Here is a 55,350-nt window from a genome sequence, read left to right on the forward strand (position 1 = left end):
CGTCTGACATATCAAGCGTACCCGTTTCAACCGTGACGGTGATGTCTTCGCCCTTCGGCGTAATCGCAGCTAACTTGCCCACTGCTTCTACTATTCCTGTAAACATACTATTTCTTATCTAATTTCATTACGTTTTATGGTGGCGGTGATGCGAATGTCTACCCCAACCATACGAACGTCTGTAATGTTTAAATCTATGACGTCAGCCATAGCGCTTAACCCTAAAGCACCGATAAGCCCCCGACCATCGCTGCCCATGAGTTTTGGCGCAAGGTAAACAATGAGCTCATCTACAAGATTAGCCTTTATCATCGCACTCGCTAGCGTAGCTCCAGCTTCAACCCATAAGTGATTGATGTGGTGCTCATCCGAGATACGTTTTAATGTCGTTGATAAGTCAATTTGGTCAGCGCTGTCCAATAGAGGGATACAGTCTCCATCAGAGCGAACAATAACTCGTTCTCCATCGGTATGGAACAGCTTGAGCGCATCAGTTAAATGGTTCTGACGGTCTAAGATTACACGTACTGGTTGACGAAGCTCTTCTTGTAAATACTGCGCTTGAACACTATTAGGTAAGTCATCCCAGCGCACATTGAGTGATGCATTATCATCAATCACCGTTTTGCTAGTAGAAAGAATGCCACCACTTATCGCTCGATAACGCTGCACATCTTGGCGGGCCGCTGGGGAGGTGATCCATTGGCTCTGACCATTATTGAGTGCGCTTTGCCCATCCAAACTGGCCGCCATTTTTAATTGAACAAACGGCATGCCTGTACGCATGTACGTTATAAAACCAGGGTTAAGGGCAAGGGCATCTTGCTCTAACAAGCCGATTTGAACTTCAATTCCGGCATCACGTAACATCTGGATGCCGCGACCTGCAACTTTCGGGTTTGGGTCTACCATGGCGCAAACCACACGTGCCACTTTCGCTTTAATCAGCCCTTCGGCACATGGCGGTGTACGGCCGTAATGAGAGCAAGGTTCTAGCGTCACATAAGCGGTTGCACCAACTGCTTTTTCACCCGCCATGCGCATCGCGTGCACTTCGGCATGCGGCTCACCAGCACGATGGTGATAGCCTTCACCGACAATTTCTTCATCACGAACGATGACACACCCTACATTTGGATTAGGGGCGGTGGTATAAATGCCACGTTTCGCTAACTTAATAGCTCGTGACATCATGGCGAAATCTAAATCAGAAAACGCGCTTTCAGGAGTGTGTTGAGTCATGAGCTACTCAGTCTTCTAGGCGGGCAATCTCTTCGCCAAACTCGCGAATATCTTCAAAGCTGCGGTAAACGGAAGCGAAACGAATGTAAGCCACCTTATCGAGCTCTTTGAGCTGGTCCATGACTAAATTACCAATCATTTCACTCGGAACCTCTCGCTCACCCGTCGCACGCAGTTGTGATTTGATCATACTGATCGCTAACTCTATAGAATCGGCACTCACTGGGCGTTTCTCTAAAGCGCGTTGAATACCGCCAACCATTTTATCTTCATCAAATGGTTCACGGTTGCCATTCGATTTGATCACTTTAGGCATCACTAACTCTGCGCTTTCAAACGTAGTGAAACGCTCGCTACACGCCAAGCACTGACGGCGACGTCGAACTTGATGGCCATCAGCCACTAAGCGGGAATCAATAACTTTGGTATCGTTCTCGGAACAAAAAGGACAATGCATATCACCTCCATATCTATACCAAAATAACCTCATGAGCAATCACGGATAACCACGCGTTCATGGTTATACGGACTCTATTAAAGCTATTTGGGTATAACGCTTTCAAACCGAAATAAAAGCTCATGTAGTGTAGCGGAATTGGTATGTTAGACAAAACAAAAAGGGGCGCAAAGGCCCCTTTTTCACTCAAGATCTCGTCGAATGTGTTAACTGCGTGCTAAGTAGTTCGCTTTACCAACCCACTTGTAGCTAGTTAGCTCTTCTAAGCCCATCGGACCGCGTGCATGTAGCTTTTGCGTAGATACTGCGACTTCTGCGCCAAGGCCAAATTGCGCACCGTCTGTAAAGCGCGTTGAAGCATTCACATAAACCGCCGCCGAACCGACAGAATTGATGAACAGTTCTGAGTTTTCCAAACTATTGGTCATGATCGCATCTGAGTGGCTCGCGTTATGGACACGCATATGAACAATGGCATCTTTCACATCAGACACAACTTTTACACCAAGAGTGTAGCTCAACCATTCCGTATCAAAGTCACCTTCAACAGCATCGCGAATTTGTGTTGCTTGAGGCATCAGTGCTTTTGCCTTAGGCTCTGTCACGAAGGTCACTTTATCGTTCATGCGCTCTACGATCATTGGTAGGAATTGCGCTGCAATTTTTTCATGCACGAGCAGCGTATCTAATGAGTTACACGCAGATGGACGTTGAACTTTAGAGTTCTCAACCACATTCAGGGATTTCTCTAGATCAGCGGATTCGTCGACAAAGATATGGCTGATACCAAAGCCACCAATAATCACCGGAATCGTGCTGTTTTCTTTACACATTTTGTGTAGGCCAGCACCACCGCGTGGAATGATCATGTCGACGTAATCGTCCAACTTAAGCAATTGAGAAACAAGCTCACGATCTGGTTTTTCAATGTACTGCACAGAAGCGGCTGGAAGGTTCGCCTTTGCGAGCGCAGACTGAATAACCTTCACTAATTCCATATTCGAGAAAAAGGTCTCTTTGCCACCACGTAAAATGCTTGCGTTGCCGGTTTTCAAGCACAACGCTGCGATATCAATGGTTACGTTTGGACGCGCTTCATAAATTACGCCCACGACACCAAGCGGCACGCGACGACGAGACAGTGACATCCCATTTTCCAGTACCTTACTGTCTATTTCGCTGCCTACAGGATCGTTCAAGCTAATGACGTTGCGAACATCATTCGCAATTGCAGTCAATCGTTCTTCATTAAGCAAAAGGCGATCGAGCAGCGCATCGGTTAAACCCGCTTCACGGCCAAGTTCGATGTCTTTAGCGTTTGCCGCCAAAATAGCAGCAGAGTTTGCTTCTAGCTCATCAGCAATGATGGCTAATGCTTGGTTTTTTTGCGCAGTTGACGCTGTCGCTAATTCGAAAGCTGCATCTTTAGCAGCTTTACCCATATTCGTTAAATCCACTTTGCTTCCCTCTAATTCTATTCCTGAATGACGACCAAATCATCGCGGTGAATCACCTCAGAGCCATAATCATGACCCAAAATAGAGATGATATCTTTACTGTGCTTACCCGTAATTTTAGTTAGGTCATCACTTGAGTAGGCGCTGATGCCACGAGCCACCAACTTACCGTGAGCGTTTGTTACACGCGCCACTTCGCCTCGTGCGAAGTCACCACTAACTTTGATGACCCCTTTAGCAAGTAGGCTACTGCCCTTGCCGACCACAGCATTGACTGCACCATCATCAATAATGATGTCGCCCGATGCCGCAGGTCCCGCTAGAATCCAGCGTTTACGGTTCTCTAAGGCTTCAGCGCAAGGTAGGAAGCGCGTGCCCTGAGGTTCAGCACTTAAAGAGTCAAAGATAACATTCGGCGCACTACCAGCAGCAATAATAACCTCTATACCTGCGCGGCGAGCGATGTCTGCGGCTTGCAGCTTCGTTGCCATACCACCAGTACCCAATGTTGTACCGCTTCCACCTGCGATTTTACGCAGCGTATCGTCGATGGTTTTTACTTCCTTGATAAGCTCTGCGTTCGGATCTCTACGAGGGTCAGCAGTAAACAGACCTTTTTGGTCCGTTAAAAGCAAGAGCTTATCTGCACCACATAAAATGCCTACCAAAGCGGAAAGGTTGTCGTTATCGCCAACTTTAATCTCGCTAGTCGCAACGGCATCATTTTCGTTTACGATAGGAACAATATCGTTCGCAACGAGCGCATTAATAGTGTCACGCGCGTTAAGGAATCGCTCACGATCTTCTAAATCGGCACGGGTTAGTAGCATTTGGCCGATCTTGATACCATAAATACCAAACAAAGACTCCCATGTTTGAATCAAGCGACTCTGCCCCACCGCGGCAAGTAACTGCTTACTCGCCATCTCGTTGGGCAATGCGGGGTAACCAAGATGCTCACGGCCTGCTGCAATCGCACCAGACGAAACCATTACGATTGAATGGCCTTGTTTTTTAAGCTCAGCACACTGGCGTGCTAACTCAACCATGTGTGCACGGTCGAGTGCCAGAGTGCCGCCTGTCAGCACACTTGTACCCAGTTTCACAACGACAGTTTGTGGTTGTGAAACAACTGCATTTTGTTGATTCGTTGTCATGATGTCTTCTGAAGTGAAAAACAAATAAAGAGAGGATGTTTTAACAATCAAATAGGGAATTAACAAGAGAAAAGGTGCGTTTTCGCACCTTTTTGTTTGGTATTAAATGAAAACAACCAAATTAAGCGAAATCGAAAGACTCCGTGTGATATTCGACTTCTAATTTGAAGTGTTCTTCTAAAGTATCAACCAGCTTTTGATGGAATGTGCTCTGCGTGAGATACACTTCCTCTACCACTTTTTTGGGAAGGGCTTCAGATACCCATTGCCCTTCTTTGTTGTACTTGCCAATATGATATTTAGCAGTAAAGCCTCCCTCGATGGATTCCAAATCCATCCACCAGCCCCAAAATTCACGCTTCTCAGGCGATTTTTTGTCGTCTACACATACAGATAAACAATCAAAATAATAGCGCCCTTCTTGCGATTGTGGTTCGCGCAGGTAAGGCCCTATCGCCTTCAACTTTGACATCAAGCGAAAGTGAGTCGGGCCCTGAGTCGTCTCTGACATATGAATCTCCGTTTTCATAGTTAAAAGTAAACACCCAAGAATGATTATTATTTTTAATTATCATGAGCTTATTTTTTGCTCAGATATATCACTCTTAACTAATTTAGGAGAATTGTCACCCTAATAATTCATCTTCTAGCCACTTTATGGCTAAATCGAGGGATTGCTCATATCCTTTTGTAATTGTTTTGGAACTGATTTTTTTTGCTCTACCATACTGGCTAAATAGAGCAACAAGTTGATTATCACTGTGTGGCGACACTGGATCGCCTTCAAGACTCAAAGCCAAAATAGGCACTTTGGTTTTTCGACTGCTCAGGAAGCCCTGAACCTTCAATGACCACGCCATCATCTGACCAGCCATGCTATTAATATCAACCGCATTTTTCCCCAAACGGGAAGCCAAAAGATCTAAATACATCTTCGGCATTTTTTGTAACTTCTGAGGGGAAGTAAAAATATCATGTACGGGTGCGCCTAGAGCGACACAAGCTTTGATCTTTTCCTGCTCGACAAAAGAGAGTCTGATCATGGCATTACCACCAAAACGAAACCCAACTAACCCCACTTTGTGATGATCAACCCAAGGTAGCGAGTAAAGCTCATTCAATACCGCTTGATGTAGGCAACTTGAATTCTCGGTCAAGGGCCAATGAGAGCTATGCCCTACTGAAGGCATGTCTACGGTTAACATCGCAATATCTCGCGGTGCAAGACGATTACGGAACAAACGCCACATGTCGGTTTGTAGAGTATCCAAACCAGCGCTCACCATGACCACAGGCAACTGTTTATCCGTTCTTGGTAAATGGAGGTTCGCGATGATTTTGCGATTTTGGTAAGGCACTTCAATTTGCTTGATGGTGTACTTAGTTTTTTCTGCGCCGTCAGAATACGCTTTGTTTGCCAGTACTTGAGCCTGCGATGCCAAATTGTCATTTTTTAAATGTGGGTAGCCTGCAATACTAAAACACAAAGAAGCAGTGAAGAGTTCATCCGCTGCCTCTTCTCCTTGCATTTCATTTGCTCGCTTCTGATGATCCATACCAAGCTTGATCCACTCAAATGTCCAGTTACCACTGTGATAACCCATTACAGTGTCTAACCAATCATCATTGGTTCGCGAGTGAGAAGATGAAGCAATTTTAGACAGTACGCCTTCCATTTCGATCGGAGACAATCCTTGCCAAGCCCATTGCAAGCGACGCAAATGACGATACCAAGCACGATCACCTTGCGCTTCTCGTTCATCAAGTATTTTTTTACTGGTCGGCATGTACTGGGTAAGCGCGGAGGTTTCTTTTGCTTGCTTATGTTTCACGAACAAAGTTTCGGAAAGATTTTTACTGACGTCTTCAGACATAGGAAGAACCCTAGGCTATTAGCATGATTTAATATCATAATAAAAAAAATGCCCCTATAAAGGGGCATTTCTCAATATTCTTTAACCGCGCTTATTTTTGCTTGCGGTTTACTGGCTCAGCATACTGGATTGACATATCCCAAGGCTGCTCGATCCAAGTGTCTTGAGCAATATCTACAACGTAATCATCCAGCAGCTCTTTGCCTGATGGTTTCGCACACACAGCGATCATTTTCGCTTTTGGATACATCTCACGTAGTTTGCGCGCTGTATCACCACTGTCTACTAGGTCTTCAACGATTAGGTAACCTTCGCCATCACCTTCAGGTGCTTTTAGTACCGTCATGTCGCGCTGATGATCATGGTCGTAGCTTGAAATACAGATTGTATCAACGTAACGAATACCCAGTTCACGAGCCAAAATAGCGCCAGGAACCAAACCGCCGCGGCTTACCGCCCAAATTCCTTTCCATTGCTCAGCTGGCATTTGTTTTTCAGCCAGTTCACGGCAGTAAGTCTGCATTGCATCCCAAGTGATAATGAATTTTTTACTCATTGTAATAACCTAATAATTTGAAAATATGCATCCTCAAAATCTAGCGAAGTCACTCAAAAGCGGAATGCTCACTAACTTCTCCAAAATGTTTGGAGACGAGGATTTCAAGCTGCGCAAACGATTATTCTACCGAAACACACCGCTAATACCAACGGTGATATCAAAATTCTCTGCCTATTCCGCAGAAAAACCGTCTTCTGTGAACAACGTAAAAAAGAAAAAGCCAGCGTGAATAAATCCACACTGGCTTTTTGCTCGAGAAATTAACCGACGAGGTATTTAACGATGAAGATGGCTGACATCACCCATACACTCATCGACACTTCACGGCCCTTACCGCTGAATAACTTGATCGCCGCGTATGCGATAAAGCCTAACGTGATACCTTCTGCAATCGAGAATGTTAGCGGCATAACTAAACAAGTCACAACAACTGGGGACGCTTCAGTTAGGTCACGCCAATCAATGCTTACTAGCCCAGACAGCATCAAGATCGCCACATAGAATAGCGCACCTGACGTTGCATAAGCAGGGATCATACCCGCAAGTGGTGAGAACAATAGAGCAAGTAGGAAGAGTACACCAACAACCACGGCTGTTAGACCAGTACGCCCACCCGCAGCCACACCAGAAACGCTTTCAATATAAGATGTCGTGTTAGAGGTACCAAGTAATGCACCTACTGACGTTGCTGTTGAGTCAGCAAGTAACGCTTTGTTTAAACGAGGGATGTTGCCATTCTCATCAGTTAGACCTGCTTTTTGAGAAACGCCAACGAGCGTACCTGCGGTGTCAAATAAATCGACAAATAGGAAAGCAAATACGACGGAAATCATGCCTACTTCAAACAAACCAGAGAAATCCAGTTGCATGAAAGTTGGCGCAATGCTTGGTGGCGTTGACATAATACCGCCCCACTGCACATCACCAAATAGAAGACCAAGCGCTGTAACGCCAAGAATGGCGATCATCACCGCACCTTTCACACCACGGTGAACCAATGCAATCGTAAGAAAGAAGCCAATCGCGGCCAATACAGATGGCAATGATGTGATCTCTCCCATAGAAACTAATGTCGCTGGGTTATCAACGACGATACCTGCATTTTTTAATGCGATAAACGCTAAGAAAAGACCAATACCAGCTGAAATACCTGTTCGTAGAGAATGCGGGATCGAGTTAATAATCCACTCACGGATCTTAAATACGCTTAAAAGAATGAACAGAAGGCCAGAAACAAATACAGCCGCCAACGCAACTTGCCACGTATAACCCATTCCTAATACAACAGAGTAAGTAAAAAATGCGTTCAGGCCCATTCCTGGTGCCTGTGCGATTGGGTAATTGGCAACAAATCCCATGATAAAACAGCCGATTGCGGCAGCAAGACAAGTTGCGACAAAAATGGCGCCACGGTCCATACCGGTATCCGACAGGATCGCTGGGTTTACAAAAATAATGTAAGCCATAGTTAGGAAGGTCGTAACACCTGCAATGATCTCAGTGCGCACATTTGTGCCATTTTCACTGAGTTTAAAAAGCCTCTCGAGCATGATCGAATCCTGTAAAGGTAAAAAGTAAACGGTTGCGTAATCGATTGGCGGGAATTATAAAGTTATCAAATAGCAAATTCTAGATAGAATCTTCACTCTAATGCGTTTTTTTTCTTTGGATATGAAACACATTCTCTAACCCATCAAAGCAAGTAAAGAAATATATTCTTATAAAACAATAGGTAACCCAGATAACACAGTTCTCTAAAAGAGAATAAAAACTGAGCAATGTACTAAACTTTCAGATGAAAAAGGCCCATTTTAAACATGGTATCTAACAGATTTGATGGAAAAGTCGATAAAACCGAAGAATGGGGAATAGAAGAAGGCTTTGATGGCAATAAGTGAGTCAGGAAGAGAAAATAGAGATAAAAAAACGCCACCCAATTTGGGTGGCGGTGAATCATGTCAGCACTATCACTGAAAAAAAATTCCAATTTATAGGGGTGAACAAACTGTTCGAGTCACATGCGTTGACTTCACTTAGTAGCCAAAGCTTGTTGGGTATACAAAGTTACCGGTGTAAACAGACTTGCTATTCCAGAACATTGTACTTGGTAAACCTTTCATAACTATCACCTTTTAAATCAATTAAACATTCGTTGATTTCTCGGTTCCTTGGAGGCGATAAAACGGACTCATCCTTTGAGCATTTCATTCTTCTCTCAGAAGCTGGTTACAAATATACCACCAAGAAATTTAATTACAAGCATTTTAGTGATTGGAATCACAAAAAATACACAAATTGACCTTTATCAAAGTTTATATGTAATTAAATTACAATTTTATGAATTAAAAAATAAAGCCACTTTCAGAATGTATGATAGAGAACACATAGTGCTTGTTATTGTATTCACAAACTGTGACAGTTCTGAGAGAAATCCTTGTGATCGCGACTACTCGTACTCCTTATCTGGTGGTATGCTAACGGCAATTTGAAGGCCAAATCGTCTAGCATTTAATGCTACCTTGACAACATTTTTACGGTATATATTTGGCAAAGCACATCAAAAGGAGTCCTCCGTGTCTGAGTTCCATTCTGAGATCAGTACCTTATCACCTGCTCCACTTTGGCAGTTTTTCGATAAGATTTGTTCTATCCCTCATCCATCGAAACATGAAGAAGCATTAGCACAGTACATTATCAACTGGGCAACAGAGCAAGGCTTTGACGTTCGCCGTGATCCAACCGGTAACGTGTTCATCAAAAAGCCCGCGACACCAGGAATGGAGAATAAGAAGGCTGTTGTACTTCAAGCACACATCGACATGGTGCCGCAGAAAAACGAAGACACTGAACACGACTTCACCAAAGATCCAATCCAACCTTACATCGATGGCGAATGGGTAACTGCGAAAGGCACGACGCTTGGTGCAGATAACGGTATTGGTATGGCTTCTTGCCTTGCTGTATTGGTATCTAAAGATATTAAGCACGGTCCACTCGAAGTTCTGCTGACGATTGATGAAGAAGCAGGCATGACTGGCGCATTTGGCCTTGAAGCTGGTTGGTTAGAGGGTGAGATTCTTCTAAATACAGACTCTGAGCAAGAAGGCGAAGTCTACATGGGTTGTGCAGGTGGCGTTGATGGCACCATGACTTTCGATATTTCTCGAGAATCAACGCCTGCAGGTTTTGTAACACGCCAACTGACGCTGAAAGGCCTAAAAGGTGGTCACTCAGGTTGTGACATTCACACAGGTCGCGGTAATGCCAACAAATTACTTGGTCGTTTCCTTGCCGGTCATGCTCAAGAGCTTGATTTACGTTTAGTCGAATTCCGTGGTGGTAGCTTACGTAATGCAATCCCTCGCGAAGCGTTTGTTACTGTCGCGCTTCCTGTCGAAAACCAAGACAAACTTGCTGAGCTGTTCAACCACTACACTGAGCTGCTTAAAACTGAATTGGGTAAAATCGAAACAGGTATCGTAACCTTTAATGAAGCGATCACGACTGACGCGCAAGTATTTTCAATCGCCGATCAGCAACGATTCATTGCGGCACTTAACGCTTGTCCAAACGGCGTAATCCGTATGAGTGATGAGGTGGAAGGCGTTGTTGAAACTTCTCTAAACGTTGGTGTGATCAGCACAGAAGAAAATAAAGTCACCGTGCTTTGCTTGATTCGTTCTCTCATTGACTCTGGCCGTAGCCAAGTGGAAAGCATGCTGCGCTCGATTACTGAGCTAGCAGGCGCACAAATTCAGTTCTCAGGCGCTTACCCTGGCTGGAAGCCAGATGCAGATTCCGAGATCATGGCAATTTTCCGTGATATGTATGAAGGCATTTACGGTCATAAGCCGAACATCATGGTCATCCATGCTGGTCTTGAGTGTGGCCTATTTAAAGAACCATACCCACACATGGATATGGTTTCTTTCGGTCCAACAATAAAATTCCCTCACTCTCCAGATGAGAAAGTGAAGATTGATACTGTTCAGTTGTACTGGGATCAGATGGTCGCGCTTTTAGAAGCGATTCCAGAGAAAGCATAATTCAATCACGAAAAATGACAAAGGGTGCCATACGGCACCCTTTTTTTGGTTTAGTTGAACCCAACTACACACGGTTTTGCGCGTAAGCGGCTAATTCATCCATTGAGGTTTGTGCAGCAACTTCACCATCAATGTAGTAAGTAACAAACTCACCATCGCGTACACCCATGAGTGTCGCCTTTTCACCGTTACTGTAAGTAATATCCATTTGAACAGTGTTCTCATCGATTTGCTGCATTCGCCCCTGCTCAATGACACGGTTATCCGCTAATGGTGCGATTGGTGCCGTCGTTAACGACTTATCTAACTGGTGATTGACATCAATGTAAGTATCTACCTTTGTATCGAAGATATGTGGCTTACCATTTAACGGGTTCTTACCCGTCCAAAATTCTAGAGAGTTAAACACGATATAATCCGCTGCGATCGCGACACCATAAACAGGCGCTAAAAGCATATTTAGACCACCTCGAGCGTAACGGTTGTCAACAGCTTTCAAGTTAAACCCCATAACATAACCTGTCACGGCATTACTACCTACGCAACCTGAAAGTGAAACTGCTACCGCAGTCAATGCACCAATTTTAGCAATTGCCTTTTTCATCAAAACCTCTAGTTAGAAAGTGTGAAACCTCAAATTCGGCGCGGATATTATCGGATAAAAAGTAGGGTTAAAAGTCCGTTTTTTTGTCCTCCATGAACAGTATTATTTTTAATACAGTCACATTTTTTAAGGCTATTATTGCGCACTCTTCTCTATGTCTTGTTATGTATTAAACTGATAGAAAAGATCATATTGAAAACAAAAACTTCACACATACCAAAATTTCACGCATGACGATTAAAGTAATTTGTCGTGTCCTTAATGAGAATGATTAGTGCGATTTTGCAGCAATTGTTACATTGCTGATGACGCATTTGACAGAGATGGTTTATGGCCAGAAGTAAAAAAAGCAAAGTATTTGAGCTCTTAGGACATCAAATACAACCAGGACAACGATTAGAGATCGAATTTGAAGCAGCGAAGCTATATACACATTCGCCTTTATCTATTCCTGTGGAAATCATCCATGGGAAACAAGAAGGACCAGTGTTAATGGTGAATGCCGCTATCCATGGTGATGAGCTTAATGGCGTAGAAATCGTTCGTCAGATCATTAACCAACTGGATCCACAAAAACTGAAAGGCACTGTCATTGCAGTACCTATCGTTAACGTTTTTGGTTTCATCCATAAATCTCGTTACTTGCCCGACCGACGAGATCTCAACCGTTGCTTTCCTGGCAGTGAAAAAGGCGCACTTGCATCTCGTATGGCACACGGGTTCTTTAACAACATTGCCAAGCGTTGTGACTACATTTTGGATCTACACACAGGGGCCATTCATCGCACGAACTTGCCACAGATCCGCGCAAACTTAAGCAACTCAGAAACTCTGCGTATTGCTCAAGCATTTGCAACGCCAGTGATTGTTGATTCAGCATTGCGTGATGGCTCTTTACGCAGTGAAGCAGAAAAATGCGATATTCCAGTGCTCACCTACGAAGCTGGCGAAGCATTGCGTTTTGATCCACTTTCGATCAGCGCTGGTGTACTCGGGGTTCGGCGCGTAATGCAAGCCATTGGTATGTTGCGAGCGAGCAGGAAAAAGCTGCCTGAGCCTATCATAGCGAAGTCCACCAGCTGGGTTCGCGCGTCAGGTAACGGCATTTTGCGTACTGTCGTTAATCTGGGAGACAAAGTAGAACAGGGTGAAACGCTCGCTTATATTAGCTCTCCTCTTGGTCATGACGAGATAGAACTAAAAGCCCCGAAGCGTGGTTTGGTTATCGGTCAACAAACATTACCATTGGTGAACGAAGGCGATGCAATTTTCCACCTTGCCTATTTTAACCAAGGTGATAATGCTTTAGAGCAAGCAGTCGAAAGCTATATTGAAGGCCTCACTGAATTCGATGCCGAGCCGCTGACCACCGGACAGATACCGTTAGAAACTCAGTAATTCCTACCAAGTAGGCGCCTGATTAGCTCAAAAGGAGCAACAGTGCTCGCACTATCTTGTTTAAAGCCAATAAGCTCAGCGTCCATGATGCTGGGCTTTTTGTTTTATGTACGCTAACGATACTTATCGTAGTTTCCACGAATGGATAAAAAACTTTACAATCCGTCGCAAAAACACATTTGATAATTAATATCATTATCATTTATTAATCGTGATAATGTTCTTATAATCCGAGCTTCATAAAAACACTATAAATCATCAATATGAAACGATTAAAAAGTCATCCACTCAAAGTAAATCTCATTTCACTGGCTTTGCTCTTCCCTCTTTATTCATATGCCGAGACAGCGCCAAATGAAGAGCTTGAAGTCATAGGCGTTCGTTATGCCAAACCTATTACCATTGCTGAGCCTGCGCAAACCACCATTAATTGGTCAGAGATTGAAGAGCAACAGTACTCTAATTTTGCCTCAATGATCGATGCCGTTCCCGGTGCATCAATAGATGGTGGCGGTCGTTCTGGTGGCGAACGTATTAACATTCGTGGTTTTGATGATCCAAGCGATATCGCCGTGTTTGTCGATGGCGCTCCAATTGGCTTTCAACAATACCGCTACGGTACCTTCTTTTTTGATCCGTTCTTAATTGGCGAAGCAGAAATTATCAAGGGCGCGCACGACTATCGAGCACTCAACGGGAAGTTTGGTGGCTCCATTCGCATTAAAACCAAAAGTGTCGATGATCTCCTGTACGGCGAAAGAAACTTTGGTGCTCGCATCTCAAGTGCATACAACACCAACGGCGATGAGAACGCCTACACGCTAACACTCTATGGTAAAAACGATACTGGTTTTTATTTTCTAGCGAATGGCTCGGTAAAAGATTCTGATGACATTAAAGTCGGAGGTGGTGAAACGCTGGATTACTCAGGTTATGAGCAAGAAAACATGCTCGTAAAGGTCGGTTATGAAAATAACGATCACGAGTTTGAAATTAGCCATACTCGCTACAAAGATGAAGGTCGTAAACCTTGGGCTAACCGCCGCGGAAAAATGCCTAACATCACCGAATACAATATCAAGAAATACGGCTCATTAGAAAAAGCCCAATACGCTTACACCGTCGATAACAAATACACGGACAACACCACGACCATCTCTTACCACTACATGCCGACTAACCCGTATATTGATTTCAATATCAAAATGGCACGTTCCGAAAACGATCGTCATTGGGTTCGCCCTGACGTAGCATTCGAGAAAATGTTCGTTTCTGTTGGCAGTTACGGTCATGAGTCATGGCTGAGTTACGAGCGTGACTACGTTGATGTGTTTAACCAAGCACAATTCGGAGACCACACTCTAATCACTGGGCTTCAATATCAAAAAACCGATAGAGACTCGTTAGTATTCAACGCATCATACGACAGTAATGAAGCAAAAAATTACGGTTGGTACACCCCTTACTACGAACCATCTGGCACGCAGTCAATTTATGCCGCTTACATTGCTGATCACTATCAAGCAACAAACCGCCTAACAATCACACCTTCTCTGCGTTACGAATACATCAAGAGTGAAGGAAAAGGGAACGCTGCGCCGGATTATAATGATCCAGCTGCCGGACATAACTACGGTGAAACGACGCATAAAGGCTTTAGCCCACGTTTGGATATCGACTTTGATGCGAGCAATAATACGCGTTTAAACGCCTCCTACGCCTACGCTTTAAAAGCACCAACCGTTGATAACATCTACTCAGTGCAATATGCGCGAGCTACCGCTACGGCTACTGCTTTGAATCTGGACGTGTCTCGTATCCATGCTTATCAAGCAAGCGTTATCAACTTAACGGAAGGGCTGGTGAACTCTCGCGATAACCTCGCAACAGAGTTAACTATGTTCTATAACGATGTTAGCGACACAGTTGATATACGAACGGGCGAAAACCTCGACAAAAATACTACTGAGTTACAAAGCTGGAATACAAACCTAGATGGCTTTAAAAACTATGGCTTTGAGCTAATTTCACAATACCGGATTGAAGATTTCTACAGTAATTTCTCAGCAAGTTACATTCGCGGCAAAAACAAAGGTAGCCTATCTGACTCTACAGGTTCAGATGATGATCATCCTGATGTACCGCCATTAAACATTAATCTGGGTTTAGGTTACGAATGGATTCCTGGTTTACGTACGGGCTGGGAAGTCCGTTGGTATGATGCGCAAACCAAAACCAAGGCAAGCGGTAATAATTTAAAAGTGAAATCGCCAAGTGAGCAATACACGCTACAAAACGCTTACGTGGTTTGGGAAATACAACAAGTCGAAGGCTTGAGCGTTGGCGCGGTTGTGAAAAACTTAACCGATCGTTACTACGAAGCATACCTATCTAATGGCGTGCCTTCGCCTGGTCGCGAAGTCAAACTGCACCTCACTTATCAATACTAACCATACCTAAAAGATGCAGGGCAGACATTAACTGCCCTGTTATATCGTATCCAATGGCCATAATTGCACGCCGTTTTATTTATCAGTATTATCATTTCCTTTTTCTTGCATACACATTATGAACAATCTAAAAACACGGCTTCTTCTGATTTGCTTCTTCCCTGTAGGTAGCCTAGCGCAAGCTTCTGAGAACATTGCAGACTACTTAAAAGAACAAAGCAAGCACCAAGTTTCAGAAGATTTTTACGCACAGCCAACAGCAAATAACCTGAATCTAGATGCAAAAACTAACTCTTTAACTTGGCACGAAGATGGTAAGCCGGATCACTGTCGTTACGCCAAGCAGCCCAAAGACGTCGCAACACATTTCGACTACGGTGAAGCAAACGATCTATCTGACGGCTTACAACACTTTGATTTACCGGAAAGACATTCTGCAAAGGTCAAATCGACACATCGCACTTATGCTAATAACCCTCACCTTCTTCCTGGCAATAAACAATTTGCAGCCCCTGAAGACGGCACGTTTAGCCTGTCCGTATCATCGGATTGTTTTTAGCCGATATAAATAAAAAATGCCCTGAGACAAAACTCAGGGCATTTTCACTATTTGTTTGATGGGTAACGTCACCATCTCACCGATTTAAACTTATTCTTCGTCAGTGTCTACTTCGGTTTCACGTGCTTTGCGGGCTTCTTCTTTACGAACTTTTGCCGCTAGTTGTTCTGCTTCACGCTCTTGACGTTGCGCTGCTTTACGCTCGTTACGAACCACTTGGTTTTGGATAAATCCAGCCAGTTCTTGTTCAGCCCAAGCTTGTGCTTTCTCTTCGCTGTCAAAGCCTGTTTCACGCTTTGATACTACAGTCTTACGAGATGTCACTTGGCGAGTGATTTCTGCGCTCCAGCCGTTACGTTTTTCAGTGACGCGGATAGCAAATTTTGGATTCTTAGACATTTCTTTCATTTCCTAAGGGATTTAGGGATCAATCAGGGATTCGGTCAACTTGATAACTCCATCTAAGCTGAGCTGTTTAACACCATCCCTTGGTAAGCGCGGTATTAGAGCATAAAAGTAATCTAAACGCTGCAAGTTTTTTACGCTAGATAATAGATGACAAAGAAGAGGCAGAACAAAGCAACGTTTCGCCAAGTCACTAGAAAGAGCGACGAAGAAAAAAAGAGTGATAAGAAAAAAGAAAGCGCTGGTCTCTCAACCAACGCTTTACTTAAGCTACATTAACCTTTGGTTAATTAACCGATATTCTTACGGGCATTTTGGAACATACGCATCCAAGCGCCATTTTCACCCCAACCTTCCGGAGCCCAAGAATTTGCAACTGTGCGGAATACGCGCTCTGGGTGAGGCATCATGATAGTTACGCGACCGTCTGCTGTTGTTAAACCGGTAATCGCGTTTGGCGAACCATTCGGGTTGTTCGGGTATTGTTGTGTTGGGTTACCGAGGTTATCCACGTAACGAACCGCAACCGTACCTGATGCATCAATCGCTGCTAGGTGCTCTGCATCACGTACTTCTACACGTCCTTCTCCGTGGGAAACCGCGATTGGCATACGCGAACCAGCCATGCCGTCGAAGAATACAGAATCAGATTTCTGAACTTCAACTAGACTAAAGCGCGCTTCAAAACGCTCAGATTCGTTGCGCACAAAACGTGGCCACAAGTCTGCACCTGGGATCAGCTCTTTCAGGTTTGATAGCATCTGACAACCGTTACATACACCTAAAGAGAACGTCTCTTCACGGTTGAAGAAGGCTTGGAACTGTTCACGAGCTTGTGCGTTAAACAGGATAGACTTAGCCCAACCTTCACCCGCACCTAGTACGTCGCCGTAAGAGAAGCCACCACAAGCTACTAGGCCATGGTATTCATCCAGTACCGCTTGGCCTGTTAGGATATCGCTCATATGGATGTCGGTTGCTTCAAAGCCTGCTCTGTCAAACGCTGCTGCCATTTCGACGTGGGAGTTAACGCCCTGCTCACGTAGAATTGCCATCTTAGGTTTAGCACCTTTCGCAATGTACGGTGCTGCAACGTCTTCATTTACGTCGAAGCTGAGCTTAACGTTTAGACCCGGGTCAGAGTTGTCTTTCTTAGCTTCGTGCTCTTGGTCTGCACACGCTGGGTTATCACGTAGGCTTTGCATCTTATGCGTTGTTTCAGCCCAGATAACGCGTAGTTCGGTACGTGAACGTTCAAGCACAACTGCATCACCAGAAGTGATAACAAAGTCGTCTGAAGCTTCAACAGAACCAATCACATGTGAGCATGCCTCTAAGCCGTTTGCCGCCAGAGTAGATAGAACTGAATCTAGATCATCATTCTTAACTTGAACAACCGCACCTAGCTCTTCGTTAAATAGAACGGCTAGCGCATCATCACCCAGCTCTGCGATGTTCGCTTTTACGCCACAGTGGCCCGCGAATGCCATCTCAGCCAGTGTAACAAAAAGACCGCCGTCGCCTTTATCGTGGTAAGCCACTAGCTTGTCATCACGTACTAACGCTTGCATTGCATCAAAGAAGCCTTTTAGCTGCTCTGCATTATCTACGTCAGCAGGTTTGTCACCCAGCTGTTTGTATACTTGTGCCAATGCTGTCGCACCTAAGCGGTTTTTGCCGTTACCCAAGTCAACAAGAACTAGAGAAGTCTTTCCGTTGTCAGTGCGTAGTTGTGGAGTCACGGTCTTACGTACGTCTTCCACACGACCAAATGCCGTGATAACTAACGACAGTGGAGAAGTGACTTCTTTGCTCTCGCCGTTTTCTTCCCACTTGGTTTTCATCGACATGGAGTCTTTACCTACTGGGATAGTCAAACCTAACGCAGGACACAATTCTTCACCAACCGCTTTCACTGCTTCGTAAAGACCCGCATCTTCACCTGGGTGACCCGCTGGAGACATCCAGTTCGCAGACAGTTTAATGTGTTTAATATCACCGATGTCTGTTGCCGCAATGTTCGTTAGTGACTCACCAACGGCTAGGCGAGCCGATGCTCCAAAGTCTAGTAATGCCACTGGCGTGCGCTCACCCATCGACATTGCTTCGCCATGGTAAGTGTCGTAGCTTGCCGCTGTTACTGCGCAGTTTGCTACTGGTACCTGCCAAGGACCAACCATTTGATCACGAGCAACCAGACCCGTTACTGTTCGGTCACCGATAGTAATTAGGAATGTTTTTTCTGCAACAGCAGGAAGACGAAGTACGCGATCCACCGCTTCATTAAGCTCAATACCATCACGAACAATGGCAGGGCTTTCCACTTTTAGTGTGGTTGCGTCACGGTGCATCTTCGGTGGCTTACCAAGCAGGATATCCATTGGCATATCGATTGGCGTATTGTCGAAGTGAGAATCTTCTAGCGTTAGATGACGCTCTTCTGTCGCCACACCCACCACTGCATACGGTGCGCGTTCACGCTTACAGATGGCGTCGAATGCTTCCATGTTTTCTGGCGCTACCGCTAGAACGTAACGTTCCTGTGATTCGTTACACCAGATTTCCAGTGGGCTCATGCCCGGCTCATCGTTTGGTACATCGCGTAATTGGAACTTACCGCCACGCTCACCGTCGTCGACAAGTTCAGGCAATGCGTTAGAGATACCGCCTGCACCCACATCATGGATAAATGCGATTGGGTTGTCGTCGCCTAACTGCCAACAACGGTCGATCACTTCCTGACAGCGACGTTCCATCTCTGGGTTTTCACGCTGTACTGAAGCGAAGTCCAGATCTTCTGCTGACTGACCAGATGCCATTGAGGACGCCGCGCCACCACCAAGACCGATGTTCATTGCCGGACCACCAAGTACGATTAGGCTCGCACCCACTGGAATCTCTTTCTTCTGTACGTGTTCATCTCGGATGTTACCCATACCACCAGCAATCATGATTGGTTTGTGGTAACCACGAATTTCTTCACCCGCATGAGAAGTGACTTTTTCTTCGTAAGTACGGAAGTAACCCAATAGATTTGGACGACCAAATTCGTTGTTGAATGCCGCGCCTCCTAGAGGACCTTCAAGCATGATGTCTAACGCATTTACAATACGACCCGGCTTACCGAAGTCGGTTTCCCATGGCTGTTCAAAACCAGGAATACGTAAGTTAGAGGTTGTAAAACCAACCAGACCCGCTTTTGGCTTACCGCCGATACCCGTCGCGCCTTCGTCACGGATTTCACCGCCTGAGCCAGTCGATGCGCCCGGCCACGGAGAGATTGCCGTTGGGTGGTTGTGCGTTTCTACCTTCATCAAGATGTGCGTATCTTCATGGTGGTACGTGTATTGACGAGATTTAGGGTCAGGGAAGAAACGCCCCGCTTTAGAACCTGTCATAACGGCTGCGTTGTCTTTGTATGCAGACAGCACATAGTCAGGTGTCGTTTCAAAAGTGTTTTTGATCATTTTGAACAAAGACTTAGGTTGATCTACCCCGTCGATAGTCCAATCTGCGTTAAAAATTTTGTGGCGACAATGCTCTGAGTTCGCCTGAGCAAACATCATCAATTCAATGTCGTTTGGGTTACGCCCAAGCTTAGTAAAGTTCTCTACCAAGTAATCAATTTCATCTTCTGCGAGTGCCAAGCCAAGGGAAACGTTTGCCTCTTCAAGCGCAAGACGACCGCCAGCTAAGATATCAACATGTGCGACAGGCTTAGGCTCTGCAACAGTAAATAATGCTGATGCGGCTTCAAATGCTGTGAATACTGTTTCCATCATGCGGTCGTGAATTAACGCTTTAACAGCGTCAGCTTGAGCTTCTGATAGAACAACTGAAGATTCGACATAATAAGCCGTACCACGCTCTAGACGTTTCACTTTATCCAGACCACAGTTAACAGCGATATCGGTAGATTTAGAAGACCAAGGCGAGATAGTGCCAGGACGAGGCGTGACAAGAAGTAGAAGACCTTCAGGCTCATGCTCTTCGATGGTTGGGCCGTAAGTTAGTAACTTTTCAAGTTTTTCTAACTCTTGGTCATCAAGGTCTGACTTTAGATCGGCAAAGTGCATAAACTCGGCATAAATACCAGTTACAGGCAGATCTTGTTCACGACAAAGTTCCAGTAGTTTATTAACACGAAACTCAGAAAGAGCTGGGGAGCCACGCAAAATTCTCATGTGCTTAGGTCTCTTATGCAATTGATTAAGGTGATATTGGAATAAATTCAGACACTTAAAATAAGCCCTGTCGAACCTATGCCGATTCCACCTCGTCATTGCGAGCGCATTATATAGTAATTGTTTTTGTGATGTAACACCAAAAGCAACCGTTTGCGTCATTTTTTTTGTCAAATTTGAATTACAACTAAAATGTCGATAAAACACACAATGTCACGTTATAAGTGTGTGATTCACTTTGCCCCATGAGCTCGCTTTGATATAAAGGCAAATAGAAATTTTCCAAGATGTACCTATTAATGCAAATAAGTCACTTCAACCGGCTCAAGCGCAGTGCTCTAATTTTAGTTTCTGTTCTTTTGCTCTCTGCTTGCCAGATTGAGTCGGAGCCCAAAAGTGAATTTGAAAAAATTCAAGAACGTGGTGTGCTTCGTGTTGGCACGCTAAACAATCAGCTTTCCTACTACATAGGACCCGATGGTCCCGCAGGGTTGGATTACGAATTGGCGCGTCAGTTTGCGGAGCAGCTCGGCGTCAAACTCGAGATTAAACCAGCCTTTCGCCAGGCTGAGCTTTTTCCTGCTCTTAAGAAAGGAGATATCGATATCATCGCTACGGGTTTAAATCAAACGTCACAAGCAGTCAAACGATTTAGACCAGGCCCTGCCTATTATTATGTAAGCCAACAAGTGGTATATAAAAAAGGGCAACTTCGACCACGTGATATCGAACAACTCATTGAATACCAAGCCTCGAAAGACGACGAGTCCGACGAAGATACAAATGCAGGAGCGCAAACATTAAAGATCGTTGAACAATCGCAATATGTTCCGACCCTAACAGCGTTAAAGAAGCAGTATCCAGAACTTCAGTTTGAAATTGTTGGTGATGCTGACACGAGAGACTTACTCAAATACGTATCGACGGGTGAGTTACGTTTTACTGTGACTGATTCGGTGGAACTTTCCCTAGCTCAACGCCTTTACCCCGATCTTGCGCTCGCATTTGAACTTACAGAAGATCAACCAGTGTCTTGGTTTACTCGACGTTCTGAAGACGAAAGTTTGTATGCGATGCTGATAGAGTTTTTCGGTAACATCAAACAATCAGGAGAACTGTCCACCCTCGAAGAAAAGTACATTGGTCATATTGAGGCATTTGATTACGTTGATACTCGCGCATTCATTCGAGCTCTGGATGACAAATTGCCTAAATGGGCACCTTTATTCCAAAAATACAGCGAAGAGTTCGACTGGCGCTTAATTGCAGCATTGGCGTATCAAGAATCACACTGGAAGCCAACAGCAAAATCGCCAACGGGTGTTAGGGGGATGATGATGCTGACTCTGCCAACAGCGAAAAGCGTCGGGGTAACAAACCGTTTAGACCCTGAGCAATCTGTTCGTGGTGGTGTCGAGTACTTACGTCGTATTGTAAGTCGCGTGCCTGATAGCATTAACGAGCATGAAAAAATATGGTTTGCGTTAGCTTCATACAATATTGGTTACGGCCACATGATGGACGCACGACGACTCACCAAAGCACAAGGTGGCGATCCGAACGCTTGGGCCGATGTAAAAGACAGGCTGCCTTTACTTCGTCAGAAGCGCTATTACAGCCAAACTCGCTATGGGTACGCCAGAGGCGATGAAGCGCGTAATTACGTAGAAAATATTCGACGTTACTACCAATCCATCATTGGTCATGTCAGCCAACAGCCAGCGATTGATGAGAATAGCGATGACTTGCAAGTGATTCCGCCGCTCAACCCCGACATTTTGATATCGGGCGCAGTAGAGACCGTCGTAGAACAAGTCTCTGGCGCTTCTGACGTCACGGTTGAAGAAGACACCGAACAAGAAAGCATTGAAGAATAAACCCGCGGTAAACTAAAAAATGACGAGCCTATGAAGCTCGTCATTTTTGTTGAGTCCTAACGAAAACTTATCTAGAATCCAATATTCTGAGTGACACCAACCACACTCAACCATTCCTTTGGTTGGTCGCCTTTTCTTCATCGTTAGTAAAACTGATTGCTTTGTAACCACATGGTTTAGCTCACTTGATGAAGCGGCGCCTTCGGCTACACTCTGCCGAAATAACGTCACTCCTATTATTAAGCATCGTATTGAAATTGTTTGCTGGCTCTGTGCAATGCAGAAGTCAAATGAAGAACGTTTAAACCATACAATGTTTAGTGCGATTATCGAGCCTATTGCCAAGCATCGATGAGCCGCGCTTTACTGGTATAAGTCTTGTCTGCAGGAGGTTTTGAATATGAGAAGACGTAGAGTGCAGTCAAAGCGTTTAAATAACACAGTAGCTGCTATCCGACGTAAACGTAAACTGACATGTATGAAAAAGAAAGTAAGTTCACGTAATCGTGTTTTTGTACATTTAGTCAATCACTAGTGCGTCCAAACAAACATCTACCACGTTGTAGGTGTTTGCTAGCCCTCACTACTCCCACTACCTTGCTCGCTCTCTCGATTTTCTAATGCTTTTTGTGCTTGCTTCTTCGCTTTAATTTCCTTTCGGCGACGCTTAAAAAACGCTTGTAGCTGAGTGCGGCACTCATCTTCTAGCAGCCCCTTTTCAACTAAGGCGTAATGGTAAGCGGCTTGGCTTTCAAACAAATTAAGCACTGTTCCTGCAGCTCCAGCTTTTAAATCTGGCGCTCCAAAAACAACCCGCTTAACGCGGCTATGCAATAAGGCTCCGGCACACATTGGGCATGGCTCAAGTGTTACATATAACGTCGTATCCAGAAGGCGGTAATTTTCTAGCTTTTGGCCTGCTTTACGCAGCGTTTGGATCTCAGCATGTGCGGTAGCGTCATTAGTACCAATAGAGCGATTCCACCCCTCAGCGATAATTTCACCATCTTTGACAAGCACTGCGCCAACAGGTACTTCCCCCTCAGCTTCTGCTTGCTCAGCAAGCTCCATCGCTCTGCGCATAAACAATTCATCTTGAGGGGTAAACGGATGGTTAGACAAAGGAGGCTCCAAAGAAACAAAAATGATTGAAGTCGGGAATTTTATCACCAACTTCGGCTTCACTACAGCGACACATCACGGGACAAAGTCTGCAACTCCAAAAAACTAGTTACAAGACCTATCGATGTTCGTTTTACGAGAACAAAAAAGCGCAGATCGAAGACCTGCGCTTTTTGGCTGCCAATTAGCGGCTTTCACACCCTAAACGTTTTTACATTGTGTAAGTGTAAGGAGCTTGAATGCCTAGCGGGATACCTACCATCCAATAAGCAACTAGGAAGATAGACCAACCGATCAGCATTGCGATCGAGAATGGCATCATTAGTGACGCAAGCGTACCGATACCAGCCGACTTCACATAACGCTGACAGTAAACCACTACAAGAGGGAAAAATACCATTAGAGGCGAAATGATGTTCGATACAGAGTCACCCACACGGTAAGCCGCTTGAGACAGCTCAGGCGAGATACCAACCGCCATTAGCATTGGCACTAAGATTGGACCAATTAAAGCCCATTTTGCCGATGCCGAACCAATAAGTAGGTTTACAGACGCGGTTAGAAGGATCATACCGATGATGGTCACTTCACCTGGTAGGTTCATCGCTTTTAAGCCTTCTGCGCCATACAACGCTAGCATCGTACCGATGTTTGACTGAGCAAATGCAGATAGGAACTGAGCACAGAAGAACGACATAACAATGTATGCGCCCATGGTTGACATAGTATCAGCCATCGCTTTGATAATGTCGTTGCTGGTCTTGAACGTTCCAGACACTTTACCGTAAACGTAACCAGGAATGATAAACAGAATAAAGATCAACGGCACGATAGACTTCATTATCGGTGCTGAGAAGGCAGTAATTTCACCTTCAGGCGAGCGAAGTGCTGATGTTTCTGGAATTAACGCTGCAACAAGTAAAGCAATACCCGCCATCATTGCCCAACCTGCATAACGGAATGCTTTTGATTCCAGTTCAGTAAATGAACCTAGGTTTGGCGCGGTTTCCGCATCATCATCAATTGGCATTTTTGATAAACGAGGCTCGATGATTTTCTCTGTCACGTACCAACCAATCCCCACAATAATGATAGAGGATAGGCCAGTGAAGAAGATGTTCGCTAATGGGTTAACCACATATTCAGGATCAAGAACCTGCGCCGCAGTTTGCGTAAAGCCAGCCAATAGCGGATCGATACCTGAAGGGATAAAGTTTGCAGAGAAGCCACCAGATACACCTGCAAATGCTGCCGCAATACCTGCTAAAGGGTGACGACCTGCCGCATGGAAGATAATACCGCCAAGAGGAATAACCAGAACATAGCCTGCATCTGCCGCAGTATGCGATACAATGGCAACCAAAATAAGCATTGGAGTAAGAAGCTTAGCTGGCGTGAAGTTCAGCATCTTCTTAAGACCCGTCGTAATAAAGCCCGAAGAATCTGCAACACCCACACCTAGCATTGCGACAAGTACGATACCCAGTGGCGCAAAGCCAGTAAACGTCGTCACCATGTTAGCAAGGAAACTTGCTAGCGCTTCGCCCGTAAGTAAGTTGGTGATAGTAAGAGCTTCGCCCGTTCGAGGGTTTGGAAGATCGAATGATACATTCGACAAAAGTGCTGACGCCGCCCAAGTAATGATCAATGCCCAGAAGAACAAAATCGCAGGATCAGGGATTTTGTTACCTGTCCTCTCGATAAAGTTTAAAAAGCGCTCCATCCCGCTCGGCTTCGATGATGGTGCTTTATTTACAGCTTGGTTACTCATGGTAACTCCATAGTGAATGATGTTGGTGCCAAGGCCTATTTGAATAATTATAACGGCCTACTATCCAACGAGTATTCTAGTAAACACTAATGGAGAAAGCACAAGGTTCTAGATTTTTTTTCATAATTGGAGACATATTTTGCAAAAAAACAAAACCAAAGATACAAGCCTGAAACATTATGGAAAAATCAACATATACATTTAGTAAACGAGCTGGCAAAAACAGAGGTTGCATAGAGCGATGAATAGATAGTTTTAAGAAAAGAAACTATACGTGATGAGAAGCAAGAAATAATTCTCTTCAATATAAAAAGGGCAACGCGGACAGTGAACACCTTATCCAGAACTCCAATCGGTTTTGATTGAATCGGCGTAAAACAGGAACCTAGACTATTTAATCAAATTCGCTATGTTTAGAGATCATGGTTTTCAGCTCTACCGATTGTATTTTACCGTGGCGATCTTGCCATAGAGCTTCCATATGTATCGTTTTAAGTGCGCCCGACAGAGTTGCCGTTGGCACAGACCAAGATAAAGTATACAAGGGGTGCGTAGTATCTTCCCCAGAGACAATATTTGTATCAAAATTAGCGGCGGGCATCGAGGGGACTGCAGAAATAGCCCCACGCGTACGAAACCACTCTAATTTCTGCTCAGCAAGATTTAGCGCTTCAATGCTATGCATCGCGTAATCTGCCCGCAGCTCAATGTAAGCTTGCAACTTAACCAATCCAAGAGCACCGACACCAATTAAAATAAAAGAAATCATTATTTCAATTAAACTAAAACCATGTTGTTTACTTGGCATTCCAACTTCCCTCTTGCCAACGAACATCATTTCTCCTTGTTGTAGGTCTTTTGCTGGAATCAAATAGTAACTCCATTGAGCCCGCAATTGAGGTTTTTAACCCATCAGTATCAAAACCATAACCACCCGTTGCGTGAAATGCCCCTGCATCAACATAAACAGTTTGTGTAAGATCAGTATATTGTTTACCAATGGTAAAATTAGTCGGTGAGCCATCAGCATTCGAGAACAAACTTTCCCAATAGCTTTTTAACTCATCAGGAGCAAACTGTGGTTTAGTTTTATCGACTAAATGAAAAAGCGAACCCTGAAATGTTGTTGAACCAGTATTGATAAAAATACCATCTTGAATAACTAACGTATATTTCTCATGGTTGCCTTGAAGTGCTAAATTCCCGTGAATGGCGCAGTCACCAGTAATCCAAACCTTATCTACTTCCTTAAAAGCATTTTCGATAGCTGATTTACACTGTGTCGCATTTGACAAATTGATTTTCCCAGCTTTCGGAAATGAAGCTTTGACTTTATCAATGTTTTCCGGTGTTTTTTTGTAATCAAAAAAGGTTTGGAATGGATCGACTTCAGAGTCATAAACAAAATCGCCTTTTAGCTGCGGATCAGAAGTTTCAGGTTTATTAGTTTTCGTAATTGCATTCCCAGCTTTTACTGTAACATTGGTTGTCGTTGCAGCGGTACACCCTCCAGCAGGAGAACCATCATATAAGCTATTCGCTCTTATTGATGCAGTGTTATATTTTGATCCTGTGCTTCCGCCTTCCATGGTATAACTATACCGATAAGTCAGTGATATGCATTCATACAGATTGTCAGAATTAAGATCACCTTTCGCATCTGGATGAACCTTTAAATCACCATAAGTAGTTAACTTGGATGTGGTTTGTATCGCTCCTTTTCCACGATTACTTAGTGTACTGAAAGTTTTATTGAGCTGGGCCCAACCATTGTGAGATATAGAATTAATACGATAGACTCCTGCCCCTATATCAGTAACGTTCAGCTGGCCAAGGTTTAATTCCCTCTTACATAAGGTATTTAAATTATTGTGATTAATTGGGATGAGCTCGTTCACTATGGATACATCATCTGTGACATAAGCAAATAGACACTCAAGCCCTCCTTCCGCTTCCCAGTGCTGTTGCCGAGAACTAACTTCATTCTGCGCACGCTTAATTTGATAAAATAGATTCTTATATGAGCCTAACGTCACAACCAAAGCGACAGAGAGCAGTATGGAAGTAATAAGTAACGTGGCCACTCCTTGTTGATGCTTACGTATCATTGCCAATTCCTTTGCTGAACTTGTAATAAAATGGCGTGAGAAATTGCCGGATCATTTTTTAATTCAGCGGCCATTGAAATAGAAATAAACGCACTCTCTATTGACGAACCTGATAGTAATGTTCGACTAACACCAAATTGAGTTACTTTAATTTGCTTAGGATCAAAAAGATCAAAACATCCACTAGCAGCAGACACGACACTTAAAGGTGATGGTGAATCATCCTGGCAATATTCCAACATATTATCCTTTAACCGATATATCGTATTACTCACAGAGCTTGCTGTGTTTCGATAAACATAACCGATTTTTTCGGATTGTTGATATAGAACGCTAGGAGAACCGGAAAGCATCATTGATTTTGTCGTAATACCATCAAACCCTGCTCGCTGAATATCCTCTTTCACTTGTTGAATTACACTACTCATCTGCTGAAGTAGCATTATTTCCTTGCTTCGCTGCACAGCTGTTTTTTGGTTAGAAAGAAACACTGCGCCAACAATGCCCAAAGCGACAAGTCCTAACAACGCAGCAATCATAAACTCAACAAGTGTACTACCCTGCTGTTTAGCATTGTTCAAAGCCATATTTTGCCTTATTCATAGCGCACACTTTTACTCGCCCTGCTCCGTTATGAACAGTTACTTTTATCGGACTGGTATCCGCTTGAGATTTCTTCAGGTGAATACTTCCCGCATTTTTGGGATTCCCCATAACACGATCAAACTTGACGCTAGTTATATTACTCGACACCACCAGACCCCGATATAGATGACCTTGCAGCTCAGCAACAGTATTCATTGAAGTAATGTCAGTGACATTCGATACACTCGAGAGTGTGAGCTTCCAGCTTCCGGTGGATGAAGGCAAGCCTTGAATATGAACCCAAAAATCTTGATTTCTCATCACCGATTCCGATTTCGCTTGGATCAAAAAACCCTGTAATTCGTTGGCTAAATTCACTATTTTCATGTGTTGGCTAACTTTTGAAAAACTTGGGGCGACAAAAAGTAGTAGTACTGACAAGACAGCAACAGTAATAAGAAGCTCCAACAACGTAAACCCGCGAGGCATTTCCCAAATTCCTATGTAAACGGCAAAAGGGCCGTAATTCATCTTGCACAGATGCTATCACCTGCCAAAAATAGGCGGAAAAGTGAAAAGGAAACTACTCGTGATGATTCGAATTTCTCGTTGTAACGGCTACAAAAAAGGATTGAGAGGGATGACATTGATCGAATTACTGGTAGCTGTAGTGATTGTCGGAATCATTGCGGCTGTCGCCTACCCTTCTTACACCAATCATGTGCTCAAGTCTCATAGGACGGTTGCCTTGAGCGATCTTAGTCGAATTCAGCTAGAGCTAGAGACATCTTATGATGGTGGGTACGACTGGAGTCATATTATCTCTGGAGGCACATGCACTCTATGCGATTCAGACACAGATAGATTTTCTTTCAATATTGCGAGCTCTGCAAGTACGGCCTATACCATTACAGCAACAGCAAAATCGGCTCTGGGACAAGACGACGACGAGTGTTTGACTGGCGCTAAAACGATTACTTTAACGTCAACAAATGTCGAAGAACCAAGTGATTGCTGGAATTAGAAGAACACCGAGATGCAAAAAGGCCTGCATTTTAGCAGGCCTTTGTATTTGTGCTTTTCACTAAAGTCTTAGCTGGTTAAATCATCAAAGAACTTTTTCACACCGTTGAAAAAGCCTTCTGATTTAGGCTTGTGCTTTGTCGCCGCTTCACCACCACAAGATTCTTCAAACTCTTTGAGCAGTTCTTTTTGGCGTGAGCTTAGATTTACTGGTGTTTCGACAACCAACTTAACAATCAAGTCACCGATACCGCCACCGCGAACGCCTTTCACACCTTTACCACGCATGCGGAACATACGACCTGTTTGCGTTTCTGAAGGTACTTTTAGGCTTACGCGACCATCTAGAGTTGGTACTTCAACTTCACCACCTAGAGCTGCCATCGCAAAGCTTACTGGCACTTCACAGTATAGGTTGTTGCCATCACGCTCGAAGATATGGTGCTCTTTCACGTGCACTTGTACATACAAGTCGCCAGCAGGCGCCCCCATTTCTCCCGCTTCACCTTCGCCAGATAGGCGAATACGATCGCCAGTATCAACACCTGCCGGGATCTTAACGTTAAGTGTTTTTGTTTTCTGCTTACGACCTTGACCATGACACTCATTACAAGGGTCTTTAATGATTTTACCTTTGCCGTGACAGGTAGGACAGGTTTGTTGCACTGCGAAGAAGCCCTGGCGCATCTGTACTTGACCATGACCATGACAGGTACCACATGTTTCAGCAGATGAACCTTTCTTCGCGCCACTACCATCGCAGGTATCACAGTGTACTAGTGTCGGTACTTCGATCTCTTTCGTTACACCACGAACCGCTTCTTCTAGCGTCAATTCCATGTTGTAACGTAGGTCAGCACCTCGCTGGGCACGGTGGCCACCACCGCCACGACGACCACCACCAAAGATGTCACCGAATACATCGCCAAAGATGTCGCCGAAATCAGCACCGCCGCCGCCAAAGCCGCCGCCACCGAAACCACCGCCGCCTTGTTCAAAAGCTGCATGACCGTATTGGTCGTACGCCGCTTTCTTTTGAGGGTCGGTCAGAACTTCGTACGCTTCTTTTACTTCTTTAAACTTGTCCGCCGCAGAATCATCACCCTGGTTTCGGTCTGGGTGGAATTTCATCGCTAGACGCTTATACGCCTTTTTGATATCGCGCTCTGAGGCATCACGGCTTACGCCTAATACTTCGTAAAAATCACGTTTTGACATGTTCTTCGTCACCAGTTAATTACTACAAACGGCATCGATTCACCGCTTGGTGTTTGTATCGTTCTAGGTAAGTGCACTTGTCTGCAACATACTTAACTAGAAAGACAGCGTTTACAAACAGACGGGCGTAAGAGTTGCCCCAAACGCCCGCACACGAAGTCTTATCGACCCCAGATGGCTATGCAGCCATCTGGTTAAGAAATATTATTTCTTGTCGTCTTTAACTTCTTCGAACTCAGCATCTACAACGTCGTCTTCTTTAGACTGTGCACCTGCGTCAGCACCTTGTGCTTGCTGCGCTTGAGCTTGTTGTTGAGCGATTTCCATCAGCTTTTGAGAAGCAGTCATTAGTGCTTGAACTTTAGCATCGATAGCTTCTTTGTCTTCGCCTTTACGTGCTGTTTCTAGCTCAGAAATTGCTGCTTCAATCTTCTCTTTCTCTTCTGCAGGTAGCGCTTCACCAGCTTCTTCTACTTGCTTACGAGTACCGTGAATCATTTGGTCAGCTTGGTTACGTGCAGTCGCTAGCTCTTCGAACTTCTTGTCCGCTTCTTTGTTAGCTTCTGCTTCTTGAACCATTTTCTCGATGTCTTCATCGCTTAGACCGCCAGAAGCTTGGATAGTGATCTTCTGCTCTTTACCAGTCTGCTTGTCTTTCGCAGACACGTGTAGGATACCATCCGCATCAAGGTCAAACGTAACCTCGATTTGTGGCATACCACGTGGTGCAGGCTGGATGCCTTCTAGGTTAAATTGGCCTAGAGACTTGTTGTACATCGCTTGCTTACGCTCACCTTGTAGAACGTGGATAGTTACCGCGCTCTGGTTGTCTTCCGCTGTAGAGAAAACTTGGTTCGCTTTAGTTGGGATAGTTGTGTTCTTCTCAACTAACTTAGTCATCACGCCACCCATTGTCTCGATACCTAGAGACAGTGGAGTTACGTCTAGTAGTAGTACGTCTTTAACGTCACCAGCAAGTACACCACCTTGAACTGCAGCACCCATTGCTACTGCTTCGTCAGGGTTTACGTCACGGCGCGCTTCTTTACCAAAGAACTCAGCAACTTTCGCTTGAACCATTGGCATACGAGTCTGACCACCAACTAGGATTACGTCAGTGATGTCGTTTACTGATAGGTCAGCATCAGCTAAAGCTACTTTTAATGGCTCAAGAGAGCGTTGTACTAGGTCTTCAACTAGAGATTCTAGTTTTGCACGAGTCACTTTAATGTTCATGTGCTTAGGACCAGTTGCATCTGCAGTAACGTAAGGTAGGTTTACGTCTGTTTGAGAAGTAGAAGAAAGCTCGATTTTCGCTTTCTCTGCTGCTTCTTTAACACGCTGCATTGCTAGTGGGTCGTTCTTAAGGTTGATGCCTTGCTCTTTGTTGAACTCATCAACCAAGTAGTTGATTAGACGGTTATCAAAGTCTTCACCACCTAGGTGAGTATCACCGTTAGTTGCTAAAACTTCGAATGTTTTCTCGCCTTCAACTTCATCAATTTCGATGATTGAAATATCGAATGTACCACCACCAAGGTCGTATACCGCGATAGTGCGATCGCCGCCTTTCTTATCTAGACCGTAAGCTAGTGCAGCTGCCGTTGGTTCGTTGATGATACGTTTAACTTCTAGACCTGCGATACGGCCAGCATCTTTTGTCGCTTGACGCTGAGCATCGTTAAAGTAAGCAGGTACTGTGATAACTGCGCCAGTTACTTCCTCACCAAGGAAGTCTTCAGCAGTTTTCTTCATTTTCTTAAGAACTTCAGCAGAAACCTGAGGAGCTGCCATTTTTTGGCCTTTCGCTTCTACCCAAGCATCACCGTTGTCAGCCTTAACGATTTTGTAAGGCATGATTTCGATGTCACGCTGAACTTCTTCGTCTTCAAAACGACGACCGATTAGACGCTTAATTGCAAATAGCGTGTTTTCTGGGTTAGTTACTGCTTGACGTTTCGCTGGTTGACCTACTAGCGTCTCACCGTCAGTGTAAGCAATAACCGATGCAGTAGTACGTTCGCCCTCTGCGTTTTCAATTACACGTGGTTTGTCGCCGTCTAATACAGCAACACATGAGTTAGTAGTACCTAAGTCAATACCAATGATTTTACCCATCTGGCTATCTCCGAATAAATTCTATTTTCGTTTGGTTATAACCCCAATGTGGGGGGAGGAGAATCGGGTTTCAACCCTTGCTCACAAACAAAAATAATCAATGTTTGCTTCTCTATGCCACATAGATAAGGGCGGCAAAATGCTTTTCAAGGGCAGAATTAAAAAAAAGCGTCTTTTTTCGAAATTTATGTGTTTCTTTCTGATTAGTTGGGAACTCGTCACACTGCTGTAGCGCAACAAAACGTCATTTCCCAGATAAATTTATTTATGTCCGACTCTTCCTAAATAAAAAACGAGCTCATAAGAGCTCGCTTCAATATTAGGGTTAAAATAAATTATTCAAGGTATTAGGCGTTCGCTTGAGCAGGCTCAGCATCAACACCTTCTTCTTTACCTATCTCACCTTCTGTTTTTGCAACAATGGTGTTCACTGCCGTGTCGCCGACAACGTTAGATGATGTACAGAACATATCATTTATACGGTCGACCGCTGCAATGATTGCTAAACCTTCAGGTGGTAAACCTAGTTGGTGAAGCAAAACGCCTACCATTACCACGCCGCCCCCAGGAACGCCGCCAGCACCAATAGATAACAGAAGAATAGTTAAGCCAAGTGTGAAGATGTCTGCGGTGTTAATTGGCTGGCCAAAAGCGTTCGCAACAAACATCGTTGCTAGAGCAATATAGATAGACACACCAGACATATTCATCGTTGCGCCCAGTGGTACACCGAAGCCAGCAACCGATTTAGAGACCTGAAGCTTTTCTGTCAGTGTGCGCATCGTTACCGGGATAGTCGCGTTTGAGCTCGCGGTAGATAGAGAGAAAAGAATCTGCTCACGAGTTGCACGTAGGAAAGTCTTTGGAGAAGTTCCTGTCGCAATACTCACTGCCATTGGGTAGAAGAAGAAGATCCAGAACACCAACATCGCAACCACCAAAGCCACGTAACCGGCAACGGACATTAATGTATTGGCGTTTAGCGTTGCACCTAGTTGAATCATTAGTGCGAACACACCATATGGTGCAAGACTCATCACTAATCCAACCAATTTCATCATGATTTCATTTGCCATTTTGAATGTGCGAATAGCTGGGCCACCACGAGAATCCAAAGCTTGAATTGCAAGCCCCGTCAAAATTGCCATAAAGATGATTTGCAGCATGTCGCCGCTAGCAAACGCTTGTACAGGATTGCTAGGAACAATGTTAACAACTAAAGAGAAAATGTCCGGCGTCTCTGTCGTTGTCAGCTGTACAGCCTCAGATACCGTTCCTGCTAGATTAGCGCCCGCTCCTGGCTGGAAGATCAAGCCGACAGTCAAAGCCGCCGTAATCGCAATGATGGTGTTAAGAATGTAAAGGGTAAAAGTTTTTCCACCAAGACGACCAAATGCACTGATGTCTTTCAAGTCAACAATGCCGCATACGATTGAAACGTAAACTAAAGGAACAACAAGCAATTTGATCAGTGAGACGAACATGCCGCCAACACCTTCTGCTGCTCCAAGTAGGTATGTATCAAAAATCGCAATACCGCTAAATAAGTACTGAATTGCTGTCCCCAGCACAAGGCCGGCAAACAAGCCTATAAAAATCTTACTAGAAAGCGATTTATCCATTATAAATCTCCGATATGTTGTGTTTACTATTTACATTTTTGTAGTTATATATGCTTACTTTTAAAGCATTAGTCGCAAATCATACACACCGAAGTTACAAAATAAAGTGATAATTTACATTTTTGTTAACGACATTGTTTTAGAAAAAATGACTATATTTACATTCCTATGCAGAACAAATATTCACACAACGAATGATTACAATCACTTATAGCCCTTTCCGTTAATAAACACGCAGCGAGATGAGAGAAAATCTCCTATAGGAAAATAATTAACCAATAGGAAAAAATATGAAGGGGATCAAATTTTCATTTATCGATATACAACGAAGTTCGATGCAGTCATTTATGTTTAAAACAAAAAAGCGCCCATCAAAAATGATGGGCGCTTTTATATTTAAAAAACAGGTAGTTAAAGTTACTTAGCAACCATTACCATTGCCGGACGAATCACACGGCCGTTTAGTTCGTAACCTTTTTGCATAACAAACATAACAGTGTTTGATTCATGATCAGGGCTCTCCTGAATCGACATCGCTTGATGGAACTCTGGATTGAATGCTTCACCTTCAGGGTTGATTGCTTTCAAGCCAAATTTCGCTACAACGTCTACAAACGTTTTATGTGTTAGTTCAACGCCTTCTAGGAACGGCTTCACAGTTTCATTCTCTGTATCTGCCGCTTGAATTGCACGCTCTAGGTTATCAATAACAGGAAGCAGCTCTTCTGCAAACTTGTTCAACGCAAACTTACGTGCTTTATCGATCTCTTGCTCAGTGCGACGACGCATGTTTTCTACTTCAGCTTTAGAACGCAACACCGCATCTTGTTGCTCTTTTACTTTTGCCTCGCTAGACAATAGTGCCGCTTCTAGTTGAGCAATCTTAGCGTCTGTCTCATCACCAAGCTCTTCAAGCTCAGCTTCAACTTCTTGTGCTTCAGCTTCTACTTTTTCAGCCTCTTCGATGATTTGATCAAGCTCTTCTTCTGTAACTTTGTTTTCTTCGTTGCTCATGATATCTCCAGAATTCAACATAATGCCCTTAAAGCCATGCGCGTTTTTGCGGGCTTTAACCACATAAAAATTCGCATATTTAGGTGACTTGCCATTATTATGGGGATGAAGATTCCTGATTCAAGCCTCTTTAATGCGGAAATGCTATGAAAAATCCATGTAACGTGATCGCGATTATCGGAAAACCAAGAGATCAACAAGCAATTCAAACTCATAAAGAGTTGTACCAATGGTTGACCTCTGAGGGCTATAAAGTATTCATTGACGATCGCCTTGCCGCAATACTGGATGATATCCCACAGAGTCAGTTTGCTAGCTTAGTTGAACTAGGAAAAAATGCCGATCTAGCCATTGTGGTTGGTGGCGATGGCAACATGCTAGGTGCAGCAAGAATTTTATCCCGATTTGATGTACCAGTTATAGGCGTGAACCGTGGAAATCTGGGCTTCTTAACTGACTTGAACCCAGACGACTTCCAAGCGTCTCTGCAAGCGGTACTCGACGGTGAGTATATTGAAGAGGAGCGTTTTCTTTTAGAGGCGGAAGTACACCGCCACGGACAAATAAAGAGTCATAACGCTGCGCTAAACGAAGCCGTACTTCACCCAGGGCAAATTGCCCATATGATTGAATTTGAAGTGTACATAGATGAAAGCTTCGCCTTCTCTTTACGGGCCGACGGTTTGATTGTCTCCACTCCGACTGGCTCGACGGCATATTCACTTTCTGGCGGCGGCCCAATTCTTTCTCCTAGCTTGAATGCCATTTCACTCGTGCCAATGTTCCCGCATACATTGTCGAGTCGACCTTTGGTGGTTGATGGAAAACGTCGAATTAAATTGGTGGTATCACCAGAAAACCGTGGAACACAAGAAGTTAGCTGTGATGGACAAGTCTCACTTCCAGTTACCCCTGGCGACGAAATTCACATCTATCAAAGTCCAAATGTACTAAAGCTCATCCATCCAAAAGACTACAGCTACTATCACGTCTTACGGAATAAGCTTGGCTGGTCTAGTAAATTGTTCTAACACTTGTTACTCAGGGTAATAACTTCAATAAAAAAGCCAGCAGCTCAATTGCTACTGGCTTTTGGCTTTCTTAGACAAGAAATAGACACAAAGTAGTGAGGCGACACGATATTTGTCATCATTAAAGAGAAGCTTATAAATTTTGATCCTGTGGGCAAACTTTACACAAAAGATAGAAAAGCAAATTCAATGATCTATGTCCGGTGATATTCTCACCATGAATAGAGTATTAACTCTATTTCATACAATCAATAAAGGACATATTATGAAGAAAACCATCATTCTGTCTGTTCTCAGTACATTAGCACTTATTGGCTGCCAATCAGAGGAAACGCAAGTCAACAGTGTGTCCAATGCAAAAGCGGAAGATATCACTAAGACGAAACGGGCCCTAGCTCAACAATTGAGTGAGAATTATGCTGCCATTGAACCCATGCTGAGAAGAGATATTACTCCGCAACAGACTAACGTGTCTGTATCAGCATTTGTTAAGCAAAACCCTAACTCAGAGTTCAGCCGCCAGCTTGTACAAGCTGACACTCAAATTCGTAGCTGGAAAGGTATTTCTGAATACTCTGATCAGTTGTTAGAAGTTCGCTTGGCAAATGAAGCCATGATAACAGCATGGCAAAGTGGCGAGGTCGAGCCATTATTTGCATTTGAACCAAGTGGTGATGATGAGAATTGGCAATACATCGAAGCATTTGATGTTTATGGCAACATCCATCAACTCGATGTTTACCAGCTCCCTGAGGTACCTGTACTTGTCGTTGATAACAATAGCTCTGCAGAGCTAAAAGCAGGCTTGCAAGCTATGCAAGCTGAGATGAAAAAACTCGGTCAACCAGCTTTAGTTCAACCATATATTGCTGATGAACAACGCCAAAATACACCGCTATTGTCAAGTAGCGCAGTGGGCGAAGCGGCTCCAATTCAAACCACGCAGTTGAAAAAGATCCGTCTAGCCGATGACAAAGAACCTTGGATCTCTGGCAAGGCAGAAATCTACGCTATCGTAACGGGCGTCAATCCAAGTCGTGATGAACCTACTCTCGATTTGGTGGAGCTTCCATACTTAGACTACGATAACCAAGATTACTATCCAAATCAGATCATTATTCACTGGTCTCGTTACCGCTGGGGTGCGGCAGACATTGTGCTCATGGAGCAAGATGACGGCACAGACTATAAACAATTGGCAAAACTCCTTGTTCAAGTTGCCGAAGAAGTATTGAAAGCGATTCCAGATCCAGAAGTTCAGGCTTACGCGATTATTCCGCAAATCACGAACAAGATCATCGACACTATCCCCGATGGTGTACTCACGAATGATGATGACTTCGTCGACGTTTACTACACTCTAATGCAAGATACTTCATACGTAGATCACCCAGGTGCAGGTGTGAATGCAGTCGTCACACTAGAACCACTAACGATTAACCCAACTCGTCCGTAACCTGTTCAATTTTAATGAGTCGTTGTAATCACATCGGCTCATTTTTCCCACTTCATCACAAAAAAACAGCCTACAAAGAAAATTTTCCCTACCTGACTTTACTGTATAAAGAAACAGTATATACTGTTCCCTTATACAGTATTGTTCAGTTATACAGGTAAATAAAATGCTGGCTCATCTAAGTGTTAATAATTTTGCGATTGTTAAGTCTTTACAACTCGAGCTTTCTAAGGGCATGACCACCATTACAGGTGAAACAGGCGCGGGTAAATCCATTGCTATCGATGCTTTAGGGCTCTGCTTAGGCGGACGAGCCGATGCCGGCATGGTGCGACAAGGTGAAGAGAAAACCGAAGTTAGCGCCGCTTTTTTATTGGACAACAACTTACATGCAACACGTTGGTTAGAAGATAACGATCTGCTAGATGGCAGTGAGTGTATTTTGCGTCGTATTATCACAAAAGAAGGCCGCTCAAGAGCCTTCATTAATGGCAGCCCTGTTCCACTATCACAACTCAAATCTCTAGGGCAGCTACTTATCAATATCCATGGGCAGCACGCTCATCATCAATTGATGAAAAGTGAGCACCAAATGGCCATGCTCGACCAATATGCTGGGCATTTAAACCTACTAAAAAGCACACGAAGTGCTTACCAGCATTGGCGTCAGGCGGATAATAACCTCAAGCAGCTAAAAGAAAATAGCCAGCAAAACCAGGCGCAAAAACAGTTGCTTGAATACCAAATCAAAGAACTGAATGAGTTATCGCTAGGTGAAGAAGAATTTGCAGAGCTCGAGCAAGAGCATAAACGACTATCCAACAGTGGTGAACTCGCCACTACCTGTCAGCAAGCCATCGAACTTATTTACGAAGGTGAAGAAGTCAATGCGCTTGGTATTTTGCAATCGGCCAATCACTCCCTAATTCAATTAGCCGAATTAGATGAAAAGCTATCTGAGCTACCTAACATGCTGTCAGAAGCGATGATTCAACTTGAAGAAACGAAGAATGAATTACGCAGCTACTTAGATGGCATCGATGTTGATCCAGCTCGTATGGCTTATGTAGAAGAACGTTTTTCTAAAGTGATGTCTGTAGCTCGTAAACACCACGTAATGCCAGAAGAACTCTACCAGCATCATCAAGATCTTCTGGCCCAAGTAGAAGCGTTAGATTGCTCCGATGAACGTTTAGATGAACTTGCTCAAGAAGTAGAACACAAGTACCAAAGCTTTCTAACACAAGCAGAAAAACTGCACAAATCACGCAGCCGTTACGCAAAAGAACTGAACAAACTGATCACACAAAGCATGCACGAATTGAGCATGGAGAAAGCAGTATTCAGTATCGAAGTTAGCAATGACAACACGCACCCATCGCCGCTTGGCATGGACAGCGTGTGCTTCTTAGTATCGACCAACCCGGGACAACCATTGCAACCTATAGCAAAAGTTGCGTCAGGCGGTGAGCTATCACGTATCTCTCTAGCTATCCAAGTGATCACCGCTCAGAAAGTAGATACACCAAGTTTAATCTTCGATGAAGTGGACGTAGGTATTAGTGGCCCAACAGCTGCCGTAGTGGGCAAAATGCTACGCAAGCTTGGCGAATCTACTCAAGTATTGTGTGTCACTCACCTCCCTCAAGTTGCCGGATGCGGCCATCAACAAATGTTTGTTGCTAAGCAAACCAAAGCAGGCCAAACCGAAACCCAAATGCACGCATTAGATGAACAACAACGTGTGGCAGAATTAGCTCGCTTACTTGGTGGTAGTCAAATAACCGACTCAACGTTGGCAAACGCAAAAGAACTGCTTATCGCCGCTTAATAAATCGATAAGGGATGAGATATGGATATCAGAGCAATACACAAAACCAACTGCTTAGATCTCATCCCTATTTTTATTGAGTTAGAACATTACTACTTCAAAGAAAAAGCTTCATCAAAACACGATCTGGTCCATTATCTAAAGAGCCAAGTCTTCTCTGAACATTCTGGTGTTAATATCATTGCGGTTTACGATAATGATGACGTCGTAGGCTTTGCATCTTATACCGTCATGTTCCCTGCCCCAAAACTCTCAGGGCAGATGTACTTAAAAGATCTGTTCGTATCTTCGAAGGTTCGAGGAAAAGGGGTTGGTCTCAAGTTAATGAAGTATCTGGCATCTTTGGCGATCAAGTGTGGATGCCAAAGGTTGGACTGGACAGCTGAAAGTAGTAACCCTACCGCAGGTCAGTTTTACCGCTCAATTGGTGCAACACTAATTCATGAAAAAGAGTATTATCGTTTTTCAGGTGATGCATTACGCGAATTCGCCAAAACCGACTAACGAGTCACTAGGCTTTGCTCACCGCTGAAAGCGTCCATCACCCTACTTCCGATTGAAATTTGCTCTTCGTCACCTAACTAATACGTCATGTGGTGACATTTACCGCCTAATATCGGTGAATAAATGCAACTCAACTCAAAATTCGTTGTCAGATTGTCTACCATACGACGCATAGCTTTTTACATCTGCGTCGAGCTTGTTTATTATCAGCGCAGTATTTTAAAGGTTACTAAGAAATTATTATGCAATTAAAGAAGTGGTTAGTTGCCGTACCATTAGCAATGACATTGCTGACAGGATGTTCGGTATTGGAAAGACTGGTTTATCGTATTGATATCAACCAAGGCAACTATGTAGAACAAAGTGCGGTTGATAAATTAAAGTTTGGGATGACTAAAGCACAGGTTCGCTTCGTATTAGGGTCGCCAATGCTTATTGAAAACGGCTATCCAAACACTTGGTATTACATCTATCATCATACTCCTGGCCATGGCGAACCAGTACAGAAAGATCTGATTGTAAACTTTAATGACCAAGGCACACTCGCAGACATCAGTGGTGACTTTCCAAAAAGTGACGCATTTTACGAGCAAATTCAGTAAACTGACTTTTGCAAAAAAACCTCCCGTTTGGGAGGTTTTTTATTATATAGAAATCACGTTAGTCAAACTTTGAGTAACTCACATGAGCTATTGGGTTTATATTAATCCTGCTTATTTTTACGTACAGAACTAGGCTTGCCACCGGTGACTGGGTCTGCACTCCCCTCGGCTTTAGCCTGCTCCGCCCGTTTACGGCGAATCTCTTTCGGATCGGCGAGTAACGGACGATAAATCTCTATTCGATCTCGATCTCGAACGGTCGCATCTAACTTCACGTTACGACTAAACACACCCACTTTGTTCTTGGACAAATCAATTTCAGGGTACAACTCCAATACACCGGATTGTCGAATGATCTCTTCTACCGTTGCGTGATTATTTACCACTAAGTTAAATACACGCTGTTCATGAGGAAGAGCATAGACAACCTCAACGTGAATCATATCTGACTCAATACTCATAACACTCGTAGACCTGTTTTGCGCGTTTAGTAAATGCATTTACCATATTACTAGTAAGCTCGTTAAAAATCTTACCGAAGGCCATCTCAATCATTTTACTTGAGAATTCAAACTCAAGCTTTAGTTCAACCTTGCAAGCTTGTTCATCTAGCGCGGTAAAAATCCAACCACCACGCAACGTCTTAAACGGGCCATCCACCAAGTTCATCATAATTGCCTGACCGGGGATCAACTCATTTGAAGTCGTAAACGTTTTGCTGATTCCAGCCTTCGCCACATCGACAGAAGCCACCATACCATTCCCCGAAGACTCAATGATTCTAGAGCCCGAGCAACCAGGCAGAAATTCAGGGTATTTAGCAACATCATTAACCAGATTGAACATCTGTTCGGCGCTAAAAGACACAAGCGCAGAACGGCTGACTTGCTTCATACATACTCCTATCGATACATGTACAGATTTAAAGCTACTCGCCAATTTTACTTTTATTCCACGATTGCGCAAATAAAAGGATTTCCTATCCGATATCCAACCCGTATAATGACGCTATTATGGCAAAGAAAAAAACGAAACAAAAAGCGGGTAGCAATACTATCGCGCTGAATAAAAAAGCTCGCCACGAGTATTTCATCGATGATGAAATCGAAGCTGGCTTGGAGCTCCAAGGTTGGGAAGTGAAAGCCCTTCGCCAAGGTAAAGCCAATATTTCTGAAAGTTACGTATTTATGCGTGACGGTGAAGCCTTTGTGAGTGGCATGACAATCACTCCTTTAAATCAGGCATCGACACACGTTGTGGCGAACCCTACACGTGTGCGTAAACTACTAATGAGTCGTCGTGAGCTGGATAACCTATTCGGACGTGTAAACCGTGAAGGTATGACATTAACGGCCCTCTCACTGTACTGGTCTCGCTCTTGGGTGAAACTAAAAATTGGCGTAGCAAAAGGTAAAAAGCTGCACGATAAACGTACGGATCTAAAAGAAAAAGACTGGGCAAGAGAAAAAGCACGCGTAATGAAGAGCGCGCTGCGTTAATCTTGACCACTTAAACGCATAGTACTGGACAGCCAATGCTTTTCTGTTACTATGCGAATATTACCTGGGGCTGATTTAGGATTCGACGGGAATTCAGAAGTCTGAGGTGCATGCCGAGGTGCGGTAGGCCTCGTTAACAAACCGCAAAAAAATAGTCGCAAACGACGAAAACTACGCACTAGCAGCTTAATAACCTGCTAAGAGCTCTCTCGCCCTAGCTTCCGCACGTAAGACGGGGATCAACGAGGGATCAAACCCAAACGCGCTAGCCCGGATTCTCCCGCCTGAGAGATGAACGGCGAATTTTAATTCAGGCTAGTCATTCATTAGCGTGTCGGTTCGCAGGTGGGTGGCGAAATTAAAGATCGACTAAGCATGTAGTACCAATGATGAACGGTTTTCGGACGCGGGTTCAACTCCCGCCAGCTCCACCAATCATAAAAATCAAGACGTCTCAGGACGTCTTTTTTTATGCCCCAAGCCTAGTATTTTCAAGGCGTTACAGGTACACAAGGTTTCAAGAGGTATTGCTACAGCTCAGATTTTTAGTATTATTCTTAGTATTACCACTCTCGGTAGTACTACTCTGGTAATACTAAAAGGCGTCAATATGGCTAGAACCGTTCAACCACTTACCAACACGCAAGTAAAGCAAGCCAAACCCAAAGATAAGGTTTATGACCTTTCAGACGGTGGCGGCTTACAGCTACGAATCAAACCCAACGGCTCCAAATTGTGGAACTTCTTTTATCCGCGTCCTATAACGAAAAAGAGAAACACCATTAGCTTTGGTAGTTTTCCAGAGGTAACACTTGCTCAAGCTAGAGAACTACGAAAAGAAGCGCGCGCCCTACTTGCTCAAGGCATTGATCCAAAGACCTATCGAGAAGAAGTTCAAGCGGCCAAGCTAGAAGAAGAAACGAACACCCTAGCCAACGTAGCCGCGCAATGGTTTGAGAAGAAAAAGAAAGGTGTCACTCAAGCACACGGTGAGGATATTTGGCGTTCTCTCGAATTACACGCATTCCCCACGCTAGGGCAATTCCCGATTAGTAGTATTACCGCACCTAAAGCAATAGCCGCGCTCAAGCCACTTGAAGCAAGCCAAAAACTCGACACCTTAAAGCGAGTCAATCAACGCCTAAATGAAATTATGGATTTTGCCGTTAATACTGGCCTTGTTCACTCTAACCCACTAACAGGCATCAAAGCAGCATTCGACAAACCAGTCAAAACGAACAATCCCCACATTAGACCCGAGCAGTTGCCAGAACTACTAGCAGACATAGCCAAGGCTAACGCTAGAAAGGTAACAAAGCTTTTAATTACATGGCAGCTTCACACCATGACGCGCCCTAATGAGGCAGCCGGAACACGGTGGGATGAAATAGATCTAGATAGCCGAACGTGGTTGATACCCAAAGAGCGCATGAAAGGAAGAATGGATTTGCGCAGAGAACACCGCATACCTATCACTGACCAGATGATCAGTATTTTGGAAGAAATGCGCCCTATCAGCAGTAATAGCCCGTTTGTCTTTCCAGCCGATCGCAATCACCACAAGTCAGCCAATGAGCAAACGGCCAACAATGCGTTAAAGAGTATGGGTTACCAAGGCAAACAAACGGCTCACGGATTGCGCGGCCTAGCCTCAACCACACTACACGATAACGGCTTTGAACATATCGTCATTGAGGCATGCCTAGCCCACAGGGAGAAAAACTCAGTATCAGCCGCTTATAACCACAGTGACTACTTCGAGCGAAGAAAGCCGATTATGAGCTGGTGGAGCGAACACATAGAACAGGCTAGTTATGGGAACTTGAGCCTCACTGGTACGCGCGCACTAAAGGCAGTGTAAACAAGAATTCAGATAATGCGCTGGCTAGGGTAGCTCCCGAACGTCGTCACTCTAACGGCTACCAGCGCCCCCTTTTAGAGTCACATTGAGAGAGTGTGAGTTATGGCGAAGAAGCCTCAACCCTTAGCCCTAGAAACCAAACTACCTTACATAGAGTATTGTACGCTTGAGCAAGCCGCCGAACTTCTCAGTGCTCCGTTGTGGATGATAGATCACTACATTGAAATAGGTGCTGTTCATCCTGTAGTTCAGCTAAATAGACGGGTGGATAGTGAAAACATCACAACTATAGACGCGAATGGTCACGTTGCTGTCCCAGACGCTAATACACTAGAGAAAGCTAATGAATGTAGATATAGCAAGATAAGAAGTATCGGTGACGGTGAATATTTGTTGTCGGGTCTCTGGAAGATAATAAACCTCGTGATAATTAAGGACATTTTGTCTTGTAGAGAGCCTGGGCAACGGGCTGTTGGTTTATCGAGCTTAGTCCGTTTCTCTCCGGTAGATGTAAAAGGAGAGGTCTTTGTATCAAATCTTTGTACCTATACAGTATTTGATGACCAGATAACAAGAAGCGATTTACTTCTTTTAAGGGATGACTTGCTAGCTATTGAGGGAGCCATAGAAAAGCATCAACCAATTAGCAACATTTACAACGATAAGAAATTATCCAAGGAACATACAAAACAACTAGCAGCAAACCAAGCTGGTGCCGTTCGCACCACACCAAAACAAAGCGATCTTATTGTCGCATTGATCCTCTCTCATCCGAAGTTAGGTAAAGAAGTCCTAAAAGAACCTTTTGCAGCATGGGAAAAGATAAACACGCAGTTTTCGAGTGACGCCATCAAATTCAACGAAAATATAACGAAAGAATCAGTAGGAAGGTGGATTAACGCTAGCTCTAAAGCATGACCTTATTTTCATTGAAAATAAGAAAAAAACTCCTTATTTTCAACCGCTACCATTATAAATTTTATTTAATAGCCCCGAAGTTCACAAAGAATCAAGAAGAAATAAAAGGGGCTAACCATGTCACATCACCACAATGACCACCCAACTAAAAACCAAGTCCGATTTATCCGACTATCCGAAGTACTGAATAGAACCGGATTATCCAAGGCTCACGTATACCGCTTGATGAATGATGGCGAGTTTCCGCAGACGGTTAGCTTGGGCTTACGTGCTGTTGCTTGGCTTGAATCAGAAGTTAACCAATGGATTGAACAGAAACTTACTCAGCGCAACGAGGTGGTCAGCTAATGGATATCAACGAGAACGGGAGCAAGCGAGTACTAATCCTCGTCAATCCAACACCTAGCGCTGGTGGGCATACAAGACCGGCTAAATCATTCCTCAGTGAGCAAAGCGCACTAGATTATGCCTTAGAGGGTGATGCACTTCTCTATGTGTTCGAAGACTCGACAGTATACCCGATGGTTCGAGGTGCAAGGTCTGGGGCTGGATGGGGGCGGTCTATGGCTGAATCTTTCCTTTATTCAGGGCTGGAACTGGAAAAGGGTGAGGTCATTGATATGTGCTTTCACGAAGATAAACAAACAAGCATTGGGTTTGTTAATGTGCTGGTGGATTACGTTATTGAATGTCGTAAAGAACAGGAAGCGGGGCTATGAAAAAAGAAAACGCCCAGCAAGGGGCGCAATCCGTTTCAGTTTCCGATAACGAGTATAGCACTATCCACCCGATAGCCAATGCTGGTGAACCTATAGCTATGAGCAGTAGAGAGGTAGCAGCACTAACTAGTAAGCGTCATGCTGATGTAATGAGAGATGTTAGGGTAATGCTTGATGAGCTTGAAAAAGATGTACGCAATTTTGCTCACATCTATTTTGATGCTCAGAACCGAGAGCAAACCGAATATAGGCTAGATAAAGACCTAACCTTAACTTTGGTTTCTGGTTACAGCATCAAGCTACGTCACGCGATTATTCAAAGGTTAGATGAGCTAGAAAGAGCATCACAGCCCCGAATGCCACGCACCAGAACGGAGGCTATCGAGATGATGCTAGAGCAAAGCCGAATGTTAGACCACCAGCAAGCCTATATTGAAGAGACTAAGCATGATGTTGAGTTTGCTAAGGCTGTGAGTTCGTCTAAGGACGGGAAGAAGCTAGAGGAGTTTGCAAAGGTTGTAGGTATCGGCAGAAACAAGTTATTTGCCTATTTGCGAAAGGCTAAAATCCTCCAAACAGACAACGTTAGAGAGCACAGTGATACTCATAATGTACCTTATCAGCGCTATCTCGATGCTAAGTACTTCACTGTTAGCCGTAAAGCATACCAAAGCTCATCAGGTAGACATCGAGGCCACACAACTCTAATTACTGGCAAGGGTGAGTTATGGCTAACTAAGCAGCTCATTAAAGATGAACTGTTGCCAGCACCAGCACAAAAGCCACCAGCACACGCCCACCAGCTTTAGGACTAAATAGAATGAAAACTACAGTGTATGCGGTAAATTCGCAGGGGTTCGGCTTGCCTAAAGAAAACCATAGCGGTATATTCGTTCGCACTAAAGCAAAATCTTTAGTCGGGATTGGTCTCCCGCAATATTACTCGGCGCATAGACGCCAGCTCACTATTAGTGCTGGTTTTTTTATGCGTACAATCTGCACACATTTTTGTAATTCCTTAGGGAAGTTGCATCTAAATTATGGTGGGCTGGTTGAGGGCGCTTCGGCGCGCCGTTTCCGAGTATGCGGTAAGACCAACCTTGATCAGTCCACCACCAGCCGATTGGTCTCTGCTTGTGGTGGTTATATCAAACCATACTCGGAGGCTGTCATTATGACTACTACCCCTACCCAAGCTGTAACCTCAGCAATGATCTACACATTTATTGTCGCTGGTGGCGTTCGTGCGCTATCTGACTTTAAGCGCATCCGTACTATTTCAACCCACGCTAAAAGCGAACAGGAAGCCCGTCACGCCCTTTTAGGCTTGCCGCTGGTGTTTGTGTCTCGTACTCCCTCAAATGCTCAGGAGGTGGCTGCATGAGTCCACAAGAAAAGGATAATCAGGTACTGGCTCTGGAAATGGCTTGTAGCGTTATCGAGTGCGCCTACGATGCTCTGTGTCTTCAACGGGAAAGTGTACAAGATGATCTGTGTTGGGCTTTAAAAAGCCTGTACGAATCCTTAGTAGATATTGACTGTCCTTGCGCCCAAAAAATAGCTGGCCTTGCGAATATTGTTTCAGAGAACATAAGCTCTGGCGCGAAATTTAAACACAATGATCTACTTAACATCCTTACTTTCATGTTGAATGTTGCTCAAAAGTCTCTAGAGAAACCTGAACAACAGCCAACGCTCCTACACCAGCGATAGGAGCACATTTGATGACAAATACAGCATTGAAACTGAACGCTCTAATTAATCATGAATACTCTGTGTCATTGACGATTGAAGAGTTGGCGCGTCAGACGTGCATGCCTGCAACCGAGATAGAGGCGGCAATCAAAGTTCTTGAGGATAGAAATCTTGTAACCGTGGTTAAGCTCCCTTTGTCGGAACCTCGCTACATTATTGATATTAAGGGCATTAAAAATCAGGGAATGCGAAATGGCTAAAGATCGCAAAAACAGGGGGCGGTTTGCTGGCATTCCTGTGTTTGTTATGGAGTCTAGCGCCTATGTGACATTACCACCCTTGGCTAAGTGTTTGTTGTATGAACTTGCCGCACAGTACAACGGGAAAAACAACGGCTATTTGAGTCTGACTAGAGCAGATTTAAAGGATAGAGGCTACCCCTCTACAAATTCAAATACAAAGGCAATAAACATATTAGTTCAAGCTGGGCTTATCACGCAGACTCGCAACGGTGGGGTAGCTAAAGGTAGGCGAATTTGTAATCTGTTTGCTTTGAACTGGCAGCCAATAGACGAAAGGATTGATAAGTCTCTTGAGCGCGGTTTTCCGTTCAATGGTAGTTTTCAATTGTGGCTAGAAGATATGAGTAAACAGGTTAAAATCTTAGCTCGCTAAAAAATCAGGCGTATTGATTTAATACACGGTAGTCCTATTTACGGTATTGATTTAATACACGGTAGATCTCCAACGGTATTGATTTGATACACGGAAGGAAAAAGTCAGTTTAACTAGAAGCCCCGTCCCATATAGGTTTGGGGCTTTTTTATGGAAGTTGTTAAATATATGTACCGTGTATTGATTTAATACACCTTTATATATAACCATACCTATAAAATAAAAATTATGGCTTACGTATGCGCGCGGGTCATTTTCGGATTAAACGCTTTTTCAGTTTTGTAGGTAAATCACCATACTTCAGAGCTAAGGCGATGCCGAAGAGATTATATGAGCCATTGGCAAGTACGTGAAAGACAGCCATAACTATCGGAAGACAATATAGCCTGAACGAAAATGGGTCACTTTAACGCTATCCAGAACGATGTGAAGACTAACGCTTGATTGGTTTTATACTAATTTTGTTTTATATTGACGCTAAATAGTCGAGGAAAAAACAATAAAGTTTGATCACAACAACTACAATCACATAGCCAGCGCATTTAACGCTGGCTTATTTTTGCCCCAAAGTTTGTTTCGTCAAAAAGAACAGGATTGTTACTGGTTGAATTTTGACCAAGTATAACTAATCTGACATCCACGATTCACAAAGTACGAAAAATGGGCATCATTGTGCTGTTCTTGTTTCAAGCGCACTCGCTGACTTTTGCCCTGTAAATCAAGTTCAAAGTGTCACAAACTTTCAAAACGATTTTGGGCCATTTAGGTATAGATTTCTTATTAAAACCGTTGCTAACGCTTTCTAGGTAACAGGAAGCCTGATTTTTGATAGCTAACTTACGGATTTACCATAGTAGGAATAATGACTACCTAATTTCTAATGCCACGCGTTATACCTTTAGTCGACTTGACATGAAAAACTACACGTTATTGAGCGATATTTGGCATGCTTGCTGTAATCTCTGCCATCAAACCAATACGTTTTTTGATTTACCGACACAGAGCAGCTATTGATCGAAGTACTTCCTAAAGCGCAAAATGATAGTTGTTTTTTTAGAGCCTCTGGCTCAATGAAGTACTGGCAAGTTAAAGACAACTCTTCTTGGTTATCATAACGTTGTAATACGCCGATTCTGTCCTTTTTTACTTCATATAATCCATCTTGACGCTTTACTGAGTCTTGGAAAATATCTTTATCCGCTCGTAATGCACAGAACCCATCACTCTCAGCATAAAGATTGACTTTTACAGGCTCACTTGCATTAGCAACCCCTGTAGAAACCATCAACATTGCTACAGTACTAACTATCAATTTCATAGAATCCTCCCTGAGGTATAACGCCCCGCATCACCGGCAGCAGAAAGCAGAGCGACGAGGAACGAGGTGCGGCGCTTTTTGCTGTCCGAGTGCATGCAATTGTTAGCTGCTATTTATACATGTTGGAAATAACAAAGCTATTTGCCATAAGATCAAACAGCTTTTCGTATTTTTTTAACCCACCACGCTCCGCAGGCTCTCCATTAATTGATGTCATTACTTGGCCTTGAATTTGGATCATTTTGTTTTTGTAGAAGATGGTGTACATGATTGTCTCCATGCCGACTGTGTTTCTTACCCTCGACATGTTCAATTTGAAATGCACCCAAAAACCAGGCAAGTTCTCTAGTGTTAATTTTCCGCTGTTAATATAAACTCCACCATCAGGTATGAAATCTTGAATATCTTTAGGGTTTAATATTTCCAACACATCTTTTTCTGTGATTTTCTCACCGGCCTGCAATGGTACTTCTTTGATTAGGATGAGCAGCATCTCAAGTCCTCTGCCGCTCTCACTAACAAATTTTTGTACGATATTTGGCCGATTGCCTTCTTTCGCAACCCATGTTTTAGGTGATTCAATAGAAAATGCTACGCCCTTTGCTTTTCCAACACCATTTGTTGAGTACTTGTATTTGTAACCATCAAGAAACTCTCGCTCTGGGTTATTTTCATAACCAGACTTAAAAAGTAGCAATGTCTCAATAACTGGAGATTCTATATTTCCTTTTGCTCTTTCTCGGACTAACTCAACAAATTGACGAGCTTGTGTTTCTGATATTTGCTCAATGTTGATAGAGCTCGCAATTTGAGTGGTGAGTTGTTTTTTGATTTTACTCCATTCGCTTTTGGCGTATTTCGTCATTAACGCATCCATGCCTTCAATAGACGATTTGAAGGTTGCTGAAAACTCCTTCTCCGCTATTAGAGCCATTCCTGACATTGAGGGGTATTTCTTGGAAATTTCGTTCAAGGAATAGTTTTGCCCCAAGTAGAAACCATAAGCTTGACCGATATCTTTAGCCAATGCATTGGTGAGCTTGATTTCCGCATATGCATAGGGGGTCGATACGATTACAAGCAATAGCATTAAAATTAGGCGAACTGCGTTATTCATGGTTATTTCCTTATATTTATTGCTCTGGTTTTTCTTTTTCCTTCTTATTCAGAAAAGAGAAAAACAGGTACGCAAAAACGAATGCGCCACCCATATCAAGCGGGTTGCTTAGCGTGATTGTTATACCTATATCTTCTGAAATTACTTGGTATCTAATGAATTTGGCAGCAGACAAAGCAACAACATTGACGAAAAACAACAGTATCGTCAGTCCCCAAGCAATGCCACGTGAGGCGGGCGCATTCTTAAATGCTGTTTTATTCAGTATCGTTGCCAGTCCCCAAATTATCAGGCCATAAACTATCCAATCTACGATCATTTTCGATTCTCCTTGTGCAGCTAACGCCCAGTTAAGGTGATGAGATGGTCTCCCCCTACCACTTCACATGGTCATAAGCCATGCTTGGAGTGTTCAGGTCCTGAAGCAAAAGGAGAAGACCATGACTCAGCATAAAATCATCGGCATCGACTTAGCAAAAAATATTTTCTTCCTTGTTGAAATCCATCATAAAGGAAAGAACCTCAATCGTAAGAAACTTCAACGAAGTAAACTACTTAACTATATCGCAAAACAAAGTCCATGCATCATCGCGATGGAGGCTTGCTCTGGTGCACATTACTGGGCTCGCGAACTCGAAAAGTTAGGTCATGAAGTTATTTTGTACCCACCTCAGCATGTCAAAAATCAGCGCCGCAAACAAAAGAACGACTACAACGATGCTGAAGCGATTGCTGAACTCGCACTCTATCAACGGACCTACCCTGTCCAACATAAGTCCATCGAACAGCAAGATATTCAATCATTGATTCGAATGCGCAGGCTATGTGTCACCGAGAGAACCCGCCTGATTAATCAGGTTCGAGGGCTAATTGCCGAGTACGGCATCATAACCCCGCAAGGTAAAGCGTCTTTTAGGCAAGCTATTCCCGAAATACTGGAAGACATCGAAAACCAGCTCTCACCAATATTACGTGAGCTTCTATCTCGTCAGTACGAACGCTATTTATATATCGATGAACAGATCCAATGGTTTGAAGATAAACTCAACCAAACCGTTAAACAATTTGATAATGCCAAGCGGCTGATGTCCATCCCTGGCTTTGGACCACTTACTAGCCAAGCTGTTGCCGTATGGCTTGGCTCAGGGCAGCAGTTTAAGACTGGGCGAGATGCATCTGCTGCTATGGGGTTGGTACCGAAACAAGATACGACGGGTGGAAAGGTCATTCTTCTCGGGATAACTAAACGAGGTAATACTTACATTCGATCTTTACTGGTTCATGGTGCTAGAGCCGCTTTAAGACGAGCCAAATTCAAGTCCGACAAACTGAGCAAATGGATGTTAGATCTCCAAGAGCGACGAGGTGCCAATCGCGCTGCAGTAGCGCTCGCAAACAAGCTTATGCGAATAGCTTGGGCCGTCACAACAAAAAATGAAGAGTATCAACCAACATAAAGCAACGACACCACCCTTTGCAAAGTACGTAGTGAGATGAATAACAGGATAAATCCTACACGTTGAAAACCTTCTGCTCACGCTGGCTTTTAAAGTCGATAAGGTGATTAGGACTTCGTGTTCGACTGCCTCATCTTGGCCAAGGCGATAGCCGCTAAAACAGGCCGTATATATGGTAGTTAACCTGCGCTTTTAATCATACTGCTGACTTGCAAAACTGGGGGAGACCATATATGTGAGCAACGCAATACCGATACTACCGCATACCACCTTAAACACTAAAAGCAACGCATAGTAAAAATGCCATGCGTTGCGAATCACTCTTAAACAGATTGTTATATTTTTATTTGACACATGAGCCCAAAGCCAACTCAAAGACACTACCTGAGAAATTTGATGCTGCGCCTTGTAGTTTAACTAAATGGCTAAATAAATCTTCCACCTCCTTCTGTGATAAAGCCTTAAGCTTCTCACTGCATGGACCTGTCATTTTATCTAACAAGTCACTGTTTTTTGCACCGGCTAGCATCGGACGACAATAATTAACGTGCTCTGTAAGCTCGGAAATTTTCCATCTGGAGATAACATCTAAAGTGGCGGCATATGTCATTAAATTTTTATTATCCACAGCACTAGAGACTGTGAAATCCACTACACATTGCTCTGCCTCGGTCAGTGTAGTTTCGTCTTTTACTTTTTGAACTACTTCGTCAAGTTGAGGTTTTTCTTCGCAACCTACCAAAAGAAGTACTCCAATTAATAATGGTATTTTTTTCATTCTTATCCTCCTAAAAATATAACGCCGCATTAAGGTGTGAGCAACGCTGCCACACAACTAAACCATACCACCGTAAACACAAAACCCAACGATGACACCGAAAATGCCAAGCGTTGGGAATCACTCTTAAATGCTTTGTTAGCAGTATATCTTACGAGAACTCGACTTCTTCAGCTTGTTTTTCATAGATATGTTTCTGCCTCAAAACGGATACTTGGATTACAGCAGGGATTGTTACACGGTATGCAGCACCAGCAACATCAACAGCAGTCCATAGACCAGTAATAGCCCAACCAATTGGTCCAGTCAAAACCGCCATTGTTCTAGTAAGCGCTGCATTACCCGCGAACGTCAAACCACGACCAATTAATGCTTTGGCCACGGCATTTACGATAATTAGTGTTAGCTGATATGACTTGAAACCTCCGGCACGAAATACCGCCTGAAAAACACCAACCATTGCTTCTTTCGTTATGCCTGAAGTATTTTTTACACCCGTACTCAATGCCAATTCTTTGAGCTCTTCCGGAGACATTTTTTCAATAGCCTCCTCGAGAATTTTCATTAACAAATTTTGCTCAATCTTTTCGACACTAGAGTTTTTATTGTAATTTACTTTCATCTTATCGCAGACATCAGTCAACACTTCCTTATACTCGACGCCTTTACCACCACGTAACAAAGTCACAAAAGTGTTGGCACCGAAGCATTGTATTTCTGCAGCTATTTCTTCCCAGTACATCGAATGATCTGGATAGTGTCTTTTATATTTAGCGTGCTGAGTTAGTTCTTCAGTAAAACGCTCCTCACCATCTTTATCATGAGTTAAACAATAAACTAAGTCACTAAGGTCTTCTGATTTAATTGCTCCTAAGAACTCTAAGTCACTATCATATCTGTAAGCCATTTTTTTTCCTTTATTACTATTTTACTTATTACACTAACTTGTACTGCTAACGCCCTGTTAAGGTGTGAGCAACGCAATACCGAAGTCACCGCATACCACCTTAAACACTGAACGCAACGCATAGTAAAAATGCCACGCGTTGCGAATCACTCTTAAACAGTTATGTGAATTTAAACCCATATGCTTTGATCGAAATATCCTTAATTTTACTTTCACCGATACATCTTTTTAAATTTGAGTACACTTTTAGTGCTTCACTGTAAAATTGCTCATGTTCAGGATCATCAGAAGCACAATCGACAGCCTTTGCAAAACATTTGGTGGCAGAGAACAGCTTGGAAATACAGATAATCATCAACATATGCTTCAAAGCGAGGCTTTCGTTACGAGTATCCGGTAAGGGGATAACTGCAAACTCACCTTTATGATTCAAGGCAGACCTTGTCTCATCTGCTACCTGTTGTAACGTAGGGTGCTTCATTTTGCACAATAGCTTGTAGTTGTGATAACACAATTTCCAAGCCGTATTAAATTCATCATCATTTGGGAATTCATCCGGAATGTTCCCGTATAAATCTTTGTATGCTGCCATTTTGCAAAGTTTTCGAGCACCCCAAGGAACATCACCATTCTTGTTAAGTAGAACTTCATCAGCCAAGTCTTGACGCTCAACAAGGCAATTAACAACAAGTGCATTTTCATAAAGCGAAGCAGCGACACATGCTGCTTGGTAAGGATAACCCCAATTAATCAATAACCACGCACCTCTAAAATCACTCATGGTACGCTTCAAAAATGCAGCAGAAAGTTTGATAGATTTTGAACCTGAGTTTTTACCTTTGAGAAATGGAGCTTTAATAGCCAAGTTCATACAATCTTCAGCTAAAGAATCCCAAGGCTTTAAGTCTTCAAAACTTCGGTCTATTGCACCGACTTCGAGGCGAGCCAAATAGTTCCAATAGTGATCTTGCCAGTTGTCTTCAGAAATCATATTTCAATCACTTACATAGGATCCCAATAATTCACATAACGCCGCGTTAAGTGGTGAACAACGCAAACCACCAAACCTAAGCCATTGTACCTTAAACACTTAACCTGACTTGAACTGAAATCGCCAAGCGTTGTGAATCCGTCTTAAACGCTTTGTTAGCTATTCTTTTGCGTACTTTTTAGCAAACTCTCTTAATACCTGACTATTATTCGCAGATTCCACCCGTCCACACGCCACCCCATTAAACTCAATTTCTGGATTCGAATAAGCAGATATTACATTTTCCTCATAAGACATAACTGTTCCACGCTGTGAACAAACAAAACCAAGTGCATAACTCTTTTTAGGTGGATAGTAACTTCTAAAGTACTCTTCCAAATCAAAATTTTCATCAGCGTCTTTTAACGTTCTTATATCATGTGAAGCACCACTCAAATGCCCAATTTCATGCTCCATAACATGATCTGGACAATTCAATGCAATTGTATAGGTAAACGATGAGTTTGAACTGTACCCACACCAGTTTGATTCATGACTTTCCAACCAATTAGAAAACACAATTGCAGTAAATATTGGCTCACCTCGTTCATTTACTTCGGGCAGCTCTCGTTTTAAATTTAACTTCAGTAATGCTTCTGCTACATTGACGTCCTGAAACCAAGTAGAGTTCATAGCTGTAACATACTCTATGTGTGTTGCTTCTCTTACTATAGGAATACAAGAATTTTCCAAGGTTAAATTGGAATAAGCAACCCATGAGTTAATTTTTGCTCCCACAAATTCCCTAGAATACTCGTCAAGAACTTGTTTATTTACGTAGAAATGTAGCTCTGTTTTCAATGGATTTTTTACTTCACATTCCGGCAACGAGAGCTGACCAGCTTTAGTCGTATACGATATTATGACTAACATTATCAAACAGCTGAGAATTTTCATTGTACCTCTTTGATAGCTAACGCCCTGTTAAGGGGTGAGCAACGCTAACCACCCAACCTAAACATTTGCACCGTAAACACTTTTACCAAATTTAGCATTAAACCGCCAAGCGTTGGGAATCCCTCTTGAACAGTTTGTATGGATAATAAGTACTCCAATCGGGTAAGGTGAGACCCAGACTTTAGCTGCAACTAAAGTTCTTCTA

Annotated in this window: 53 protein-coding genes and 1 other RNA gene (1 of these 54 cut by a window edge); 23 read left to right on the top strand and 31 right to left on the bottom strand. The window is 43.6% G+C overall.

The genetic code is table 11. The annotated features are described in order from the left end of the window. The 9 genes from R7F64_RS18535 to R7F64_RS18575 all read right to left on the bottom strand — a co-directional run. Positions 1-106 carry the 5' end (the start) of a riboflavin synthase gene (locus R7F64_RS18535; RefSeq protein WP_005383626.1) on the bottom strand. 548 nt of this gene lie to the left of the window's left edge, so only the first 106 of its 654 coding nucleotides appear in the window; its start codon is at positions 104-106; its stop codon lies off the left edge, out of view. A gap of 8 nt (positions 107-114) precedes the next feature. Further along, positions 115-1,242, bottom strand: coding sequence for a bifunctional diaminohydroxyphosphoribosylaminopyrimidine deaminase/5-amino-6-(5-phosphoribosylamino)uracil reductase RibD (ribD, locus tag R7F64_RS18540; protein ID WP_318071968.1), 1,128 nt, complete (start codon positions 1,240-1,242; stop codon positions 115-117). A 7-nt stretch (positions 1,243-1,249) separates the two neighbouring features. Continuing rightward, positions 1,250-1,699: a transcriptional regulator NrdR gene (gene nrdR / locus R7F64_RS18545; protein WP_005381578.1), complete on the bottom strand. Its 450-nt coding sequence runs from the start codon at positions 1,697-1,699 to the stop codon at positions 1,250-1,252. A 206-nt stretch (positions 1,700-1,905) separates the two neighbouring features. After that, positions 1,906-3,156: a glutamate-5-semialdehyde dehydrogenase gene (locus tag R7F64_RS18550; RefSeq protein WP_054730326.1), complete on the bottom strand. Its 1,251-nt coding sequence runs from the start codon at positions 3,154-3,156 to the stop codon at positions 1,906-1,908. Positions 3,157-3,173: 17 nt separating this feature from the next. Further along, positions 3,174-4,313: a glutamate 5-kinase gene (gene proB / locus R7F64_RS18555; RefSeq protein ID WP_017820604.1), complete on the bottom strand. Its 1,140-nt coding sequence runs from the start codon at positions 4,311-4,313 to the stop codon at positions 3,174-3,176. A gap of 121 nt (positions 4,314-4,434) precedes the next feature. Next, on the bottom strand, positions 4,435-4,824 hold the full coding sequence (gene crl, locus R7F64_RS18560; protein ID WP_005381584.1) for a sigma factor-binding protein Crl: 390 nt from the start codon (positions 4,822-4,824) through the stop codon (positions 4,435-4,437). Positions 4,825-4,939: 115 nt separating this feature from the next. Next, the gene (gene frsA, locus R7F64_RS18565; protein ID WP_005381586.1) at positions 4,940-6,187 is read right to left on the bottom strand and encodes an esterase FrsA; all 1,248 of its coding nucleotides are present in this window, start codon (positions 6,185-6,187) and stop codon (positions 4,940-4,942) included. A 91-nt stretch (positions 6,188-6,278) separates the two neighbouring features. After that, complete coding sequence (gene tet(34) / locus R7F64_RS18570; RefSeq protein ID WP_005381590.1) at positions 6,279-6,743, bottom strand: oxytetracycline resistance phosphoribosyltransferase domain-containing protein Tet(34); 465 nt, start codon at positions 6,741-6,743, stop codon at positions 6,279-6,281. 263 nt (positions 6,744-7,006) lie between these two features. Then, entirely contained in the window at positions 7,007-8,296 is a 1,290-nt protein-coding gene (locus R7F64_RS18575; protein WP_005381592.1) for an NCS2 family permease, read from the bottom strand. 1,023 nt (positions 8,297-9,319) lie between these two features. Between R7F64_RS18575 and R7F64_RS18580 the strand changes: the two genes are divergently transcribed. Next, complete coding sequence (locus tag R7F64_RS18580) at positions 9,320-10,792, top strand: aminoacyl-histidine dipeptidase (protein ID WP_318071969.1); 1,473 nt, start codon at positions 9,320-9,322, stop codon at positions 10,790-10,792. 64 nt (positions 10,793-10,856) lie between these two features. Here the strand turns inward: R7F64_RS18580 and R7F64_RS18585 are convergent, their stop codons facing one another. Next, positions 10,857-11,396 carry a DUF3332 domain-containing protein gene (locus tag R7F64_RS18585; RefSeq protein ID WP_005381596.1) on the bottom strand — a complete coding sequence of 180 codons (540 nt, stop codon included), beginning with the start codon at positions 11,394-11,396 and terminating at the stop codon, positions 10,857-10,859. Positions 11,397-11,726: 330 nt separating this feature from the next. On the opposite strand from R7F64_RS18585, the gene R7F64_RS18590 reads away from it, so the two are divergent. The 3 genes from R7F64_RS18590 (at position 11,727) to R7F64_RS18600 (ending at position 15,803) form a co-directional block, all read left to right on the top strand. Continuing rightward, complete coding sequence (locus R7F64_RS18590) at positions 11,727-12,794, top strand: succinylglutamate desuccinylase/aspartoacylase family protein (protein ID WP_017635689.1); 1,068 nt, start codon at positions 11,727-11,729, stop codon at positions 12,792-12,794. Between the two features lie 263 nt (positions 12,795-13,057). Beyond that, positions 13,058-15,244 (top strand): TonB-dependent receptor domain-containing protein, encoded by a 2,187-nt coding sequence (locus tag R7F64_RS18595; protein WP_318071970.1) that lies wholly within the window; start codon positions 13,058-13,060, stop codon positions 15,242-15,244. 118 nt (positions 15,245-15,362) lie between these two features. Then, entirely contained in the window at positions 15,363-15,803 is a 441-nt protein-coding gene (locus tag R7F64_RS18600; protein WP_054579043.1) for a hypothetical protein, read from the top strand. A 90-nt stretch (positions 15,804-15,893) separates the two neighbouring features. Here R7F64_RS18600 and R7F64_RS18605 read toward each other — a convergent pair whose 3' ends face one another. After that, the gene (locus R7F64_RS18605; RefSeq protein ID WP_025998700.1) at positions 15,894-16,202 is read right to left on the bottom strand and encodes a DUF3622 domain-containing protein; all 309 of its coding nucleotides are present in this window, start codon (positions 16,200-16,202) and stop codon (positions 15,894-15,896) included. 296 nt (positions 16,203-16,498) lie between these two features. Then, complete coding sequence (purL, locus tag R7F64_RS18610) at positions 16,499-20,392, bottom strand: phosphoribosylformylglycinamidine synthase (RefSeq protein WP_318071971.1); 3,894 nt, start codon at positions 20,390-20,392, stop codon at positions 16,499-16,501. Positions 20,393-20,691: 299 nt separating this feature from the next. Between purL and mltF the strand changes: the two genes are divergently transcribed. Continuing rightward, the gene (gene mltF, locus R7F64_RS18615; RefSeq protein WP_031779069.1) at positions 20,692-22,269 is read left to right on the top strand and encodes a membrane-bound lytic murein transglycosylase MltF; all 1,578 of its coding nucleotides are present in this window, start codon (positions 20,692-20,694) and stop codon (positions 22,267-22,269) included. Between the two features lie 573 nt (positions 22,270-22,842). Here mltF and tadA read toward each other — a convergent pair. The 6 genes from tadA to R7F64_RS18645 form a co-directional block, all read right to left on the bottom strand. Then, a complete protein-coding gene (gene tadA / locus R7F64_RS18620; protein WP_025998702.1) occupies positions 22,843-23,391 on the bottom strand; it encodes a tRNA adenosine(34) deaminase TadA in 549 nt (182 codons plus the stop codon). Between the two features lie 211 nt (positions 23,392-23,602). Continuing rightward, entirely contained in the window at positions 23,603-25,162 is a 1,560-nt protein-coding gene (locus R7F64_RS18625) for an AbgT family transporter (RefSeq protein ID WP_017635695.1), read from the bottom strand. Between the two features lie 394 nt (positions 25,163-25,556). Next, on the bottom strand, positions 25,557-25,970 hold the full coding sequence (locus R7F64_RS18630) for a prepilin-type N-terminal cleavage/methylation domain-containing protein (protein ID WP_017635696.1): 414 nt from the start codon (positions 25,968-25,970) through the stop codon (positions 25,557-25,559). Continuing rightward, complete coding sequence (locus R7F64_RS18635; RefSeq protein WP_318071972.1) at positions 25,960-27,270, bottom strand: hypothetical protein; 1,311 nt, start codon at positions 27,268-27,270, stop codon at positions 25,960-25,962. The genes R7F64_RS18630 and R7F64_RS18635 overlap by 11 nt, the downstream gene beginning before the upstream one ends. Beyond that, the gene (locus tag R7F64_RS18640) at positions 27,267-27,857 is read right to left on the bottom strand and encodes a PilW family protein (RefSeq protein WP_017635697.1); all 591 of its coding nucleotides are present in this window, start codon (positions 27,855-27,857) and stop codon (positions 27,267-27,269) included. The genes R7F64_RS18635 and R7F64_RS18640 overlap by 4 nt, the downstream gene beginning before the upstream one ends. Further along, on the bottom strand, positions 27,838-28,344 hold the full coding sequence (locus tag R7F64_RS18645; protein ID WP_017635698.1) for a GspH/FimT family pseudopilin: 507 nt from the start codon (positions 28,342-28,344) through the stop codon (positions 27,838-27,840). The genes R7F64_RS18640 and R7F64_RS18645 overlap by 20 nt, the downstream gene beginning before the upstream one ends. 103 nt (positions 28,345-28,447) lie before the next feature. On the opposite strand from R7F64_RS18645, the gene R7F64_RS18650 reads away from it, so the two are divergent. After that, positions 28,448-28,879 (top strand): type IV pilin protein, encoded by a 432-nt coding sequence (locus tag R7F64_RS18650; RefSeq protein ID WP_047102120.1) that lies wholly within the window; start codon positions 28,448-28,450, stop codon positions 28,877-28,879. Between the two features lie 68 nt (positions 28,880-28,947). Here the strand turns inward: R7F64_RS18650 and dnaJ are convergent, their stop codons facing one another. The 4 genes from dnaJ to grpE form a co-directional block, all read right to left on the bottom strand. After that, a complete protein-coding gene (gene dnaJ / locus R7F64_RS18655; protein ID WP_017635700.1) occupies positions 28,948-30,096 on the bottom strand; it encodes a molecular chaperone DnaJ in 1,149 nt (382 codons plus the stop codon). A gap of 204 nt (positions 30,097-30,300) precedes the next feature. Then, positions 30,301-32,214, bottom strand: a complete 1,914-nt coding sequence (dnaK, locus tag R7F64_RS18660) for a molecular chaperone DnaK (protein WP_005381623.1) — start codon at positions 32,212-32,214, stop codon at positions 30,301-30,303. Positions 32,215-32,561: 347 nt separating this feature from the next. Then, positions 32,562-33,836 carry a dicarboxylate/amino acid:cation symporter gene (locus R7F64_RS18665; RefSeq protein WP_005381625.1) on the bottom strand — a complete coding sequence of 425 codons (1,275 nt, stop codon included), beginning with the start codon at positions 33,834-33,836 and terminating at the stop codon, positions 32,562-32,564. 417 nt (positions 33,837-34,253) lie between these two features. After that, entirely contained in the window at positions 34,254-34,850 is a 597-nt protein-coding gene (grpE, locus tag R7F64_RS18670; RefSeq protein ID WP_021034134.1) for a nucleotide exchange factor GrpE, read from the bottom strand. A 146-nt stretch (positions 34,851-34,996) separates the two neighbouring features. Between grpE and nadK the strand changes: the two genes are divergently transcribed. From nadK to bamE, 5 genes are all read left to right on the top strand, one after another. Continuing rightward, positions 34,997-35,881: an NAD(+) kinase gene (gene nadK, locus R7F64_RS18675; protein ID WP_005381631.1), complete on the top strand. Its 885-nt coding sequence runs from the start codon at positions 34,997-34,999 to the stop codon at positions 35,879-35,881. 265 nt (positions 35,882-36,146) lie between these two features. Beyond that, a complete protein-coding gene (locus R7F64_RS18680) occupies positions 36,147-37,337 on the top strand; it encodes a DUF3103 domain-containing protein (RefSeq protein WP_005383752.1) in 1,191 nt (396 codons plus the stop codon). A 166-nt stretch (positions 37,338-37,503) separates the two neighbouring features. Next, positions 37,504-39,168: a DNA repair protein RecN gene (gene recN, locus R7F64_RS18685; RefSeq protein ID WP_005383750.1), complete on the top strand. Its 1,665-nt coding sequence runs from the start codon at positions 37,504-37,506 to the stop codon at positions 39,166-39,168. Positions 39,169-39,189: 21 nt separating this feature from the next. Next, positions 39,190-39,672 carry a GNAT family N-acetyltransferase gene (locus R7F64_RS18690; RefSeq protein WP_005381636.1) on the top strand — a complete coding sequence of 161 codons (483 nt, stop codon included), beginning with the start codon at positions 39,190-39,192 and terminating at the stop codon, positions 39,670-39,672. A gap of 242 nt (positions 39,673-39,914) precedes the next feature. Next, a complete protein-coding gene (gene bamE, locus R7F64_RS18695) occupies positions 39,915-40,274 on the top strand; it encodes an outer membrane protein assembly factor BamE (RefSeq protein WP_017820585.1) in 360 nt (119 codons plus the stop codon). Positions 40,275-40,375: 101 nt separating this feature from the next. On the opposite strand, the gene R7F64_RS18700 is transcribed toward bamE, so the two are convergent. Then, a complete protein-coding gene (locus R7F64_RS18700; protein WP_005381640.1) occupies positions 40,376-40,735 on the bottom strand; it encodes an RnfH family protein in 360 nt (119 codons plus the stop codon). Further along, a complete protein-coding gene (locus tag R7F64_RS18705) occupies positions 40,725-41,168 on the bottom strand; it encodes an SRPBCC family protein (RefSeq protein WP_005381641.1) in 444 nt (147 codons plus the stop codon). Before R7F64_RS18705 ends, R7F64_RS18700 begins: the two co-directional genes overlap by 11 nt. A gap of 119 nt (positions 41,169-41,287) precedes the next feature. Here R7F64_RS18705 and smpB point away from each other — a divergent pair, with 119 nt between their 5' ends. The 11 genes from smpB to R7F64_RS18760 all read left to right on the top strand — a co-directional run bounded on the left by smpB (position 41,288) and on the right by R7F64_RS18760 (position 47,641). Continuing rightward, a complete protein-coding gene (smpB, locus tag R7F64_RS18710; RefSeq protein WP_005381642.1) occupies positions 41,288-41,773 on the top strand; it encodes an SsrA-binding protein SmpB in 486 nt (161 codons plus the stop codon). Positions 41,774-41,839: 66 nt separating this feature from the next. Then, positions 41,840-42,207, top strand: a transfer-messenger RNA (tmRNA) gene (gene ssrA / locus R7F64_RS18715). Between the two features lie 176 nt (positions 42,208-42,383). Beyond that, on the top strand, positions 42,384-43,634 hold the full coding sequence (locus R7F64_RS18720) for an integrase domain-containing protein (protein WP_065275053.1): 1,251 nt from the start codon (positions 42,384-42,386) through the stop codon (positions 43,632-43,634). A 102-nt stretch (positions 43,635-43,736) separates the two neighbouring features. Beyond that, a complete protein-coding gene (locus R7F64_RS18725; RefSeq protein WP_065274226.1) occupies positions 43,737-44,552 on the top strand; it encodes a hypothetical protein in 816 nt (271 codons plus the stop codon). A gap of 117 nt (positions 44,553-44,669) precedes the next feature. Next, positions 44,670-44,900: a helix-turn-helix transcriptional regulator gene (locus R7F64_RS18730; RefSeq protein WP_065274225.1), complete on the top strand. Its 231-nt coding sequence runs from the start codon at positions 44,670-44,672 to the stop codon at positions 44,898-44,900. After that, entirely contained in the window at positions 44,900-45,271 is a 372-nt protein-coding gene (locus tag R7F64_RS18735; protein WP_065274224.1) for a hypothetical protein, read from the top strand. Before R7F64_RS18730 ends, R7F64_RS18735 begins: the two co-directional genes overlap by 1 nt. Then, positions 45,268-46,080 (top strand): phage regulatory protein/antirepressor Ant, encoded by an 813-nt coding sequence (locus R7F64_RS18740; protein ID WP_082240140.1) that lies wholly within the window; start codon positions 45,268-45,270, stop codon positions 46,078-46,080. The genes R7F64_RS18735 and R7F64_RS18740 overlap by 4 nt, the downstream gene beginning before the upstream one ends. Positions 46,081-46,091: 11 nt before the next feature. After that, on the top strand, positions 46,092-46,655 hold the full coding sequence (locus tag R7F64_RS18745) for a hypothetical protein (RefSeq protein WP_318071973.1): 564 nt from the start codon (positions 46,092-46,094) through the stop codon (positions 46,653-46,655). Next, positions 46,652-46,984: a hypothetical protein gene (locus R7F64_RS18750; RefSeq protein ID WP_065274222.1), complete on the top strand. Its 333-nt coding sequence runs from the start codon at positions 46,652-46,654 to the stop codon at positions 46,982-46,984. Before R7F64_RS18745 ends, R7F64_RS18750 begins: the two co-directional genes overlap by 4 nt. 11 nt (positions 46,985-46,995) lie before the next feature. Further along, positions 46,996-47,226, top strand: coding sequence for a hypothetical protein (locus tag R7F64_RS18755; protein WP_065274221.1), 231 nt, complete (start codon positions 46,996-46,998; stop codon positions 47,224-47,226). After that, positions 47,219-47,641 carry a hypothetical protein gene (locus R7F64_RS18760; RefSeq protein WP_065274220.1) on the top strand — a complete coding sequence of 141 codons (423 nt, stop codon included), beginning with the start codon at positions 47,219-47,221 and terminating at the stop codon, positions 47,639-47,641. Before R7F64_RS18755 ends, R7F64_RS18760 begins: the two co-directional genes overlap by 8 nt. Before the next feature lie 898 nt (positions 47,642-48,539). Here R7F64_RS18760 and R7F64_RS18765 read toward each other — a convergent pair. The 3 genes from R7F64_RS18765 to R7F64_RS18775 all read right to left on the bottom strand — a co-directional run bounded on the left by R7F64_RS18765 (position 48,540) and on the right by R7F64_RS18775 (position 50,395). Continuing rightward, positions 48,540-48,959 carry a hypothetical protein gene (locus R7F64_RS18765; protein WP_203514064.1) on the bottom strand — a complete coding sequence of 140 codons (420 nt, stop codon included), beginning with the start codon at positions 48,957-48,959 and terminating at the stop codon, positions 48,540-48,542. Between the two features lie 109 nt (positions 48,960-49,068). Further along, the gene (locus R7F64_RS18770; RefSeq protein WP_258500894.1) at positions 49,069-50,076 is read right to left on the bottom strand and encodes a hypothetical protein; all 1,008 of its coding nucleotides are present in this window, start codon (positions 50,074-50,076) and stop codon (positions 49,069-49,071) included. 16 nt (positions 50,077-50,092) lie between these two features. Next, positions 50,093-50,395 (bottom strand): hypothetical protein, encoded by a 303-nt coding sequence (locus R7F64_RS18775; protein WP_318071974.1) that lies wholly within the window; start codon positions 50,393-50,395, stop codon positions 50,093-50,095. A 121-nt stretch (positions 50,396-50,516) separates the two neighbouring features. On the opposite strand from R7F64_RS18775, the gene R7F64_RS18780 reads away from it, so the two are divergent. Further along, positions 50,517-51,533, top strand: a complete 1,017-nt coding sequence (locus R7F64_RS18780) for an IS110 family transposase (RefSeq protein WP_318071975.1) — start codon at positions 50,517-50,519, stop codon at positions 51,531-51,533. 343 nt (positions 51,534-51,876) lie between these two features. On the opposite strand, the gene R7F64_RS18785 is transcribed toward R7F64_RS18780, so the two are convergent. From R7F64_RS18785 to R7F64_RS18800, 4 genes are all read right to left on the bottom strand, one after another. Then, positions 51,877-52,311 (bottom strand): hypothetical protein, encoded by a 435-nt coding sequence (locus R7F64_RS18785; RefSeq protein WP_318071976.1) that lies wholly within the window; start codon positions 52,309-52,311, stop codon positions 51,877-51,879. Positions 52,312-52,462: 151 nt separating this feature from the next. Further along, on the bottom strand, positions 52,463-53,218 hold the full coding sequence (locus tag R7F64_RS18790; protein ID WP_006741457.1) for a DUF3944 domain-containing protein: 756 nt from the start codon (positions 53,216-53,218) through the stop codon (positions 52,463-52,465). A 160-nt stretch (positions 53,219-53,378) separates the two neighbouring features. Continuing rightward, on the bottom strand, positions 53,379-54,209 hold the full coding sequence (locus tag R7F64_RS18795; RefSeq protein WP_171345179.1) for a hypothetical protein: 831 nt from the start codon (positions 54,207-54,209) through the stop codon (positions 53,379-53,381). 159 nt (positions 54,210-54,368) lie between these two features. After that, entirely contained in the window at positions 54,369-55,145 is a 777-nt protein-coding gene (locus R7F64_RS18800; protein WP_318071977.1) for a hypothetical protein, read from the bottom strand. Positions 55,146-55,350 lie beyond the last annotated feature (205 nt).

It is taken from the genome of Vibrio sp. Vb1980, from assembly GCF_033338615.1.
GTDB classification, from domain to species: Bacteria; Pseudomonadota; Gammaproteobacteria; order Enterobacterales; family Vibrionaceae; genus Vibrio; species Vibrio alginolyticus.

What these genes read in the sequence shown, in the direction of transcription:
- ribD (WP_318071968.1), bottom strand. Translation starts at nt 1,242, where the DNA reads ATGACTCAACACACTCCTGAAAGCGCGTTTTCTGATTTAGATTTCGCC.
- nrdR (WP_005381578.1), bottom strand. Translation starts at nt 1,699, where the DNA reads ATGCATTGTCCTTTTTGTTCCGAGAACGATACCAAAGTTATTGATTCC.
- proB (WP_017820604.1), bottom strand. Translation starts at nt 4,313, where the DNA reads ATGACAACGAATCAACAAAATGCAGTTGTTTCACAACCACAAACTGTC.
- crl (WP_005381584.1), bottom strand. Translation starts at nt 4,824, where the DNA reads ATGTCAGAGACGACTCAGGGCCCGACTCACTTTCGCTTGATGTCAAAG.
- frsA (WP_005381586.1), bottom strand. Translation starts at nt 6,187, where the DNA reads ATGTCTGAAGACGTCAGTAAAAATCTTTCCGAAACTTTGTTCGTGAAA.
- R7F64_RS18575 (WP_005381592.1), bottom strand. Translation starts at nt 8,296, where the DNA reads ATGCTCGAGAGGCTTTTTAAACTCAGTGAAAATGGCACAAATGTGCGC.
- R7F64_RS18585 (WP_005381596.1), bottom strand. Translation starts at nt 11,396, where the DNA reads ATGAAAAAGGCAATTGCTAAAATTGGTGCATTGACTGCGGTAGCAGTT.
- R7F64_RS18590 (WP_017635689.1), top strand. Translation starts at nt 11,727, where the DNA reads ATGGCCAGAAGTAAAAAAAGCAAAGTATTTGAGCTCTTAGGACATCAA.
- R7F64_RS18595 (WP_318071970.1), top strand. Translation starts at nt 13,058, where the DNA reads ATGAAACGATTAAAAAGTCATCCACTCAAAGTAAATCTCATTTCACTG.
- R7F64_RS18600 (WP_054579043.1), top strand. Translation starts at nt 15,363, where the DNA reads ATGAACAATCTAAAAACACGGCTTCTTCTGATTTGCTTCTTCCCTGTA.
- R7F64_RS18605 (WP_025998700.1), bottom strand. Translation starts at nt 16,202, where the DNA reads ATGTCTAAGAATCCAAAATTTGCTATCCGCGTCACTGAAAAACGTAAC.
- purL (WP_318071971.1), bottom strand. Translation starts at nt 20,392, where the DNA reads ATGAGAATTTTGCGTGGCTCCCCAGCTCTTTCTGAGTTTCGTGTTAAT.
- mltF (WP_031779069.1), top strand. Translation starts at nt 20,692, where the DNA reads ATGCAAATAAGTCACTTCAACCGGCTCAAGCGCAGTGCTCTAATTTTA.
- R7F64_RS18625 (WP_017635695.1), bottom strand. Translation starts at nt 25,162, where the DNA reads ATGAGTAACCAAGCTGTAAATAAAGCACCATCATCGAAGCCGAGCGGG.
- R7F64_RS18630 (WP_017635696.1), bottom strand. Translation starts at nt 25,970, where the DNA reads ATGCCAAGTAAACAACATGGTTTTAGTTTAATTGAAATAATGATTTCT.
- R7F64_RS18635 (WP_318071972.1), bottom strand. Translation starts at nt 27,270, where the DNA reads ATGATACGTAAGCATCAACAAGGAGTGGCCACGTTACTTATTACTTCC.
- R7F64_RS18640 (WP_017635697.1), bottom strand. Translation starts at nt 27,857, where the DNA reads ATGGCTTTGAACAATGCTAAACAGCAGGGTAGTACACTTGTTGAGTTT.
- R7F64_RS18645 (WP_017635698.1), bottom strand. Translation starts at nt 28,344, where the DNA reads ATGCCTCGCGGGTTTACGTTGTTGGAGCTTCTTATTACTGTTGCTGTC.
- R7F64_RS18650 (WP_047102120.1), top strand. Translation starts at nt 28,448, where the DNA reads ATGATTCGAATTTCTCGTTGTAACGGCTACAAAAAAGGATTGAGAGGG.
- dnaJ (WP_017635700.1), bottom strand. Translation starts at nt 30,096, where the DNA reads ATGTCAAAACGTGATTTTTACGAAGTATTAGGCGTAAGCCGTGATGCC.
- dnaK (WP_005381623.1), bottom strand. Translation starts at nt 32,214, where the DNA reads ATGGGTAAAATCATTGGTATTGACTTAGGTACTACTAACTCATGTGTT.
- R7F64_RS18665 (WP_005381625.1), bottom strand. Translation starts at nt 33,836, where the DNA reads ATGGATAAATCGCTTTCTAGTAAGATTTTTATAGGCTTGTTTGCCGGC.
- grpE (WP_021034134.1), bottom strand. Translation starts at nt 34,850, where the DNA reads ATGAGCAACGAAGAAAACAAAGTTACAGAAGAAGAGCTTGATCAAATC.
- nadK (WP_005381631.1), top strand. Translation starts at nt 34,997, where the DNA reads ATGAAAAATCCATGTAACGTGATCGCGATTATCGGAAAACCAAGAGAT.
- R7F64_RS18680 (WP_005383752.1), top strand. Translation starts at nt 36,147, where the DNA reads ATGAAGAAAACCATCATTCTGTCTGTTCTCAGTACATTAGCACTTATT.
- recN (WP_005383750.1), top strand. Translation starts at nt 37,504, where the DNA reads ATGCTGGCTCATCTAAGTGTTAATAATTTTGCGATTGTTAAGTCTTTA.
- R7F64_RS18690 (WP_005381636.1), top strand. Translation starts at nt 39,190, where the DNA reads ATGGATATCAGAGCAATACACAAAACCAACTGCTTAGATCTCATCCCT.
- bamE (WP_017820585.1), top strand. Translation starts at nt 39,915, where the DNA reads ATGCAATTAAAGAAGTGGTTAGTTGCCGTACCATTAGCAATGACATTG.
- R7F64_RS18700 (WP_005381640.1), bottom strand. Translation starts at nt 40,735, where the DNA reads ATGAGTATTGAGTCAGATATGATTCACGTTGAGGTTGTCTATGCTCTT.
- R7F64_RS18705 (WP_005381641.1), bottom strand. Translation starts at nt 41,168, where the DNA reads ATGAAGCAAGTCAGCCGTTCTGCGCTTGTGTCTTTTAGCGCCGAACAG.
- smpB (WP_005381642.1), top strand. Translation starts at nt 41,288, where the DNA reads ATGGCAAAGAAAAAAACGAAACAAAAAGCGGGTAGCAATACTATCGCG.
- R7F64_RS18720 (WP_065275053.1), top strand. Translation starts at nt 42,384, where the DNA reads ATGGCTAGAACCGTTCAACCACTTACCAACACGCAAGTAAAGCAAGCC.
- R7F64_RS18725 (WP_065274226.1), top strand. Translation starts at nt 43,737, where the DNA reads ATGGCGAAGAAGCCTCAACCCTTAGCCCTAGAAACCAAACTACCTTAC.
- R7F64_RS18730 (WP_065274225.1), top strand. Translation starts at nt 44,670, where the DNA reads ATGTCACATCACCACAATGACCACCCAACTAAAAACCAAGTCCGATTT.
- R7F64_RS18735 (WP_065274224.1), top strand. Translation starts at nt 44,900, where the DNA reads ATGGATATCAACGAGAACGGGAGCAAGCGAGTACTAATCCTCGTCAAT.
- R7F64_RS18740 (WP_082240140.1), top strand. Translation starts at nt 45,268, where the DNA reads ATGAAAAAAGAAAACGCCCAGCAAGGGGCGCAATCCGTTTCAGTTTCC.
- R7F64_RS18745 (WP_318071973.1), top strand. Translation starts at nt 46,092, where the DNA reads ATGAAAACTACAGTGTATGCGGTAAATTCGCAGGGGTTCGGCTTGCCT.
- R7F64_RS18750 (WP_065274222.1), top strand. Translation starts at nt 46,652, where the DNA reads ATGAGTCCACAAGAAAAGGATAATCAGGTACTGGCTCTGGAAATGGCT.
- R7F64_RS18755 (WP_065274221.1), top strand. Translation starts at nt 46,996, where the DNA reads ATGACAAATACAGCATTGAAACTGAACGCTCTAATTAATCATGAATAC.
- R7F64_RS18760 (WP_065274220.1), top strand. Translation starts at nt 47,219, where the DNA reads ATGGCTAAAGATCGCAAAAACAGGGGGCGGTTTGCTGGCATTCCTGTG.
- R7F64_RS18765 (WP_203514064.1), bottom strand. Translation starts at nt 48,959, where the DNA reads ATGAAATTGATAGTTAGTACTGTAGCAATGTTGATGGTTTCTACAGGG.
- R7F64_RS18770 (WP_258500894.1), bottom strand. Translation starts at nt 50,076, where the DNA reads ATGAATAACGCAGTTCGCCTAATTTTAATGCTATTGCTTGTAATCGTA.
- R7F64_RS18775 (WP_318071974.1), bottom strand. Translation starts at nt 50,395, where the DNA reads ATGATCGTAGATTGGATAGTTTATGGCCTGATAATTTGGGGACTGGCA.
- R7F64_RS18780 (WP_318071975.1), top strand. Translation starts at nt 50,517, where the DNA reads ATGACTCAGCATAAAATCATCGGCATCGACTTAGCAAAAAATATTTTC.
- R7F64_RS18785 (WP_318071976.1), bottom strand. Translation starts at nt 52,311, where the DNA reads ATGAAAAAAATACCATTATTAATTGGAGTACTTCTTTTGGTAGGTTGC.
- R7F64_RS18790 (WP_006741457.1), bottom strand. Translation starts at nt 53,218, where the DNA reads ATGGCTTACAGATATGATAGTGACTTAGAGTTCTTAGGAGCAATTAAA.
- R7F64_RS18795 (WP_171345179.1), bottom strand. Translation starts at nt 54,209, where the DNA reads ATGATTTCTGAAGACAACTGGCAAGATCACTATTGGAACTATTTGGCT.
- R7F64_RS18800 (WP_318071977.1), bottom strand. Translation starts at nt 55,145, where the DNA reads ATGAAAATTCTCAGCTGTTTGATAATGTTAGTCATAATATCGTATACG.